The organism is uncultured Campylobacter sp., assembly GCF_947255105.1.
In the GTDB taxonomy this organism is placed as follows: domain Bacteria; phylum Campylobacterota; class Campylobacteria; order Campylobacterales; family Campylobacteraceae; genus Campylobacter_B.
This window is the reverse complement of the sequence record NZ_CAMYFP010000009.1, coordinates 1-56488: the sequence shown is the minus strand read 5'-3', so window position 1 is coordinate 56488 and position 56488 is coordinate 1. Positions and strand designations below refer to the sequence as shown.

General features: G+C 33.3%; 66 protein-coding genes and 1 pseudogene. 38 read left to right on the top strand and 29 right to left on the bottom strand.

Annotated elements, in window-relative coordinates; genetic code table 11:
- Nucleotides 1-618 precede the first annotated feature (618 nt).
- Complete coding sequence (locus Q0X52_RS05935) at nucleotides 619-1260, top strand: Crp/Fnr family transcriptional regulator (RefSeq protein WP_297576026.1); 642 nt, start codon at nucleotides 619-621, stop codon at nucleotides 1258-1260.
- A 42-nt stretch (nucleotides 1261-1302) separates the two neighbouring features.
- Here the strand turns inward: Q0X52_RS05935 and Q0X52_RS05930 are convergent, their stop codons facing one another.
- The 10 genes from Q0X52_RS05930 to Q0X52_RS05885 are packed head-to-tail and all read right to left on the bottom strand — an operon-like array spanning nucleotide 1303 to nucleotide 11212.
- A complete protein-coding gene (locus Q0X52_RS05930) occupies nucleotides 1303-2160 on the bottom strand; it encodes a formate/nitrite transporter family protein (RefSeq protein WP_297576024.1) in 858 nt (285 codons plus the stop codon).
- 10 nt (nucleotides 2161-2170) lie between these two features.
- A complete protein-coding gene (locus Q0X52_RS05925; protein WP_297576022.1) occupies nucleotides 2171-2512 on the bottom strand; it encodes a formate hydrogenlyase maturation HycH family protein in 342 nt (113 codons plus the stop codon).
- Entirely contained in the window at nucleotides 2509-3333 is an 825-nt protein-coding gene (locus Q0X52_RS05920; RefSeq protein WP_297576019.1) for an NADH-quinone oxidoreductase subunit B family protein, read from the bottom strand. The genes Q0X52_RS05925 and Q0X52_RS05920 overlap by 4 nt, the downstream gene beginning before the upstream one ends.
- On the bottom strand, nucleotides 3330-3869 hold the full coding sequence (locus Q0X52_RS05915) for a formate hydrogenlyase complex iron-sulfur subunit (protein WP_297576017.1): 540 nt from the start codon (nucleotides 3867-3869) through the stop codon (nucleotides 3330-3332). The genes Q0X52_RS05920 and Q0X52_RS05915 overlap by 4 nt, the downstream gene beginning before the upstream one ends.
- A complete protein-coding gene (locus tag Q0X52_RS05910; protein ID WP_297576014.1) occupies nucleotides 3866-5605 on the bottom strand; it encodes an NADH-quinone oxidoreductase subunit C in 1740 nt (579 codons plus the stop codon). The genes Q0X52_RS05915 and Q0X52_RS05910 overlap by 4 nt, the downstream gene beginning before the upstream one ends.
- Before the next feature lies 1 nt (nucleotide 5606).
- Entirely contained in the window at nucleotides 5607-7082 is a 1476-nt protein-coding gene (locus Q0X52_RS05905) for a hydrogenase 4 subunit F (RefSeq protein WP_297576012.1), read from the bottom strand.
- Nucleotide 7083: 1 nt separating this feature from the next.
- Nucleotides 7084-7725, bottom strand: coding sequence for a hydrogenase 4 membrane subunit (hyfE, locus tag Q0X52_RS05900; RefSeq protein WP_297576010.1), 642 nt, complete (start codon nucleotides 7723-7725; stop codon nucleotides 7084-7086).
- A 1-nt stretch (nucleotide 7726) separates the two neighbouring features.
- Nucleotides 7727-8647: an NADH-quinone oxidoreductase subunit H gene (locus Q0X52_RS05895; RefSeq protein WP_297576008.1), complete on the bottom strand. Its 921-nt coding sequence runs from the start codon at nucleotides 8645-8647 to the stop codon at nucleotides 7727-7729.
- A gap of 10 nt (nucleotides 8648-8657) precedes the next feature.
- On the bottom strand, nucleotides 8658-10622 hold the full coding sequence (locus Q0X52_RS05890; RefSeq protein ID WP_297576006.1) for a proton-conducting transporter membrane subunit: 1965 nt from the start codon (nucleotides 10620-10622) through the stop codon (nucleotides 8658-8660).
- A complete protein-coding gene (locus Q0X52_RS05885; RefSeq protein WP_297576004.1) occupies nucleotides 10619-11212 on the bottom strand; it encodes a 4Fe-4S dicluster domain-containing protein in 594 nt (197 codons plus the stop codon). Before Q0X52_RS05885 ends, Q0X52_RS05890 begins: the two co-directional genes overlap by 4 nt.
- 304 nt (nucleotides 11213-11516) lie before the next feature.
- Here Q0X52_RS05885 and Q0X52_RS05880 point away from each other — a divergent pair, with 304 nt between their 5' ends.
- From Q0X52_RS05880 to Q0X52_RS05730, 31 genes are all read left to right on the top strand, one after another.
- The gene (locus Q0X52_RS05880) at nucleotides 11517-13808 is read left to right on the top strand and encodes a molybdopterin-dependent oxidoreductase (RefSeq protein ID WP_297576002.1); all 2292 of its coding nucleotides are present in this window, start codon (nucleotides 11517-11519) and stop codon (nucleotides 13806-13808) included.
- A gap of 9 nt (nucleotides 13809-13817) precedes the next feature.
- Complete coding sequence (locus Q0X52_RS05875) at nucleotides 13818-14267, top strand: hydrogenase 3 maturation endopeptidase HyCI (RefSeq protein WP_297576000.1); 450 nt, start codon at nucleotides 13818-13820, stop codon at nucleotides 14265-14267.
- Nucleotides 14268-14336: 69 nt separating this feature from the next.
- Nucleotides 14337-14810: a 4'-phosphopantetheinyl transferase superfamily protein gene (locus Q0X52_RS05870; protein ID WP_297575997.1), complete on the top strand. Its 474-nt coding sequence runs from the start codon at nucleotides 14337-14339 to the stop codon at nucleotides 14808-14810.
- 9 nt (nucleotides 14811-14819) lie between these two features.
- Entirely contained in the window at nucleotides 14820-15119 is a 300-nt protein-coding gene (locus Q0X52_RS05865) for a tryptophan 7-halogenase (RefSeq protein WP_297575995.1), read from the top strand.
- 176 nt (nucleotides 15120-15295) lie between these two features.
- The gene (locus Q0X52_RS05860) at nucleotides 15296-15745 is read left to right on the top strand and encodes a methylated-DNA--[protein]-cysteine S-methyltransferase (protein ID WP_297575993.1); all 450 of its coding nucleotides are present in this window, start codon (nucleotides 15296-15298) and stop codon (nucleotides 15743-15745) included.
- Nucleotides 15746-16086: 341 nt separating this feature from the next.
- The gene (locus tag Q0X52_RS05850; RefSeq protein ID WP_297575989.1) at nucleotides 16087-16257 is read left to right on the top strand and encodes a hypothetical protein; all 171 of its coding nucleotides are present in this window, start codon (nucleotides 16087-16089) and stop codon (nucleotides 16255-16257) included.
- Between the two features lie 218 nt (nucleotides 16258-16475).
- A complete protein-coding gene (locus Q0X52_RS05845; RefSeq protein ID WP_297575988.1) occupies nucleotides 16476-17675 on the top strand; it encodes an NAD(P)/FAD-dependent oxidoreductase in 1200 nt (399 codons plus the stop codon).
- Nucleotides 17653-18015: a hypothetical protein gene (locus tag Q0X52_RS05840; RefSeq protein ID WP_297575985.1), complete on the top strand. Its 363-nt coding sequence runs from the start codon at nucleotides 17653-17655 to the stop codon at nucleotides 18013-18015. The genes Q0X52_RS05845 and Q0X52_RS05840 overlap by 23 nt, the downstream gene beginning before the upstream one ends.
- Nucleotides 18012-19151 (top strand): beta-ketoacyl synthase N-terminal-like domain-containing protein, encoded by a 1140-nt coding sequence (locus Q0X52_RS05835; protein WP_297575983.1) that lies wholly within the window; start codon nucleotides 18012-18014, stop codon nucleotides 19149-19151. The genes Q0X52_RS05840 and Q0X52_RS05835 overlap by 4 nt, the downstream gene beginning before the upstream one ends.
- A gap of 4 nt (nucleotides 19152-19155) precedes the next feature.
- A complete protein-coding gene (locus Q0X52_RS05830) occupies nucleotides 19156-19599 on the top strand; it encodes a thioester dehydrase (RefSeq protein WP_297575981.1) in 444 nt (147 codons plus the stop codon).
- Nucleotides 19592-20290 carry a 3-oxoacyl-ACP reductase FabG gene (fabG, locus tag Q0X52_RS05825; protein WP_297575979.1) on the top strand — a complete coding sequence of 233 codons (699 nt, stop codon included), beginning with the start codon at nucleotides 19592-19594 and terminating at the stop codon, nucleotides 20288-20290. Before Q0X52_RS05830 ends, fabG begins: the two co-directional genes overlap by 8 nt.
- Before the next feature lie 10 nt (nucleotides 20291-20300).
- Nucleotides 20301-21515 (top strand): beta-ketoacyl-ACP synthase, encoded by a 1215-nt coding sequence (locus Q0X52_RS05820; protein ID WP_297575976.1) that lies wholly within the window; start codon nucleotides 20301-20303, stop codon nucleotides 21513-21515.
- 10 nt (nucleotides 21516-21525) lie between these two features.
- Nucleotides 21526-21948 (top strand): excinuclease ABC subunit A, encoded by a 423-nt coding sequence (locus Q0X52_RS05815; protein ID WP_297575974.1) that lies wholly within the window; start codon nucleotides 21526-21528, stop codon nucleotides 21946-21948.
- The gene (locus tag Q0X52_RS05810; protein ID WP_297575972.1) at nucleotides 21948-22484 is read left to right on the top strand and encodes a beta-ketoacyl synthase chain length factor; all 537 of its coding nucleotides are present in this window, start codon (nucleotides 21948-21950) and stop codon (nucleotides 22482-22484) included. Before Q0X52_RS05815 ends, Q0X52_RS05810 begins: the two co-directional genes overlap by 1 nt.
- Nucleotides 22469-23206, top strand: coding sequence for a 1-acyl-sn-glycerol-3-phosphate acyltransferase (locus Q0X52_RS05805; protein WP_297575967.1), 738 nt, complete (start codon nucleotides 22469-22471; stop codon nucleotides 23204-23206). Before Q0X52_RS05810 ends, Q0X52_RS05805 begins: the two co-directional genes overlap by 16 nt.
- Complete coding sequence (locus tag Q0X52_RS05800; RefSeq protein ID WP_297575964.1) at nucleotides 23203-23457, top strand: phosphopantetheine-binding protein; 255 nt, start codon at nucleotides 23203-23205, stop codon at nucleotides 23455-23457. Before Q0X52_RS05805 ends, Q0X52_RS05800 begins: the two co-directional genes overlap by 4 nt.
- Nucleotides 23454-23696, top strand: a complete 243-nt coding sequence (locus tag Q0X52_RS05795) for an acyl carrier protein (protein ID WP_297575962.1) — start codon at nucleotides 23454-23456, stop codon at nucleotides 23694-23696. The genes Q0X52_RS05800 and Q0X52_RS05795 overlap by 4 nt, the downstream gene beginning before the upstream one ends.
- Entirely contained in the window at nucleotides 23668-24198 is a 531-nt protein-coding gene (locus tag Q0X52_RS05790; protein ID WP_297575960.1) for a DNA gyrase subunit B, read from the top strand. The genes Q0X52_RS05795 and Q0X52_RS05790 overlap by 29 nt, the downstream gene beginning before the upstream one ends.
- The gene (locus tag Q0X52_RS05785) at nucleotides 24191-25732 is read left to right on the top strand and encodes an AMP-binding protein (protein WP_297575958.1); all 1542 of its coding nucleotides are present in this window, start codon (nucleotides 24191-24193) and stop codon (nucleotides 25730-25732) included. Before Q0X52_RS05790 ends, Q0X52_RS05785 begins: the two co-directional genes overlap by 8 nt.
- A 1-nt stretch (nucleotide 25733) precedes the next feature.
- On the top strand, nucleotides 25734-26432 hold the full coding sequence (locus Q0X52_RS05780; protein ID WP_297575956.1) for a glycosyltransferase family 2 protein: 699 nt from the start codon (nucleotides 25734-25736) through the stop codon (nucleotides 26430-26432).
- Nucleotides 26419-27309: a hypothetical protein gene (locus Q0X52_RS05775; protein ID WP_297575954.1), complete on the top strand. Its 891-nt coding sequence runs from the start codon at nucleotides 26419-26421 to the stop codon at nucleotides 27307-27309. Before Q0X52_RS05780 ends, Q0X52_RS05775 begins: the two co-directional genes overlap by 14 nt.
- The gene (locus Q0X52_RS05770) at nucleotides 27290-27691 is read left to right on the top strand and encodes a thioesterase family protein (protein ID WP_297575952.1); all 402 of its coding nucleotides are present in this window, start codon (nucleotides 27290-27292) and stop codon (nucleotides 27689-27691) included. The genes Q0X52_RS05775 and Q0X52_RS05770 overlap by 20 nt, the downstream gene beginning before the upstream one ends.
- On the top strand, nucleotides 27688-28215 hold the full coding sequence (locus Q0X52_RS05765; RefSeq protein ID WP_297575950.1) for an outer membrane lipoprotein carrier protein LolA: 528 nt from the start codon (nucleotides 27688-27690) through the stop codon (nucleotides 28213-28215). The genes Q0X52_RS05770 and Q0X52_RS05765 overlap by 4 nt, the downstream gene beginning before the upstream one ends.
- Nucleotides 28212-30308, top strand: coding sequence for a hypothetical protein (locus Q0X52_RS05760; protein ID WP_297575948.1), 2097 nt, complete (start codon nucleotides 28212-28214; stop codon nucleotides 30306-30308). The genes Q0X52_RS05765 and Q0X52_RS05760 overlap by 4 nt, the downstream gene beginning before the upstream one ends.
- Before the next feature lie 193 nt (nucleotides 30309-30501).
- Nucleotides 30502-31857, top strand: a complete 1356-nt coding sequence (locus Q0X52_RS05755) for a [Fe-Fe] hydrogenase large subunit C-terminal domain-containing protein (RefSeq protein WP_297575945.1) — start codon at nucleotides 30502-30504, stop codon at nucleotides 31855-31857.
- 11 nt (nucleotides 31858-31868) lie between these two features.
- Entirely contained in the window at nucleotides 31869-32192 is a 324-nt protein-coding gene (locus tag Q0X52_RS05750) for an iron hydrogenase small subunit (RefSeq protein ID WP_297575943.1), read from the top strand.
- 15 nt (nucleotides 32193-32207) lie between these two features.
- Entirely contained in the window at nucleotides 32208-32873 is a 666-nt protein-coding gene (locus tag Q0X52_RS05745) for a cytochrome b/b6 domain-containing protein (protein ID WP_297575941.1), read from the top strand.
- A gap of 156 nt (nucleotides 32874-33029) precedes the next feature.
- The gene (locus tag Q0X52_RS05740; RefSeq protein WP_297575939.1) at nucleotides 33030-33362 is read left to right on the top strand and encodes a hypothetical protein; all 333 of its coding nucleotides are present in this window, start codon (nucleotides 33030-33032) and stop codon (nucleotides 33360-33362) included.
- A 265-nt stretch (nucleotides 33363-33627) separates the two neighbouring features.
- A complete protein-coding gene (locus tag Q0X52_RS05735) occupies nucleotides 33628-33798 on the top strand; it encodes a hypothetical protein (protein WP_297575937.1) in 171 nt (56 codons plus the stop codon).
- 177 nt (nucleotides 33799-33975) lie between these two features.
- Nucleotides 33976-34080 carry a hypothetical protein gene (locus Q0X52_RS07910; RefSeq protein ID WP_367173577.1) on the top strand — a complete coding sequence of 35 codons (105 nt, stop codon included), beginning with the start codon at nucleotides 33976-33978 and terminating at the stop codon, nucleotides 34078-34080.
- A 110-nt stretch (nucleotides 34081-34190) separates the two neighbouring features.
- Nucleotides 34191-35558, top strand: coding sequence for an amidohydrolase family protein (locus Q0X52_RS05730; protein ID WP_297575935.1), 1368 nt, complete (start codon nucleotides 34191-34193; stop codon nucleotides 35556-35558).
- 40 nt (nucleotides 35559-35598) lie between these two features.
- On the opposite strand, the gene Q0X52_RS05725 is transcribed toward Q0X52_RS05730, so the two are convergent.
- Both Q0X52_RS05725 and Q0X52_RS05720 read right to left on the bottom strand, forming a co-directional pair.
- Nucleotides 35599-36147, bottom strand: a complete 549-nt coding sequence (locus Q0X52_RS05725) for a hypothetical protein (RefSeq protein ID WP_297575934.1) — start codon at nucleotides 36145-36147, stop codon at nucleotides 35599-35601.
- Nucleotides 36147-38540 (bottom strand): annotated as a pseudogene (locus Q0X52_RS05720) (molybdopterin-dependent oxidoreductase). The gene Q0X52_RS05725 and the pseudogene Q0X52_RS05720 overlap by 1 nt, the downstream one beginning before the upstream one ends.
- A 264-nt stretch (nucleotides 38541-38804) precedes the next feature.
- On the opposite strand from Q0X52_RS05720, the gene pta reads away from it, so the two are divergent.
- From pta to Q0X52_RS05690, 6 genes are all read left to right on the top strand, one after another.
- Complete coding sequence (gene pta, locus Q0X52_RS05715; protein WP_297575932.1) at nucleotides 38805-40238, top strand: phosphate acetyltransferase; 1434 nt, start codon at nucleotides 38805-38807, stop codon at nucleotides 40236-40238.
- A gap of 1 nt (nucleotide 40239) precedes the next feature.
- Nucleotides 40240-41442 carry an acetate kinase gene (locus Q0X52_RS05710; RefSeq protein ID WP_269479997.1) on the top strand — a complete coding sequence of 401 codons (1203 nt, stop codon included), beginning with the start codon at nucleotides 40240-40242 and terminating at the stop codon, nucleotides 41440-41442.
- Nucleotides 41443-41458: 16 nt separating this feature from the next.
- Nucleotides 41459-41734 carry a hypothetical protein gene (locus tag Q0X52_RS05705; RefSeq protein ID WP_114675284.1) on the top strand — a complete coding sequence of 92 codons (276 nt, stop codon included), beginning with the start codon at nucleotides 41459-41461 and terminating at the stop codon, nucleotides 41732-41734.
- A 6-nt stretch (nucleotides 41735-41740) separates the two neighbouring features.
- Nucleotides 41741-43273 carry an AarF/UbiB family protein gene (locus Q0X52_RS05700; RefSeq protein ID WP_297575924.1) on the top strand — a complete coding sequence of 511 codons (1533 nt, stop codon included), beginning with the start codon at nucleotides 41741-41743 and terminating at the stop codon, nucleotides 43271-43273.
- Nucleotides 43274-43657: 384 nt separating this feature from the next.
- Nucleotides 43658-43987, top strand: coding sequence for a hypothetical protein (locus tag Q0X52_RS05695; protein WP_297575922.1), 330 nt, complete (start codon nucleotides 43658-43660; stop codon nucleotides 43985-43987).
- 115 nt (nucleotides 43988-44102) lie between these two features.
- Nucleotides 44103-44261 carry a hypothetical protein gene (locus Q0X52_RS05690; RefSeq protein ID WP_297575920.1) on the top strand — a complete coding sequence of 53 codons (159 nt, stop codon included), beginning with the start codon at nucleotides 44103-44105 and terminating at the stop codon, nucleotides 44259-44261.
- Between the two features lie 168 nt (nucleotides 44262-44429).
- Here the strand turns inward: Q0X52_RS05690 and Q0X52_RS05685 are convergent, their stop codons facing one another.
- From Q0X52_RS05685 to Q0X52_RS05605, 17 genes are all read right to left on the bottom strand, one after another.
- The gene (locus Q0X52_RS05685) at nucleotides 44430-44819 is read right to left on the bottom strand and encodes a hypothetical protein (protein ID WP_297575918.1); all 390 of its coding nucleotides are present in this window, start codon (nucleotides 44817-44819) and stop codon (nucleotides 44430-44432) included.
- 208 nt (nucleotides 44820-45027) lie between these two features.
- Nucleotides 45028-45276, bottom strand: coding sequence for a hypothetical protein (locus tag Q0X52_RS05680; protein WP_297575916.1), 249 nt, complete (start codon nucleotides 45274-45276; stop codon nucleotides 45028-45030).
- Between the two features lie 59 nt (nucleotides 45277-45335).
- Nucleotides 45336-45614, bottom strand: coding sequence for a hypothetical protein (locus Q0X52_RS05675; RefSeq protein ID WP_297575914.1), 279 nt, complete (start codon nucleotides 45612-45614; stop codon nucleotides 45336-45338).
- Nucleotides 45615-45641: 27 nt separating this feature from the next.
- Nucleotides 45642-45947, bottom strand: coding sequence for a hypothetical protein (locus Q0X52_RS05670; protein ID WP_297575912.1), 306 nt, complete (start codon nucleotides 45945-45947; stop codon nucleotides 45642-45644).
- Between the two features lie 13 nt (nucleotides 45948-45960).
- Nucleotides 45961-46278, bottom strand: coding sequence for a hypothetical protein (locus tag Q0X52_RS05665; protein ID WP_297575909.1), 318 nt, complete (start codon nucleotides 46276-46278; stop codon nucleotides 45961-45963).
- A 26-nt stretch (nucleotides 46279-46304) separates the two neighbouring features.
- Complete coding sequence (locus tag Q0X52_RS05660) at nucleotides 46305-46610, bottom strand: hypothetical protein (protein ID WP_297575907.1); 306 nt, start codon at nucleotides 46608-46610, stop codon at nucleotides 46305-46307.
- A gap of 35 nt (nucleotides 46611-46645) precedes the next feature.
- Nucleotides 46646-46960 (bottom strand): hypothetical protein, encoded by a 315-nt coding sequence (locus Q0X52_RS05655; RefSeq protein ID WP_297575906.1) that lies wholly within the window; start codon nucleotides 46958-46960, stop codon nucleotides 46646-46648.
- Nucleotides 46961-46987: 27 nt separating this feature from the next.
- Nucleotides 46988-47311: a hypothetical protein gene (locus tag Q0X52_RS05650; RefSeq protein ID WP_297575904.1), complete on the bottom strand. Its 324-nt coding sequence runs from the start codon at nucleotides 47309-47311 to the stop codon at nucleotides 46988-46990.
- Nucleotides 47292-47543 (bottom strand): hypothetical protein, encoded by a 252-nt coding sequence (locus Q0X52_RS05645; RefSeq protein ID WP_297575897.1) that lies wholly within the window; start codon nucleotides 47541-47543, stop codon nucleotides 47292-47294. Before Q0X52_RS05645 ends, Q0X52_RS05650 begins: the two co-directional genes overlap by 20 nt.
- Nucleotides 47544-47564: 21 nt before the next feature.
- Nucleotides 47565-47867 carry a hypothetical protein gene (locus tag Q0X52_RS05640; protein WP_297575895.1) on the bottom strand — a complete coding sequence of 101 codons (303 nt, stop codon included), beginning with the start codon at nucleotides 47865-47867 and terminating at the stop codon, nucleotides 47565-47567.
- Nucleotides 47868-47938: 71 nt separating this feature from the next.
- Nucleotides 47939-48214: a hypothetical protein gene (locus Q0X52_RS05635; protein WP_297575893.1), complete on the bottom strand. Its 276-nt coding sequence runs from the start codon at nucleotides 48212-48214 to the stop codon at nucleotides 47939-47941.
- Nucleotides 48215-48524: 310 nt separating this feature from the next.
- Nucleotides 48525-49964, bottom strand: a complete 1440-nt coding sequence (locus Q0X52_RS05630) for an LlaJI family restriction endonuclease (RefSeq protein WP_297575891.1) — start codon at nucleotides 49962-49964, stop codon at nucleotides 48525-48527.
- Nucleotides 49965-49967: 3 nt separating this feature from the next.
- Nucleotides 49968-50918: an AAA family ATPase gene (locus Q0X52_RS05625; RefSeq protein WP_297576028.1), complete on the bottom strand. Its 951-nt coding sequence runs from the start codon at nucleotides 50916-50918 to the stop codon at nucleotides 49968-49970.
- A 108-nt stretch (nucleotides 50919-51026) separates the two neighbouring features.
- Nucleotides 51027-51299 carry a hypothetical protein gene (locus Q0X52_RS05620; protein ID WP_297575889.1) on the bottom strand — a complete coding sequence of 91 codons (273 nt, stop codon included), beginning with the start codon at nucleotides 51297-51299 and terminating at the stop codon, nucleotides 51027-51029.
- A 227-nt stretch (nucleotides 51300-51526) separates the two neighbouring features.
- Nucleotides 51527-52240, bottom strand: a complete 714-nt coding sequence (locus tag Q0X52_RS05615; RefSeq protein ID WP_297575887.1) for a M48 family metallopeptidase — start codon at nucleotides 52238-52240, stop codon at nucleotides 51527-51529.
- Between the two features lie 151 nt (nucleotides 52241-52391).
- Nucleotides 52392-54935, bottom strand: a complete 2544-nt coding sequence (locus Q0X52_RS05610; RefSeq protein ID WP_297575885.1) for a DEAD/DEAH box helicase family protein — start codon at nucleotides 54933-54935, stop codon at nucleotides 52392-52394.
- On the bottom strand, nucleotides 54935-56488 hold a 1554-nt coding region (locus tag Q0X52_RS05605), incomplete at its 5' end, for a site-specific DNA-methyltransferase (protein WP_297575883.1). The genes Q0X52_RS05605 and Q0X52_RS05610, both read right to left, overlap by 1 nt.

The window sequence follows — 56488 nt, the reverse complement described above, 5'->3', positions numbered from 1 at the left end:
CTAAATTTCAAAGCTAAATTTCAAAGCTAAATTTCAAAGCTAAATTTCAAAGCTACTGATAAAGGTTATCGTTTTGAAATTTACTATTCATAATTTACTATTCATAATTTACTATTCATAATTTACTATTCAAAACTTGTGATTTTTAAATTTACTATTCAAAATATATCAAAACGATCATCAAATAAAGAGCCATAAAAATTACATATTGTTTTGCTGATTTTGTATGAATAGTTTTACTAAAAACTCTTTGATAGAAGGTAAAATATGTAATCATTTCTCTATTTTGTATTGAAAACTGTAATTTTCAAATAATTATATAAACCCGAACCGTTCTCTTTCTTATCTATTGTAAAAGCCTATATATAGATGTTTGAAGCACTTTACCTTTTGAAAATTCAGATTTATCCATAGTTAAAAATGCAGAAAAATATGTATTTTGATTGTTGAAAAGTTTTATTAGAGAATTTGTTGATTGTCTAAATTTAGATTTATTTTAGTACCAATCTTTTAGCTAAAAATCACTCCGCCCTACTTTTTTAGCTACAGTTTTAAAATTTAAAGTCTTTTATAGAAAAAATATTATAATATAGCTCAATATGTTTTAAAGCGATAATCATGAATCAATCAAGAATTGGACGTTCAAGTTTTGAAATAATACAGACAGTGTTAAAAGATGAGCTTTCAAATTTAAAGTGTGAATTTATTAAAAAAGGGACTGTTTTTTACACTGATTCCATAAAAATTATCATCATGAAAAGCGGCTTTGCAAAACTATCTTTTTTGGAAAATGGCGAAGAGTTTATAATTTATACGCTTGAGAAAGACAATCTTACAATTTTAAACGAGATATCTGTTCTTGAGATTTTGGAAGATAGTGAAATTTATATGATTGATGTTGATGACGCCAATAAAATCTTAAAAAATGAAGCTTTTAAAGATGTTTATATCCAGATTCTTACAGATATTGTTTTGATTCAGAGAAATATTATGAGATCGATTTTGTATAAAAACGCAAAATCAAAAGTTGCAAGCTTTTTAGTTGAGCTAGCTTTGGAGCAAAATTTAAAACAAAATGGCTTTTATTATGTCTTTATTCCATTTTCTATGCAGGTTTTATCATCATTTGTCGGGCTTAGGCGACAAAGTGCTTCAACTGAATTTAATAAACTAATAAAAGAAAATATCATAAAAAAGGTTTCACCACAAGAAATTCTCATACTTGATTTTAAGAAATTGCAAGAATATGCAGCAGATTGAGATTGAGCTTGAGTTCTAAGTTAAACTCAAGCTTTTTTAAATTTACTCTTTTTTCATATCAAATTTATTTGCCATAAATCCAACAAGACCTACGAAAAATAGTCCACCGACTATATTTCCAAGAGTAACTGGAAGCAGATTTTTGACAAAAAAGCTTTGGATATTGAGGCTGTTTAACTGAGCAACGCTTACTTTAAACATCGAAGCCAAGGCATTTAAGTCTCCACCAACGCTATTTAGATAGTAGTTTTTTGCAATCAAGCTCTCTGTTATGATAAACATATTTGCCACGCAGTGTTCCATTGAGCAAGCTACAAAAGCTCCTATCATCCACAATATGACAAAGAATTTGCCCGATAGATCGTTTTCAGCAGTTGAGCACCAAATAGCCATACAAACAAAGATGTTACAAAAAATTCCTCTTATAAAAAGCTCAATAAAAGGCGTATTTACCTTATCGATGCCTGTTGGTAAGAAATGGCTTAAGATGTAGCCGTCATATTTTAATGGAAGTCCGGATTTGAAATACATATAAGCTATCAAAACGCCACCTATAAAGTTGCATATCCAAACAAGTCCCCAATACTCGATGGTTTTGGTTATAACGACTTTTTTATCATATGCACTTACGCCTGACAAAATGGAACTTGTAAAAAGATGTCCGCCATAAAAAACGACCATCATCAAACCGCAGCTAAATGTGATTCCACCGATGAAATTTGACATTCCAATAGACTGTTTTTCAGCCATTCCAACTGTCGAGTGTGCCCAAAAAATATCACCCATCGCAATCGCAGCTCCTGCCATAATGCCAAGAAAAACGATACTAAAAAATGGTGTATTTACTTTATGCTCCATAGATCTTGAAATTGCTTGAGCTGAATCTGCTGGACTTAACATTTTATCTCCTTTAAGATTTTCTAAGAACAAGATAACCAGTTTGTAAATTTTTCAAAATCTCCTTAAACTGGCAATCCTGCAACTCTTCAACAAGCTTCACAGCATGGTGTGGATAAATTTCTATCTCAAAATATTGATTTAAATTTCCAAGTTTAGATTTAGCCAACCGCCCTGCTTTTGAAACCAACTCATCATATTCTTCATCACTAAGTTCTAAGATTTTTTCAGTAAAATCAATAGTCCCAACACCGTGCCCAACACAAGTTGAAAACAGGGTGATATCTTTTAAAACTTTTGGCGCACTTTCATTATCATCAACATGGCGCTTTGTAAGTTTATAAATCTCTATCATCTCTTATCCCAAACTTCTTTTTGAATGTCGATGGTTTCGTCTTTTTGTGGCTTAATGTATTTTAAATAAACATCATTATGTAGCCTTGCCATACACTCAGCATAACGTGGATCTTCTTCTTTGTCAATTGCCAAAATGAGAGCTTTTCTACTAAGTTCAGCGTTTTTTACATCATCTGAACTTGATAGCGCGTCAAGGTATTTTTTCATTAAATTTGGCGCAAACACATAGCTCATCAAACGTCTTGATTGTGCGTTTAAATCTCTTTCAAAAAGGACATCGCCTATGATTGAGTGTTTGCACTCTGGCACGGAAGTATCATCAAATTCGCGACTTTTTTTCTCTAAATTTTGATCTATTAACCCCAAAGCCATCGCCAAACCATAAATGACACTTGCAGGATGAGGCGGACATCCTGGGATATAGACATCAACTGGGATTATCTTATCGACTCCGCCCCAAACACTATAAGCATCATAAAATATTCCGCCGCTACATCCACAAGCACCAAAAGCAACGACTATTTTTGGATCTGGTGTTGCTTCGTAAGCACGAAGTAGCGGATAATACATCTGTCTTGTAACTGGACCAGAACAGATCAAAATATCAGCGTGACGTGGATTTGCCACAAGTTTAAAACCAAATCTCTCTGGATCCCACATTGGCGAAGTTGTCGCAAAAATCTCAATCTCACAACCATTACAGCTTCCACAATCGATACGAAACACGCTAAAACTTCGCTGAATATTTTTTAAATGCTCTAATTTTGCCTCTATCATATTTGCATTTTTTATCTCATCAGGAACTTGATAAATACTCATTTTATCCCCTTTTCAACGTTATTTGTCATACGCTCAACACACATCGCTTGTTTGCACTCTTGGCAAATTTCGATTGTATCTTTTACCTCTTCCAATCTACCATCAAGCAAATTTGCACTTTGTAACTTTTCATAAGTGTAATTTATAAGTCGCTTTGTGGTAAAAACTTTGCCACATTTTTTACACTTTTGCACCTCAAATTCGCCCCTTTGAATGAGGGCTGATTTGTCAAATTTAACTGCTAACTCAAAGCTATTTCCTTGATGAATCGCCCCAGTTGGACACACCTCATCACAACGTCCGCAAAATATACATCTTGCTGCGCTAAATTCCCATATAAGTTTAGTTTCATCTGAATTTAACTTAATCTCTATTGCATTGCTTGGACACGCAATTCCACATGCCGCGCAACATATGCAGTTGTCAAAATTATACTCAGGCTGACCACGAAAATTCTCATTTACCTTATATGGCTCAAATGGATAAGCATAGGTTGCTTTACCATATTTTTTTGTTATGTCAAAAAGCTTCATCATTTTAAATCCTTTAATGGGCTATCTTTTAGGCTTTGAGAATACCTTTTTAAATCTTTATGTGTGAGAATCTTACTCTTTTTACTCTTGATATCTACAACAGTTACTCTTTCGGTGCAAGAATAGCACGGGTCTAGCGAACAGACAATTAGCGCTGCATCTGAGATGTTATTTCCTCTAAATTGGTAGCGCAAAGATGGCCAGTTGTTGTATGTCGCTGCTCTACATCTCCAACGATAGACCTTTTGAGCACTTCCTTGCATAATCCAGTGAATATTTTCTCCACGCGGTGCCTCATCGTGTCCAAGTGCATAGTTTTCAGGCTTAATCATAGTTTTTGGATCTATCATTATTGCCCCAGTTGGCATATTTTCAAGACAAACTCTAATTATCCTAATGCTCTCTTTAAGCTCTTTATAGCGCACAATCTCGCGACTTAGCACATCTCCGCCATGTTCAACAGAGATATTAAACTCAATCTTTTTGAAAAAATCATATGGATGATCGTAGCGGTTATCTCGTTTTAGACCGCTTCCTCTCATATTTGGTCCAACAGTGCTAAAATCTCTTGCAACCTGCTTATCTAAAATTCCAACTCCTCTCCAACGTCCAATTTGGCGCTTATCTTCCATAACAGCGTCCCAAATTTCACTTATTTGCATATCAAGTTTGTTGATAATTTCGATACCTTTTTTAATCTCATTTGCTGTAATATCGCGCCTTAGTCCGCCCATTATCACGTTTCCATAGGTTTTTCTACCGCCAGTTACAAGTTGGGCTAACTCCATTGAATACTCACGAACTCTAAAAATATGCATAAATGCACTATAGTTTCCTGTGACTTCACACGCCAAGCCTATATTTAACAGATGTGAGTGCAAACGTTCAATCTCAAGGCAGATTACACGAATTGCCTGTGCGCGAAGTGGAATTTCTAAACGAATTGCTTTTTCAGCCGCTTCAATACAGGCAATTGCATGAGCATAGCCGCAAATTCCGCATACTCTTTCAGCTAAATAGCCCATCTGATCGTAGTTCATCCTATTTTCTGCAAGTTTTTCCATTCCACGATGTTGATAAAATAGCCTGTAATCAGCATCAATTATCTCATCTCCGTCGCAAAACAGTCTAAAATGCCCCGGCTCATCGCTAGTTACATGCAAAGGACCAAGTGGTACATCAACTACACTATCACCTTGTGGAAATAAAAATGGATAGTCAGGTTCATCTTGATGAGCTACAGGATCTGGGCGGTAGCGATAGTCCATCGCATCTTTTCTCAATGGAAACAAATTATTTGGCCAATCATCGCTTAACAAAAGTCTTCTTTTGTCAGGTAAATCCTCTGCTACTAAACCAAACATATCATAAGCTTCTCTTTCATACCACACACACGCTGGAACAAATGGAGTTACAGAAGGATATGTTGGATCTGCACCAGGAATAAGCGTCCTAATGGTCAAAAAGCACTTATCTTCAGGTGCAAAATCATCATTTGGAGTCATTTTTGAACCCTCCATTGAGATTGTGTAGTAAAGTGCAAAGTTACCATTTAACGCCCTTTCATCATTTGGCACCATTGTCACAATAAAACCACCGATGTCATAATAAAGCGTTTTTACCGCTAGTGGCAGATCATTTCGATCGACAAGTGCGGTAAGTTGATCATCGCTTTGGCGAGTTACTTCTAAAACATTGACCTTTGTTTTTAAAATTTCTATAAATTTATCACCACGCATATCAAACTCCCATCATAATTTTTACGCCAGCCGAAACAAGTGCGTGAAAACTCTCTACATTCCACACACCAAAGGCTATCATCAAAATACAAAGTATAATAAGTGGTAAATTTTCCCACAAACTCATCTCTTTATTATAGACAACTACGCCCTTTGGTTTGCCAAAACTTGTCATATTGAAGTGTGAAAAGTCAGCTACAAAAATAATAACCAAAGCTATGGCAAAAAGAGCCACTGAGACAAATTGTCCGCTTAAAATCGCTCCTTTAAAGACCAAAAACTCACTAACAAATATCGCAAATGCAGGAACACCTACAAGAGAACAGACCGCTGCTCCAAATAAAATGGTTGTAATTGGTGCTATTTTTATCATTCCACCCATTTTACTCATATCTTTATGTCCATAAACTCGCGCGATGTTTCCAGTTGAACAAAATGCTAAAGCTTTTGTTAAAGAGTGAGCTAAACAGTGAAAAATCGCGGCATATAGACCAAATTTACCACCGATGCCAAGTGCAAAGGCAATGACGCCCATATGCACGATTGAGTGATATGCAAACATTCTTTTTACGTCGTGTTGGCGGATTAGGAAAAATGCACCTACAAAAAGTGTAATTACGCCTGAGATTAGCATTACAAACTGCACAAACTCAAATCCTGCACTTTGCGCAATAATCGCATAGTATCTAAATAGCCCAAGCATTGCACATTTTAAAAGCACACCTGAAAGAAGTGCTGAAACAGGCGCTGGGCCTTGTGCGTGAACGTCAGGAAGCCATGTATGAGTTGGTGCAAGACCAGCTTTTGTGCCAAAGCCAATCAAAGCAAAAACAAAGATAAGCTTTGAAATATTAGGATTTAAATTTGAGGCATTTGCCATAATTACATTCCACAACATTGCATCTTCGCCATTTCCTACATTTGCAAATGTTGCTGAGTAAAGTAACACTGTCGCATATAAAGCAAATGCTAGACCGATGGAGCAAAGGACAATATATTTGTATCCGCTTTCAGTTGATTTTTTATCTTTAAAGATCGCCACCAAAAATACAGAGGCTAAAGTCGTTGCTTCAATGGCAGCCCACATAAAGGCTATGTTATTGCAAATCACACTTAAAGTCATTGTAAAAACAAAAATATGGCTAAGTGCATAATATTTTTTCAAATCGATTAAATTTAACTCGCCGCTTGCAATTTCCCATTTCATATAGGTTGTCGCATATAAATTTACCAAAAATCCAGTAATCGCAATTAGCACCAAAAATACACAGCCAAGGCTATCAAGGAAGAAAAAGTTATTAAATTCATAAAATGTTCCGCCATTTAGCACTTTTGTTACATTAAAAAGCAATGCTACAGACGTAGCAGCTGAAATAACTACATGAAAAATACTCATTAACACCTGATTTTTAGGCATTAAAAGCATTAAAAACGCACCAACAAAAGGTATCAATAAAATTAAGGCTAAACTATTCATCTCAACCCCTTAAATTTGTAGCTTTTGACGTATCTAAGCTGTCATAAGCTTTGTAAAATCTTTTTGCCAAAACGCTCATTATAATCACCGCAAAAATAGCATCAGTTAAAATTCCAAGTTCAACAAGCTCATGTGAATTATATGCCATTAAGGCTAGACTTAAATGTATTCCGTTTTCAAACAGACAATAGGCCAAAATTTGTTTAATAAATGAATTTCTAAGCATAAAGCCAAAAATTCCCATCATAAAAATTGTAAGTGAAGCAATTAGTAAAATTTTCTCTTTTATAAGAGAAAGTTCCAAAAACACTGGATACATACTCATTGCAATTGCAAGACTAAATCCCATTGCAATAACAGGACTTACAAAAAATCCTCCAACTGGCTCATCTTCGCTTATTACACCAAGTTTTTTGATGAGATATAACAAAATGCCAGGCACAAAAATCACCTTTGTAAAAAACGCTACAATTCCCCAAATTCTTAATTCACTTGCGTTAAATTTAGCTGATAAGAGCAAAAACGCACTTACTAACATTAATGTTTGAAGCATATAAACAAAGACCGAGAGTTTTAAATTTCTAAGTCCAAAAACACCAAGAGATGTCGCAATCATACAAATTGCTAAAACATTTAATGTCATCTCACACCCCCACTACATATAAAGTTAAAGCTACAAATGAGATCGCAAGAGCATATAGTGAAACTCTTCTTAAACTCGAAGTCATTTTATAACGTGGTCCAAAGTTATCAATAAATACAGCTGCGACATAGAAAACTCCTGCTTTTAAAACAAAAACAATCATCGCTAAGAATGGATTTGAAAAATTCCATGGCTCAAAGATTGTTAAAAATAGCCCAATCATTGCAAATTGTTTTAAAATTAGCGCTGCGTGAACCAACCCCAAGTCACTTCCTGCATATTCGCCAAGCAAACCCTCTTGTAGTTCTTGCTCCGCCTCTGCTACGTCAAATGGCTTTCTACCAGTTTCAGCATAAATACACCACAAAAATGCAATTGAAGCAACGGCAAAGGATGGAATTTGATAGCCTATTTCGCCATGTCTTACCATTTGTTGAATTTCAACTAAATTTGACGTTCCAGCTGCAAGCATTACAACAATCAAGCACATCATCATTACAGGCTCAACATAGACGCTTAAAACCTGCTCTCTTCCGCCACCAGTTGCTGCAAATGGATTGCCACTATCAATTGAAGCTGCACCAAATAAAAACCTGATCAAAGCTCCAAGATATAAAATCACAAAAATATCGGCATAAGCTCCAAAAATCGTATCTTTGCTATAAGTTATAGGAATTGCAGCGAGTAAAGCCGCAGAGGTCGCAAACATAAAAAACGGAGTTTTGCGAAAAACCCAGTGTGAGCACTCAGGCACTGTCCTATTTCGTTTAAAAAGCTTGATAATATCGCGATAAGTTTGAAAAAAATCACTTCCTTGTTTTGATTGAAGTTTTGCACGAAGTTTTCTAGCAATTCCATCAAAAAAAGGCGCAACCGCAACGATTACCAAAACTTGAAAAATCATTAAAAGTATAGTTTGCATTTTCGCCCCCTCAAATCAAAAAGTAGCTAACTGCAAGCATTGCGCAAAGATAGATAATGATATAGAGCGCATAAACACTTGTGTAGCCATTTTGAAAAATTCCAGCTTTTTGAGCAAATTTTTTGCACCACTCAATAACTGGCTCATAAAACCAAAACCACCAGATATCTTTTGGGTGATTATGATAGGTAATTGGATCAAAATATCCATTGCTCTGCACTTTTCTCTCGCCTCTAAAAAGCCAGTTCATAATACGTCTTAAATCTCCAGTAAATGGACCGCCTGTTATTTGCATACGTTGATCGTATTTAAATCCACAAGCCCAAGGATCAGTTTGTCTTGGAGCACTACGATTGGCTTTCATTATATATAGGATGGCAAATGGCAAAATCATTGTTGAACATAAAATTAGAGCGATTAAAGGAGTTGAAACAATACTTCCAATAGGTGAGATTAAATTTATTCCTGCGCTTGCACTATATGAACTTACTTGAATTGAGCTAACTGCAATCATAATGTATTCAACCACGAAATTTGCACCCACACCAAATCCAACACAGCCAATCATCAAAATAATCATTCCAAGCACCATTCCAAGCGGACTTTCTTTTGCATTTTCCCAAATTTTCTTATCGTGTGGTGTTCCTGCAAAAATTACAGCATAAAGTTTTAAGTGCATTCCAACCAAAACTCCAGTTAATGCCAAAGCAACAACAGACAATGTAAAGGCATATCTTATGAAAATTCCCTCACTCATCGCACCTTGAAGCATTCCTTGATAGGTAAACCACTCAGAAACAAAGCCATTAACCGGTGGTAATGCCGCAATACCCATAATTCCGATAAACATTCCAATTGAAGTAATTGGCATTTTCTTAGCAAGTCCGCCAAGAACGTCCATGTTTCTCGTATGTGTCGCATGCAAAACTGAACCTGCACACAAAAATAAAAGTCCTTTAAAAATGGCATGATTTACTACGTGATAACAACCTGCCAAAAATCCAACAACCGCTAATGTTGCATTTCCTGCTGCCAAACCATAAAGTCCAGTTCCAAGTCCAAGCAAAATAATGCCGATATTTTCAACAGAGTGATATGCTAAAAGTGCCTTATAATCGTGCTGACACAAAGCATAAAGTACACCAAATAGCGAACTTGCTGCACCTAAAATCAACACTGTTATGCCAAAATATATATTAAGTGGTAAAAAGAGTGTAAATTTGACTAGTGCAAAAAGTGCAACCTTAATCATAACGCCACTCATTAGCGCTGATACATTTGATGGAGCTGCCGGGTGAGCCATCGGGAGCCAAACATGAAAAGGCCACATTCCAGCCTTGCTTCCAAAACCTATCAAAAATAAAATAAACACGCTAACAGAAGCAATTACAGGCATTTGTACATTTAAAAAGTCTTTAAATTCAAAACTTCCTGCAAAATAAGCAATGATCAAAAGCCCACAAGTTATACAAAATGCACCAATTTGTGCGATACCAAGATAAACCATCACTGCTTTTGATGTGCCCTCTTCATCATTTACCAAAATTAAAAAGGCTGAAATGAGTGTCATTAACTCCCAAAGCACGACAAAGCAAAATACATTATCCGCACTAATTACTAAAAGCATTGATAAAATAAAGAGATTGAATAGACAGGCAAACGCCCCAACTCTGGCTTTTGGAATATACTCTTTTGCATAGCTCATACCATAAATGCTACTTGCAAATCCTATAAAAAGCACTACAAAACTAAAAAAGTTTCCAAGTGGATTTAGGGCAAACACAGGCGAATATAAAAAATTGCCAAATAGCACAAAACTCTCGCTACTTCCCATATTTGCTACAAAATAACTTAGTCCATAAAAACAGCTTATTGCACCTAGTCCAAAACCTACTTTTACAGCTAAATTTTGAAAACTATAGAGCAAAATGCTAATAGCTGCACTGATTAAAAATAGCGAATATATTCCAATCATCGCTCACCTCCGATTTTGCAGAGATTACCACTTCCTGCCAATACATCTGCTACAAATTGATCTGCACTTTGCTTATCTATACCATAGCCTATCTTGTGTTCGCCACGTTGTGGATCTACCATGACAATTGCGCTTGTCGGACAGACCTCCACACATGCTGGCCCGCCCTCTCTTCCATAGCACATATCACATTTAATGGCGATATTTTTTGAGCCAGCTTGGCTCTCTATCTCCATATTATTTTGTGGTTCAACTGCATAATTAACTGACGGCATTATCTCTGCTGATGAGCTAATTGCCCCATAAGGACAGGCGATAGTGCACATTTTGCAACCTATGCAAATCTCTTCATGCAGTTCAATGCAATTATCATCAAATCGCAAAGCTCCAGTTGGACAGACATTTGCACATGGCCCATCGTCGCATTGGCGGCACTGAGTAGGCATGACACCCATTGCTTGTCTAAGCACTGTAAGACGGGACTTTTCAAGCTTTCCCCTATCGTAAGCACTTTCGAAGCAGGTTGCCATACAGGTGGTACAGCCAATACATCGTTTGTAATCGGCTATAACAAATTTATGTTGCTTCACCCCAAACCTCCTAAATTAAATAATGAATTAAATGATTAAATTAATAAAAATTTAATTCTTTACCGCGATTTTACAATTTTCATTTTTAAAAGTCTGTCATTTAGATGACAGATGAGCAACTGTTAGAAATTTAAGAATATATAAATTTATCATTATTAAGATTTAATCAATAAAAATTTATTAAAAAAACTAATTTAAACTTTAAAAAATTTATCTTATTTTAAAACATAAAGATATAGAATTCGCCTAGAATAAATTTAAAGTGTATATTTAGAATTTAATCTTTAGTTGCAAGGAGGGAATTATGCGTGAGACTAAGTCGGTCATTTGTCCCTATTGTGGGACAGGGTGCGCCATTGAGCTTAAGGTTGAAAACAACTTTATCAAGTCTGCAAAAGGCGTTCAAAGTAGTCCTGTAAATAGAGGTGCTCTCTGTTTAAAGGGATATTATGGTTGGGATTATGTAGGCTCATCACAAAGACTTACAAAGCCGTTGATTCGAAAAAAAGATGGCAAATTTAGCAAAGATGGAACTTTGGTTGAGTCAAATTGGGATGAAGCACTTGAGCTAATGACTTCAAAAATGAAAGAAATTGTGCAAAAGTATGGAGCTGACGCATTAGCAGGAAATTTCTCAGCAAGGTGTACGCATGAAGATAACTATGTTGCACAAAAATTATTAAGGATTCTTGGAACAAACAATATCGATCACTGTGCTAGAATTTGACACGCTCCAACAGTGGCAGGACTTGCCAAAACTATTGGAAATGGAGCTGCAACAAATAGCTTTACAGAGATTGGCGAATATAGCAACTGCATAATGATGATTGGTTCAAATCCAGAAAATGGTCACCCAATCGTTGCAATGCACGTTCAAAAAGCCCTAAGTAGAGGTGCAAAATTAATAGTAATTGACCCAGTAAAAACTGAGTTTGCCAATAGAGCTCACATTCATCTACAGCTTGAGCCAGAACATAATATTCCAGTATTAAACGCCCTACTCTATACTGTTATTGAAGAAGGGCTTTTAAATGAAGAGTTTATACAAAATCACACAAAAGGCTTTGAATATGTTAAAGAGGCGGTTAAGGACTATGCACCAGAAGTAGTTGCAAAATATACTAGACTAGATCCGCAAAAAATAAGAGAAGCTGCAAGAATGTATGCCACAACAAAACCAGCTGTTATAACTCATGGTATGGGCGTAACTCACTTCAATCACGGAGTTGGTGGAGTCTGTGCTATATCAAATTTGATGCTTGCAACTGGTAATGTTTGTGAGCTTGGAAGCGGAGATTTGCCAATTCGTGGCCAAGAAAATGTTCAAGGCTGTTGTGATATGGGAATTTTGGTTGATACTTTTCCAAATTTAGGCAAGGTAAATGATCCAAAAGCAATTGAGTGGATAGAGACCATTTGGAATCTAAAAAAAGGAACACTCAATCCAAAAATAGGCATAAAAAAGACAGAACTTCCAGATGCAATCTTAGATGGCAAAGTGAAGTTTTTTTGGACTATGGGCGAAAATCCAGTTATGACAGATCCAAATACAAATCACTTCCTCAAATCAATCGCCAAGCTTGAAATGTATGTCTGCCAAGATATATTTTTAACTGAAACAAGCTTAAAAGCTGATATTGTCTTGCCGGCAGCGTGCAGTGGCGAAAAGGAAGGAACCTATGCAAATGCTGAAAGAAGAGTCCAGCACAGCGATATTGTTGTAACTCCTCCTGGAGAAGCAAGACAAGACTGGGAGATTATCTGTGACATCGCAAGAAGACTTGGACTTGGAGAGTATTTTACATATCAAACACCAGAAGAAATTTGGGATGAAGTAAGAAGAGTAGATCCTAGAAGATTTGGTGGAATGAGTTACTATAGACTCAAAAAATATCATGGACTTCACTGGCCTTGCCCTGATGAAACTTCGATGGGCGGACAAAGTCTATACTTAGATAAGAAGTTTTTTACAGCCGATGGTAAGGGAAACTTTGTGCCATGTCTATTTAGTGATAATAAAGAAACTATGCATGAAGAGACATCCAAATTTGCCAAAAAACACAATATGCCTGAAGGTTATCCTATCATGGTTGGTTCAGTTGATGAAAAAACCTGTGATGAGTATCCAATCCAACTTCTTACCACAAGAAAAGTCTATCAATACGCAGGTGGAGCGATGACAAGAAAGTCAGAAGTCATCGAAAGAGGAGGCGATAGTATTGGACCAATTGCTGAGATGAACTCAAAGCTTGCCGCAAAATATGGCATAAAACATGGCGACTTCATAAAAGCTTGGAGCAGATATGGTTATATCGTTGTAAAAGCAGATGTTACCGAGTGCATATTAGATGATGTTATACAGATGTCATATCACTATTGGGAGAGTGCTTGCAATGAACTAACAAGTGGCGGAGTTGATTATATAGCTGGAACGCCAACTTTCAAGGCAGCAATTCAGATTAAAAAAATTAGCGAAGAGGAGTTTTTAAAAGTTAGAGAGCTAAAAAGAGTTAAATTTCACTCTGATAAGGTGATTTATGACGATATTCACGCTCATCCTGAGATTTTACAAAATGCAATTGCAGGTAAATTTTAAGGACATCTTTTGAAAAAAGCACTACTTTGCATAGGAAATGAACTTCGTGGCGACGATGGAGTCGCCATAGAAGTTGGCAAAATCGTCCAAAAAGAACTAACCGATTGGAAAGTTTTTTTTGGATACGATACACCTGAAGATGAGTTTGGAAATTTACGTAAATTTAGTCCTGATGTTGTCATAGTAGTCGATGCTATGAGTGGTTTTAAAGAGGATGGAGTTGAGTTTTTTGATCTAAGTGATGATAAAACTTATGCCTACTCTACGCACAACATTCCAACACCAGTTCTTTTGAGCTATATTAGAAAATTTTGTAAAAAGACTCTATTTTTGGGCATAAATGTGCAGTTAGAAAATGTGCTTGATTTTGAAAAAAAGTTAAGCAAAGGCGCCAAAAATAGTGCTTTAAAAGCATTAGCAAAAATCAAACAATTCGATGAAATTCTAAAAAATTCCTAACCACAAAAAACCTAAATTTTTAAATTTCATTCCCCTGCCCTTAAAACTTTGATATGTTATAATCCCAACATGAAAATAACTCTTTATTTTGGCAATGAAAGCAAAAAAATTCCTTTTGGCTACCTTGATAGAAAAGATAGAAGAAGAGTAAAAAACTTCCCAAATTTACTAAACAACAGCAATTTTATCTCATCGAGATGGCTTAAATTTAGAGTTAAAAAGAGAAGATTTTGCCTCTCTCATAAGAATGGTTTTAGCGTGTTGGCAACTTGCGATAAAAAGATAGCCATTGATATGGAGAGTTTTAAACAAAGAGATTATTTAGCTGTTGCAAACTTTTGTTTTGATGAAGAAGAACTTGCATTTTTTAATAAAGCAATTGATAAAAAAAGAGCTTTTTATCAAATTTATACCACCAAAGAGGCTATTTTGAAATTTAAAAACTTAAATTTCAAAAACTTAAAAGAGGTGAGCTATTTTGAGTCAAATTTAAACAAGACTCACCTACTTTTTAAAAACCACTTCATAACAATTGTATTTTAAATTTATAATATGTTTTTAAGCAGTATAAAAGTAGAAAAGGAGAATTTCCCAAGATTTGTAATAGGAGAGAGTCTTCTTCCAAACTGCATGAACTTTTTAAAAGAGGCAAATTTGCTAGATGTAGTGAAAAAAGCTGGCTTTCAATATAAAAATGGAGCCGCTTTTAGTTGGGGAGATAGCTACACTTATGTTGATTTTTGTGACAAATTTACAGCTGGTTTTGGGACAACTTTTCAGGTTAAAAGAGCTGATTTTGACAAACTTTTGATAGAAGAGGTTCAAAAACAAGGAGTTGAAGTTAATTTTTAAAGAGTTAATTAAATCTTTTATCTCTTCTACATTTAAATCAAGCGGAGGAATACTAAGAATATTTCTCTCATCGGCGTGTTTTTTACATCCTTTTTTTAAAAATTAATTTTCCATATTTTTTATAGCTGTAGCAAATTTAATGTAATATAATCATAAATAAATTTTTAAGGATAAAAGTGCAAAAAGTATATTTTAAAGCCGGTTTTATAAATTTAGAAATTTATGGTGATGAAAATGGGATAAGTGAAATAAAATTTGTTGATTTTTATAAAAATTTGCCAACAAATGATGAGAATTTAAAACTTTGTATAGATGAACTAAGTAGATATTTCAAAGGAGATCTTAAAAGTTTTAGCGTTAAGTTAAATATAACTGGAACCAAGTTTGAAAAAAATGTATATAACGCACTTTTAAAAATCCCTTATGGAGAAGTTAGAACATACAAAGAAATTGCTAAGTCTATAAATCACCCAAAAGCTTATCGTGCAGTTGGAAATGCAAACTCTAAAAATAAAATTCCTATCATAGTTCCTTGCCATAGAGTTGTATCAAATAGCGGAATTGGCGGATATACAGGCGGAATTAATATAAAAGAAAATCTTTTAAAAATAGAGAAATATTTATAAATTTTATATATTATAATCGTTTAAACAATTTTATTAAATTTATTTACTTGCTGGATTTTATGGGAATTTTAGCTCCAGCTAATTCAAAATTAAATAAACTTTCAAACTTTAATGGTAAAAAACTTTTAGTTATTCCAGGAACTACTTCAGATGAGTTTTTAAAATACAACAAAACCAAATTTAAAAATATTGAAGTAGTTAGTTGTGAAAACTTATATGATTGTTTAACAGAACTTAAGAATAATATATTTTCACACAGTATTTTCACTAGCAAACATAGCTGTTATAGATAATACATTTACTATAACAAACAAAGCTGTTGGACATCCTGACTATATAGCTTGCGGTGTAAAAAAGGCAACTCATCTCTTTTAAATGTAGTAAATGACGCAATCGTAAAACTAAGCAAAGAAAATTTCTTTACAAAAGCTTATGATGAGACTTTTAAGATTCACTATAAAGGAACAATCGATAAAAAGTATTTCTTAGTAGATGATATTTATAGAGTTTAAAGAGCTTTTTATCAAATTTATACCACCAAAGAGGCTATTTTGAAATTTAAAAACTTAAATTTCAAAAACTTAAAAGAGGTGAGCTATTTTGAGTCAAATTTAAACAAGACTCACCTACTTTTTAAAAATCACTTCATAACAATTGTATTTTAAATTTATAATAAGTTTTTAAGCAGCATAAAAGTAAAATTGACAATTAAAATTTATAAGGATTTTCTTTGAGAGAAGTTGATGTTTTGGTTATTGGTGCTGGTCCAAGTGGTGCTATTGTAAGCTCTTTGCTTCATAAAAATGGCTTTAAGGTTTTATGTGTTGAAAAGGAGAATTTCCCAAGATTTGTCATAGGAGAGAGTCTTCTTCCAAACTGCATGAACTTTTTAAAAGAGGCAAATTTGCTAGATGTAGTGAAAAAAGCTGGCTTTCAATATAAAAATGGAGCCGCTTTTAGTTGGGGAGATAGCTACACTTATGTTGATTTTTGTGACAAATTTACACCTGGTTTTGGGACAACATTTCAGGTTAAAAGAGCCGATTTTGACAAACTTTTGATAGAAGAGGTTCAAAAACAAGGAGTTGAAGTTAAGTTCAATCTAGCCATAGAAGCTGTTAGTTTTGAAAATGATTTTGCTCTTGCAACTACAAAAGATGGAGAGATAAAGGCTAAATTTATAGTTGATGCAAGTGGGTATGGAAGAGTTTTGCCAAGGCTTTTAAATTTGGAAACCAAAAGCACACTAAGTAGCAAAAAAGCCTACTTTACTCACATCAAAGATAACATCTCTGAGCCCCTTTATGATAGAAACAAAATCCTAATCACAACCCATCCAACAAACAGAGAAATTTGGTATTGGCTTATCCCTTTTAGTGATGGAACTTGCAGTATAGGCGTAGTTGGAGAGGATAGATATCTAAATGTTGGCTTGGACGATAAAGAGACCTTGAAAAAGCACGTTTATGACGCGCCAATGTTAAAAAGACTTTTAAACAATGCCCAGTGGCTCAAAGATGCAAGAACGATTGAAGGATATTCTAAAAATGTTAGCACTCTTTATGGCGAGCGATTTGTGCTTTTAGGCAATGCTGGAGAGTTTTTAGATCCTGTCTTTAGCAGCGGAATTACAATCGCCTTTAAGTCAGCAAGTTTGGCTGCAAAGTGTATAACCAAAAAACTCACCTCTCAAGATGTAAATTTCAAAAAAGAGTATGAAGAGGAGCTAATGCTTGGAGTAAATTGCTTTAGAACCTATGTTGAGGGTTGGTATAGTGGCATTTTTCAAGATGTGATTTACTCTAAAGATAAAAATTATGATATCAAAAGAAAGATAAGTGCAGTTTTGGCGGGATATGCGTGGGATAGAGAAAATCCTTTTGTAGTAAGATCGGATGATGCACTAAATGCAGTTCATCAATATTGTTAAATTGCTACTTTTAATAGCGCTATTTAGCGGTTGTGCTCACAAATATCTAAAAGATCCAACTCTTAAATTTGAGCAAAAGAGCTTTAAGTTGGATTGCAATAGTCAAAACTACACTATGTTAGTTGGGCAAGATGGCGAGAATTTTGCTATTTTTGATGCTTTGATGGTTCCAATTGTGCAAAAAACATATAAAAAAGATAGGTTTGTAAGCTCTAAATTTTTGCCACCAAATAGCAAATTTGACCCTCTTTTTAGCCATACTTTGGAGATGATAAAAAAAGAGGTTTTTAGTTTTGAATTTGCTAGTGACAAGTTAAATTGCAAGGTGAAAGAGCTTTGAAAATATATATATCAAAACCATCAATTTTGACAGGAGTTGGCGATATAAAGGCACTTTTAAATGCCTCTTTATCCAACAAAAACTCACTTTCTAAAAAAGAGTTCTTAAACAAAGAGTTTATGGTATCGACGATAAAAGAGAGCCTTGAAAAAATTCCGCCAAACTTTAGCAGCTATCTCTACTCAAGAACAGATGAAATCGCCTTTAATGCCATTTTGGGACTAAAAGATGAGATACAAAGAGCTATTAAAAGGCATGGCAGGGAAAATATTGCCGTTGTAACTGCCACCACAACAAGTGGTATTGAAGAGAACTTTAAAATTTTTAAAAATGGCACCTTTGATAAAGACAAATTTCAAGTCGAAAAAAACGAATTCTCAAACCCAAGCGAGCTTATAAAGGAGTTTTTTGCTCTAAAAAACTTAAGTTACGGTATCTCAACAGCTTGCACATCAGGTCTTAAAGCCATAAGTGAAGGGGCAAATTTGATAAAGTCCGGCATTTGTAAAGCGGCCATTGTTGGCGGAGTTGATAGTATAAATGCACTGACTCTTTTTGGCTTTGATAGTCTTTCTATACTCTCAGATAAAAAATGCGCCCCATTTAGCAAAGAGCGCGATGGGACCAATCTTGGCGAGGGGGCCGCTTTTATGCTACTTGATAGCGATGAGATAAGTCCATTTGTAGTGAAGTCTTTTTGCAGTAACTCAGACGCTTTTCATATAACAACTCCAAGAAAAGATGGATTTTATCAAGCAAAGCTAATAAGAGATACTCTAAAAAGAGCAAATTTAAGCGAAGTTGATTATGTTAATTTACACGCAACCGGAACTGTTGCAAATGATGAGATGGAGAGCAATGCGGTAAATTTAACATTGCCAAATACCCCAGCAAGTGGCATAAAACAGATCATTGGTCACACTTTGGGCGCAGCTGGTGCCATAGAGATAGCTCTTTGTTTGGAGCTTTTGGGTAGTAACAAAACTCCGCCTTTTCACAATATATCAACTATTGATGAGAGTTTAGCTAAGATAAATCTTTTAAAAGCCCCTATAAAAGCCAACATCAAAAATGCTTTGAGTCTCTCTTTTGCTTTTGGTGGCGACAATGCGGCGATGATTGTAGGAATGGAGTAGAGTTGTGGAAGAGCTAAAAAGTATAGAAGATATGTTGCCACATAGTGGAGTTATGATTTTGGTAGATGAGATACTCTTTATAAATGAAGTTGAAATAACGACAAAAAGTCTCATCAAGGACTCCCCTTTTTTAAAAGATGACAAATTTTACTCTTACGGACTAATTGAGATTATGGCTCAAAGCCTTGGGCTTTATAAGAGTTATCACGACAAAACAGACTCAAACGATATAGCCTTTTTGACAGGTTGTAGAAATTTTGAGATTTTTAAGCCATTTGTGGAAGTTGGCGATGAGATAAAAACCCATGCAAAGCTCTCTATGCAAGATGAGAGTGGCTTTGGAGTATATGATTGTGAGTGCTATTTAGGTGAGTTTTTGGTGGTAAGGGCTACAATTAGCGTTTTTAACCCAGACAAAGAGATGTTAAGAAAGATAAAAGATGAATAGAGTTTTGGTAACTGGATCAAGTAGAGGAATTGGCAAGGCAATCGCTAGAGGGCTAAAAAGTAGTGGTTATGAAGTGGTTTTACACGGAAGAAGCAAGAGTGAAAAGCTCTTAAATTTAGCAGATGAGCTAAAAGCTAGTTATATAACTTTTGATGTATCTAACTACGACGAGACAAAAGAGGCTTTGAGTAAATTTCAAGAGCCATTTTATGGTATCGTTTTAAATGCAGGAATTACGAAAGATGGCACCTTTGCAGGTCTTAGTTATAATGAGTGGAAAAGTGTTATTGATACAAATTTAGGCAGTTTTTACAATGTTTTAAATCCGCTTATCATGCCAATGGCAAGGGCCAAAAAGGGAAGAATTGTTGTTATTAGCTCAGTTAGTGGAGTTTTGGGCAATCGCGGTCAGAGCAACTATGCTGCAAGCAAAGCCGGCTTAATAGGTGCTGCAAAGTCTTTGGCGATTGAGCTTGCAAGTAGAAATATAACTGTTAATGTTATTGCTCCTGGACTTATAGAAACTGATATGATAGATGAAAATTTGCCACTTGATGAGATAAAAAAGGCTATCCCTATGAGAAGATTTGGCAAAACAAAAGATATTAGTGGTTTGGTAAATTTTTTGTTAAGCGATGAGGCAAGCTATATAACAAGGCAAGTCATTGGTGTAAATGGTGGAATGATCTGAAAGGATAAAAATGAGAAGAGTTTTTGTAACAGGATATGGACTAATTAGCGCTTTTGGAAAATCCTGGCAAGAGAACAAAATGGCACTCCAAAAGGGACAAAATGCCGTAAAATTTATGAGTGAGTGGGATAGATACAAAGATCTAAACACTCGCCTTGCAGCTCCTATTTTAAACTATCAGCACCCTACAAGCTGGAGTAGAAAACAGGCTAGAAGCATGGGAAGAGTTAGCGAGTTTAGTGTTGAGGCTAGCGGACTTGCTTTGGAGATGTCAAATTTAGGCGATGAGATAAAAGATGGAAGAATGGGTGTTGCAAGTGGCTCAAGTACAGGAAGTACCGATGCAGTCGCCTCTATGGCAAGGCTTTTGCTAGAGGGTGAGAGTGATTGCAATGCCAACACCTACATAAAAATGATGCCTCACACCACAGCTGCAAATATCGCCCTATTTTATGGATTAAAAGGTAGGATTATTCCAACAAGTTCAGCCTGCACCTCTGCAAGTCATGCCATTGGCTACTCTTTTGAGTCTATTAAATTTGGGCTTATTGATATGATGATAGCAGGCGGCGCTGAGGAGCTTTGTCCAAGTGAAGCTTATGTCTTTGACAAACTATATGCAACAAGCACAAAAAACAGCACACCAACTTTAACCCCCTGCCCTTTTGACAAAGATAGAGATGGTTTAGTACTTGGCGAGGGAGCTGGCTTTTTGGTGCTTGAAAGTGAAGAGAGTGTTAAAAAAAGAGGTATTAAGCCAATAGCCGAGATAGTTGGCTTTGGAAGCACAAGCGATGGCACTCATGTAACTCAGCCAAATCCAAATACAATGAAAGAGGCGATGATTTTAGCCTTAAAATCAGCAAATTTAAGCTCAAAAGATATCGGCTACATTAACGCCCATGCCACAGCTACAACTCTAGGTGATATTGCTGAAAGTAAGGCGACAAATGAGCTTTTTGGTGAAAATATTGCAATTTCTAGCACAAAAAGTTACTTAGGTCACACTCTTGGAGCGTGCGGCGGAATAGAGGCTATTTATAGTATAGAGATGATGAGAGATGAGCTTTTTTATCCAACCATAAATTTAAAAAACGTTGATGTTAGATGTGCAAAGTTAAACTACTTAAGAGAAATTTCGCAGATAAAAACTGACTATGTCATGAGTAATAATTTTGCATTTGGTGGTGTAAATACCAGTTTGATATTTAAAAAAATACTTTAAAGGAGTAAAAATGAAAAGATTTTTTGTTATGGCTATCTGCTTAGCCTTTGGTTTTAGCGCACTTAGTGCCAAAGATAAGATCTTATATCTTCCGATAAAAGATGCCCTTAACTCAAAAGAGGCAAAAGAGGTTCTAAATCCAAACATAAAGTTTAGCTTTGGAAGTGGCACCAAGGCAAACATCATCGTCAAAGACCTACAAGCCAACAAAAAGACAAACTCTTTTAATAAAAGTGATGAAAAAGCTTGCCAATGGGTCTTTTTATCAGCTCTAAAAACTTTCCAAGAAAGAGCCGTAAAAGAGGGTGGAAAAAGAGTTGTAAATTTGACTGGATACTTTAAAAAAGAGACATATGACTCAAAAGATACATTTCAATGTGCAGTTGGCGCTATCATGGCGGGAGTTACATTAAAGGGAGATATCGCTAAGTGATGAAATGTAATATTTCATATCTAAATTTTTGCGACGATAAGAGTGGCTTTAAGCTAGATGGCTTAAAGCCACTTGAAAAAAGGCGTCTTGGAAGAGCGGCTAAAGCGATATTTACACTTTTGGATGGAGTTGATTTTTCTTCCAAGGATGTTGCATTTATCTTTGCTTCAAATCACGGCGAAGTCTTAAGATGTATATCACTTTTGGAAGAGCTAAGTCTAAACAACTTCGTCTCGCCAACCTCTTTTTCGCTCTCTGTTTTAAACTCAAGCCTTGCTACCTACGCAATAATGAAAAAACTAAACTCACCAATATTTGCCATAGGCTCAAAACAGACAGTAAGAGATGGCTTGATTAGCGCATATTGCAAGCTTGATGAGTATGATGAAGTTTGCGTTATCTGCTATGATGAGATTTTATATAGTGATGAGTTTAGTGCAGTAGCCTTTATCGTGACAAAAGGAGATAATATCTCACTTACACCCTCAAATTTAGAAAACTTAACCATGGAAGATCTCAAATGCTACAAATTGTAAAAATCATCTGCGCTGGAGCTTTATATCTACTTTTTGGGCTTATTTGCACTATTGGCAATATTTTTTTCCTGCCAATAATAGCTTTAAATTTACAAAGATTTAGAGTAATTCAGAATTTAAGTAGATTTTTGGTAAGAATTTCATGGAATTTTTTCTTAAAATCTACCGAATTTTTAGGATATCAACACTCAAATTATCAAATTTTAAAAGAGCTTAGCTCTCCAAACACTCTTATTATTTGCAACCACCCCTCTTTGCTTGATGTGGTCTTTTTTATCTCACAGATTAAAAATGTAAATTGCGTTGTAAAAAAAGAGCTAAAGAAAAATATCTTTTTGTATCCAGCTATCAAGTCAAGCGGATATATCTTAAATGATGATTTTATACTAGACAAAAGTATAGATGTCCTAAAAAATGGCGAAACTTTGATAATTTTTCCTGAGGGAAGTAGGACAAAAGAGGAGATTTTGATGCATAAAGCCGCCTTTTTTATCGCCATAAAAGGTGCAAAAAAACTGATAGTTACAACTCTTAGGATGAATCCTCGCTCTCTTCAAAAGGGGCAAAAGTGGTATAAAACACCAAAAACCAAGATAGGATATAATTTTAAAATAGAAAAAGAGATTGAGCTTGATTGTTATGAGAGCCAAAAGCCAGATACATTAAGAGTTAGATCGCTTTTTAATGAGATAAATGAATTTTATAAAAAGGAGTTTAAATGATAGAAGAGACCAAAAACTTTATAATAAGGTGCCTAAATTTAGAGGATATGAAGGCTTGTGATATAGACGATGAGGAGCCACTTTTCAACGAAGGTTTGGGGCTTGATAGCGTTGATGCGCTAGAGCTTGGACTTGGCATTTCTAAAACTTATGGAATAACCCTAGATCCAAAGAGTTCAGATTTGAAAGAGATTTTTAAAAATGCTAAAAATTTAAATGAGTTTATAGAAAAAAATAGGAAAGATAGATGAATAGAGAGAAAATTTTTGAAATTCTAAAGGAAAATCTTATCGAGCTTTTTGAGATTGATGAGAAAAATATCACTTTAGAAGCTAGGATTTATGAGGATTTGGATATCGATAGTATCGATGCAATTGACCTTATTGACAGTATCAAGAAAAAAACGGGCTATAGACTTGAGCCAAATGACTTTAGAGCTGTCAGAACTCTTGGAGATATTGTTGAAGCAGTCGCTGCTAAGATTGACTAACCAAACTCTGCTTGTATGTTTTAGTATAATATATCCCTTTGGGCTTGTCTTTAAGAGCAAATATTTAGTTTTTATACTGCTTTTCTTGGCGCTTTTTTGGGCGCTTAAAGGCTACTTTGACAAAAAGGCGCTCTATCTTTTAGTTTCAGCTTTTTTTATCTTTGTAGCCTTTATGAGAGATTTTGCTTTTTTTTATCCAGTGATTGTAAATTTGTTTATGCTCTTTGTCTTTGGTTCTACACTCTTTCAAAAAGAGAGTCTAATAACCAAGCTTGCAAAGGCACAAAATCCAAATTTACCGCCCAAGGGTCTAAAATATACTAGAAATTTAACCAAAATTTGGTCGCTATTTTTCTTTATAAATGCCATTTTAAGTTTCGCTCTCTTTTTTGTAGATGAGAAGTTTTGGGCCTTTTATTGTGGAGTTTTAAGCTATATTTTAGTTGGAGCGCTCTTTTTTGGAGAAATTTTATTTAGAAAGGTTTTTATAAAAGGTGTTTAACGATAAGTTATATTTTATTTTAGAGAAAAAAGAGTTAAAAGATGCCCTTTTGCTTATGTCCTCTTTTGTCACTTGGCTAAAGGAGAGCAAAATTGAAGAAATTTCTATAAATTTAAACAACATTTTTGAGTTTTTTATAGCATTTTTTGCAACTTCAAGCCTAAATATCAAGTGTCACATCAACTCAGATTTTGGCTATATCTTGGACGATGAGAGCTTTAAAAAGATTGAACTTAAAAAGACAAATGAAAAAATAGTTATAGATGAAAATTTCAACTTTTTTGTCAGAACCTCTGGAAGCACTGCGAAGTCTAAAAGCATTCAAAAGAGCATAAAACAGATGTTTAGCGAAGCAAAAGCTTTGAATGATTTTTTAAATTTAAAAGATTTAAATTTCTACTCAAGCGTTTCACATCTTCATCTTTTTGGACTTACGTTTAAGGTTTTTTTACCACTAATTAGCGGCGGCAAGGTCTATTCTGCTGTTTTGAACTATCCAGAGAGTCTTTATGAAATCGATTTTAAAAACTCCATCTACATAACTTCGCCAACTATCTTAAATGTCATCTCAAAGCACGATGATTTGCCAAATTTAAGTGAGTTAAAGTTGATGATAACAGCAGGCTCAAAACTAAAAGAGAGAGTTAGAAGCGAACTTTTGGATAAATTTAAAGTTGATATTATGGAGATATATGGAAGTAGTGAAAGTGGAGTTGTAGCTAGAAATTTTGGCTCTGGCTTTGAGCTTTTTGATAATGTTTCCGTCTCTATCACAAAAGAAAATCAACTTCTCATCTCTTCACCATGGTGTGATGAGTTTTTAAGTAGCGATACAGGCAGAGTTGATGGCAAAAAACTCACACTTTTTGGAAGAGCCGATAGGATAGTTAAGCTTAATGATTTTAGGTTTTATCTAGATGAGGCAGAAGAGTGGCTAGATACTCACAAGTTTGTAAAAGATGCCAAATGCGCCCTACTTGATGACCATACTAGAGTAAAAACCTTGATTTCTTTAACCGAACTTGGCAAAAAGGAGTTTTTAAAAGGTGGTAAAAAGGCGATAACTACCGAGTTAAAGTCATTTTGCAGAGATAAATTTAAGACCAACTTAAGGCATTTTAAGATAGTTGAAGAGATAAAATACAGCCAAAATGGCAAATTTAGCAAAAATGATTTTGTCAATAGCTTTTGCAACTACAAAAAGCCGCTTTTAAAAAGAGTTGATGAGAAAAAAAGCGATGGCGAGTATAAATTTGAAAGCTATATGAGTGAAGAGCTCTTTTTTTATGAGGGGCATTTTAATAGCTACCCTATAACTCCTGGATTTATCGAGCTTGGGCTTATTTATGATGCCTTAAATGAGCTTGGATTTGATATAGATGATATTAAAGCCATTAAAAATATCAAATTTACGGCACTTCTTAGACCATTTGAGCGGATAATTCTAACTCTTAAACAAGATAAAAACAGAGTTGAGTGCAAAATAGAGGGCAAAACCAGATATACAAGTGCAAGAGTTGTTTTTAGAGAGTAAGATGAGTAGAATTTGCTTTTTGATCCCCTACTATAACCACCCTGCAAAGATTGTAAAGCTTTGTGAGATTTTGAAAAGCTATGAGATTCCTATAATTTTGGTAGATGATGGAAGTAGCGATGGCTTTGATCTAACAAGTTTAGATGTGACGCTTTTAAGACACAAAACAAATCTTGGCAAAGGGGCAGCTCTTAAAACTGGCTTTAAATATGCGCTAAATCAAGGCTTTACTCACGCTTTTCAGATAGATGCCGATATGCAGCATGACTTAAAAAAGATTGATGAGTTTTTAAATCTCTATAAAAATTATAAAAGCTCCATAATTTGCGGATATGGCAGATATGACAGCACTGCTCCAAAAGCTAGAGTTTATGGCAGAAAGATAACCAACTTTTGGGCATATATCAACACTTTAGGCGGAAGTTTTAAAGACCTGATGATTGGTATGCGAATTTATCCGCTAGATGAGAGAGTTTTTAAAAAAACTAAGTCAAATAGAATGGAGTTTGACATAGAGGTGCTTATCAACTACTATAAATTTGGCTACAAATTTAGCTGGATTGAGGTAGATATAAACTATGAAAGTATCTCTCACTTTAAAATGCTTCGAGATAACCTTCTAATAAGCAAAATGCATGCAAGATGTTTTTTCTCCCTGCCAAAGTTTATCTACAAAAGAGTAAAAGATGCTTTGGTATAGACAGAGAGAAAAAGGGAGCGTTTTTCTGCTTAAACTCTCATTTTTGTTGGTTAAGTTTTGTCCAAATTTCATCTTAAAACCAATTGTTTTTTTAGTAAGTTTTGTCTATTTTCTCTTTAGCAAAGAAGAAAGAGCAAGTATCAGAGCCTTTCACAGAAATCTAAGCGGCAAAGAACCATCTAGCAAAACAGTTTTTCTAAACTTTTATAACTTTGCCATCTCTATTTGTGATAAAATCGCTGTTTGGATAGGTAAGATTGGGTTTGATGATGTTGTGCTTGAAAACAAAGAGCTTATACTTAAAAGCCTAATCTCTAAAAAAAGAGGCTCAATCATCATCTCAGCGCACTTTGGAAACATAGAGGTTGCAAGAGCCTTGAGCGGCAGTAAGCAAGATATCAAGCTTGCCATTTTGGCTCACAACAAAAATATGATGAAATTTGCAACTCTTATAAATAAAATAAGTTCCAAAAAGATAGAGGTTTTTGAAGTCTCAAATTTAGACATTGAAAAGATGGTGAAATTTAACGAATTTTTAGATAGTGGCGGACATCTTTGTGTCATGGCTGATCGCGTGCCTATTAGCTCAGATAGAGTTTTGAAGGTTGATTTTTTGGACAAAGTGGCACTTTTTCCAACGGGTTCTTTTGAGCTAGCAAGACTTTTAAAAGCTTCGATAGTTGCACTTTGGTGCATAAAAGATGGTGATAAATATCATATAAGCATAGATGAAATTGCAAAAGAAGTAAGAAGAGATAGTGTTAAAAACTCCCTTAATAGCTATGTTAGGGTGCTAGAAAAAAGATGTAAAGAGTTCCCAAATATGTGGTTTAACTTCTATGATTTTTGGAGCAAAGATGATAAAAAAAGTTTATAGATATAAAGTTCAGTTTTACGATGTAGATAGTCTAAATGTCGTTTGGCATGGAAATTATGTGAAGTTTTTGGAGGCTGCAAGGTGCCAGTTTTTGGATGAGCTTGGCTTTAATTATACGAAGATGAAAGATATGGGTTTTGCCTATCCTGTCGCAAAAATGGAGTTTAAATTTATAAATCCACTCTTTTTTAATGACGAGTTTGAGGTTGAAGTGGAGCTTTTAGAGATTGAGAGTTTTTTAAAGTTTTCATATCTTATTAAAAAAGGCACTCTTAAAATTTGCAAAGCGACAACTTCACAAGCTTGCGTTGAGATAGCAACTCGCCAAACTTGTTACGAAGCACCTGTCATTCTAAAAGAGCTATTAAAAGGAAAGATATGAGAAGAGTTTTTTTTGCACTCTTTATTTTGGTTTTTGCTAGCAATTTTACCTATGGAAGTGATGAAGAGAAGCTTAAAAGTTTGATTAAATTTAGCCAGGTAAGTGGCGAATTTAACCAGACAAAAAGGCTAAAAGCATTTAAAAATCCTCTCATTAGCAGAGGAATTTTTAAAATTTATAATAACACTTTTGAGCAAAATACAACAACTCCCTTTAAAACAGCTATAAAAGTCGATAAAAATGGCGTTTTTGAGTATAAAAATGGGCAGTTTGAAAAGATAAGATCAAATTTCGATGAAGATCTTTTTTTGGCAATCTTTACACTGGATTTTAACAAACTTCAAAAAAACTTTAACTACGAGATAAGTTTTGATGATGGTTGGAGTGTTGTTCTAAAGCCTGTTGGGATCATCTCAAAGGTTTTTACAAAGATAGAGATTAGCGGCAAAGAGTATGTTAGCAAAATAAGGCTTTGTGAGACAAATGGCGATGAGACGCTCTATAATTTTTTTAATATCAAATGAAAAAAAATCTACTTTTTATAGCTCTTTTTCTCTTTTTTAGCTTTAGTATTTTTTTAAATTATCATAAGATAAATGCAGATTTTTTCTCGCTTTTACAAATAGACAATTTGCAAGATGAAAATTTAATGCAAAATGAGAGCTTTGATAACTTTAATATCTTAGTAAAAGATGAAAATATCGCCAAGAAAATAGACAAAATGGCAGACTCTTCAGATCTTTTTGCAAAAAATGAGCTAAATTTAAGCGATTTTTTTGGGCTAAAACTTGCTCTTTTTAAAGATATAGACTCTTTAAAGGATGGCACTTTTTTTGAAAACTCAGCCAAAAAACTCTTCTTGCCAGGTGCAAATTTAAAAGATGATTTTTTCTCGATGATCGTCTATCCAAAGCTCTTAAATGCCCATTTTGACCTACAAACAGGCTTTTTAAAAACCAAAAATTATTATCTTTTAAACTATAAATTAAGAAAAAATTTCAATCAAAAAGAGCTTCTTGTTTTCTATGAAAAACTAAAAAACCAAAAAGAGGTATATATAAACTCACCACAAATTTATAGTAGCTATTCTAAAAATGTAGCCCAGAAAGAGAGCACTATTTTCGCCCTAGTTTCGCTTCTTTTGACAGCTATTTTTATCTACTGCGCCTTTAGTAGTTTTAGAGTTTTTACCATTTTATCTATAGTTTTGTTCTCCTTTGTCTGCGGACTTGGGATGAGTTTAATCATACTAAAAGAACTAAATTTTCTAACTATTGTCATCTCAACTAGCTTAATTGGGCTAATTATCGACTACGCAATGCATTTTTTAAGTGCAAATTTAGGAACTCCTTGCCAAAAAGAGAGCATAAAACCTCTTAAAAATCTCTTTTTAACAGCACTTTTTATCACAACTTTTGGCTACGCACTCTTTTTTCTCTCGCCTATGAAATTTCTACATCAAATTGCGACAGTTTCGATATTTTCTTTAGTTTTTGCATTTTTGATGACCTACTATAAATTTGGCGATTTTGTTGAAAATATCACTTTTAAAAAGACAAAACTCTTTAAAAAGCTCTTCAATAACTATATTTTTATGGTAAAAAATCTGAAATTTAACTACAAAATCAATCTTGCCATATTTGTTTTTATGGCTCTTTTTATCTATTTTTACAACCCTGCTTTGCTAAAAGATGAAGTGAAAAACTATGCAAATATGCCAGTCAAATTTACAAAAGATATAGCTATTTTTACAAAAGAGCTTGATATAAGAAGTGATTTTATCTTAGTTGATAAAAACTCATCAGAGAGCCTAGTAAAGGAGCTAAAAGAGCAAAATCTCATAGAAAATCCTCTCTATTTATCCTCTTTTTTAAATGATGAAGCTACTCAAAATGAGATAAAAAGCTACTTTAAAAGGGCAAAAGATGATGAGGGGATTTTAAATTTATATCTAAATTTAGGCTTTGAAAAAGAGGATATTTTAGAGCAGTTTGACAAGATTATAAATTTAAAAGTAGTAAGTTATAGCGAGGCGGCAAGAGTTTTAAATTTGGAGCTTAACCAGTTTTTAAACGGCGATAAAGAGATAGTAAGAAGCTCTTTTTTTCTTAAAAATGGCGAGTTTTACAGCATTTTAAAAAGATATGGCGCAAGCTATGTTGATTATGTTGGCAAGATAAATGAGAGTTTAAATTTCATAAAGATTGATGCACTTTTGATAAAGGCAGTTGGTTTAATTGTAGCCTTTATAGCGCTAGCTCTCTTTTTAACACCATCAAAAGCGTTTTTGATAGTCTCATATATCATCTTTAGCTCAGTAATGTCAGCTTTTATTTTTACAATCATTGGTAAAAATATAGATATTTTTGCAGTTTTTGGCTTTATTTTGGCAAGTGCTGCTGGAATTGACTATATGCTTTTTGCTTTCAATACTCATCTTAGAGTCAAAAAACGGATATTTGGCATAGTAACTGCAAGTTTTACAACAATACTTTCGTTTTTTATGCTCTCATTTAGCGCTACAGCGGCGGTGAGTAACTTTGGGCTTAGTGTAAGTTTAAATTTATTTATCATCTTAATAATTAGTTCAATTTTAGCTACAAAAAAGAGCCTTTAAATTTCAAAAACTTTCAAATTTAATCAGTAATTTTTATTGATAAATGACAATTTAATAATATTAGTGAATTTTATCAAAAAAATAGTGTTATATCTATCAATTTAGAGCGCTAAACGATAAATTTTTAATTTTATATTTATGTAAAAATAGTAATATTGCTATCAGTTATAATATTACATTTGAGGAGGTAATAATGAATGGATCAGTTTCTCATATAAAAACTTTTAGTCCGCCTGCCAATGCTTGGGGTGGCGATGCTAAGTTTGAGGGAACTTTTAGAAAAGGTGAGCTTAGAGGCATTATAAAAATCAATCAAGACAACTGTGTTGGCTGTAATACCTGTAACGCTTTTTGCCCAACAGATGCGATAGTTGGAAGCCTTGGAGTTGCACACTCTATTGATGATAATATGTGTGTTTTTTGCGGTCAATGCCTAATAAATTGCCCTTTTGGTGCAATTGAGCAGATGAGTTTTGTAGATACTGTTATAGAAAAACTTGACGATCCTAATAGTTTTGTTGTAGCACATCCATCACCTGCAACTAGAGTTGCTTTGGCTGAGGAATTTGGTGAGAAACCTGGAAGTGTTACTATAAACAAGATGTATAATGCTTTCAAAAAGGCTGGTTTTCATCTTTATGATGTAAATTTTGCCGCTGATCATACCATACTTGAAGAGGGAACAGAACTTATCAAAAAGATAAAATACTGGCTACTTGGTGAGCGTTCGGCTGATTTGGAGCATCTAGCAGATCATCCATTTCCGCACTTTACAAGTTGCTGTCCTGCGTGGGTTAGAAATGCTGAGATTTTTCATACCGAACTTCTGCCACATCTTTCAGGTGCAAAATCCCCTATCCAAATGGGCGGACCACTAGCTAAAGCTTGGGCTGCAAAACATGTATGGAAAGTAGATCCAAGATCTGTCTATATGGTACCAGTAACACCTTGCACTGCTAAGATTTTTGAGGCTAGCCGACCTGAGTTTAACTCAGCTTGGAAATTTTTAGTTGAAAATGGAGAGATTCCAAGTGATACACCAAGTTTTCCAGATATAGATGCAGTTCTTACGGCAAGAGAAATTGCAACTATCCTAAAGAAAAAAGGTATCAATCCGCTAGAGATGTCTGATGAGTGCGAAGAAGACGTTATGAATGTCTATAGTGGTGGTGGAACTATCTTTGGCAATAGCGGTGGAGTTATGGAGGCGGCTTTAAGAACTGCTTATTTTATCTTAAGCGGCGAAGAGTTAAGAGATCCTGAACTTACACCAGTAAGAGGATATGGCAATGATATTGTTGAAGCCGTTATTCCAATCCCTCTAAAAGATTATGGTGGCAAAATAATAGAGCTAAAGATAGCTGTTGTAAATGGCGCTTCTAAAAATGTCAATGAGATAGCAAGAAGATTGATTAGTGACAAACATAAATATCATTTTATAGAGGTTATGACCTGTCCTGGTGGCTGTGTCAATGGTGGCGGACAGCCTGTTAGAAACATGGGAACATCGTGGTTACATCCACTTTTACCACTTCCATTAAGAGCTTGAAAGGATAGAAGATGGCAAAATATGTTGAGAAAAAAGTTAGTAGCATAATAAACAGAAGAGATTTTCTAAAGGTTGCAGGCATTGGAGTTTCTATTATTGCAGTAACTGGCTATGCCATTACTGATATAGTAAAAAAGAGAAAATCCTACATCTCAATGCGCCAAGAAGGATTATATAATGATGATAAAAGACTTCAAAAGGTAAAGCTAACTGCATCGCACAACAATCCAAGTGCTTTTAAGGCATATAGAGATCTAAACACCGAACCTATGGGCAAAGTAGCACATGAGCTTTTGCATACAGATGTCTATGTCGATAGAGCAAACTTAGTATAAATTTAGGAGATATCAATGAAAACTGTAGAAGATAAAGTTTTAAAATTTCCACTAAGCGAGCGTGTATTTCACTTTGTAAATATGGTCACTTGGCTAGTTTTAGCTTTTAGTGGGATAATTGTCTATTTTAAGTTGATAGATGTAAGTAGTGTTAAATTTTGGATGGATTTACACATCTGGGTTGGCGCCCTATTTACAGTAAATTTTGTAGGATTTGTTTTATTGAACTTCGATAGATTTTTCCTTATGATGAGAAATTTACTCATTTGGGACAAGGATACAATAGCTTGGTTTAAAAATTTTGGTGGATATCCAAAAAAGATCTTGAATATAAATTTTGGACCTGAAGAGGTCGCGCCACAAGGTAGATTTAATGCAGGTCAAAAAGGAACTTATCTATTTTTTATCTTTATGATATTTGCACTTATTGTATCTGGTTGGATTTTGTTTGTACTTGCTCCAGTTGTTGGAAAAAATACCATGGTCTTTATGTTTTATCTACACGTTTGGGGCTCGATAATTGCTACAGCTGTAGCGTTGTTTGGACATTTGCCGATGGCACTTTTAAATATGGACGATTTTAAAGCTATGTTTGGCAATGGCGAAGTTCCAATGGATACTGCCAAAGAGCACTCACCAAAATGGGTAGAGCAAGATTTGGTAAAAACTGAAAAGATATAGGACAAAGATTAGAGAGGATTAGGCAGTGGGAAAAAGAGTGCCAATGGAGAATTTTGTAGATAAGAAAAAAAATAGAAGAGATTTTACAAAAACTCAAAATCCTACCAACAATTAAGTTTTAGAAACTATACAAAAGGCAAAAGAGAGCCGCATATAGTGCTTAGTTTAGAAGAGACAGCCACTCTTCTAAACAACAAAGACAAAGAGCTTGATGAGAGGATTTTCAAGGCAGTAGCCTATATAAAGAGTAGGTTTATGCGCCCTTTTTGTCCTATCTATATCTCTAGTCCATGTGTAAATAACTGCAAACATAGCGGTTTTAAGTCATCCAATAGCTCACTATCTAGAAAAATTTTAAAAAGTAATGAGATAGAGAGTGAGATTGGCGCACTGCTTGATAGCGGTCAAAAACGTCTTATAGCGGTTTATGGAGAGCATCCAAGAAGCGATCGCAACTACATAGCAAAAACTTGTTATAGAAATTTATAACATCTCCAAAGACAAAAGCAACATTAGAAGAATAAATATCAATGCTGAGCCGATGTTTGAAGATGAATACAGGGTTATTAGACGATGAGTTAAAACTCTTACTAAAGAACAACTCCTACAATGAAAAGCTTTTTATAAGATTAAGAGCCAAAAAACACCAATTTTATTTGCCATAAACAGAAAAATAGATGAAAAGCCGCAAAAAAACTGCTTGATGAGTTGGATAAATTTAGCAAGCATAAAGTCTGTTTAAATTTAGCAAGTGATGAAATTTATAAAAATTTATGATGAAATTCAAAGCCTTTCTACAACAATTACCAAAGAAAAGCTACTTTTTGATGGAATATTGTCAAAAGATGAGTTAGTTATCTTATACTCCAATAGATGCCTCGTCCCCAAAAGGTCGCCTTATACTGCCACAAATAACTGCCATTAGACCACTATTCAAACACTTATATCTCAAATTGCAACATAAACTCACTTTTACAAACTCACCAAAAGAGCTCAAAATTACAACCTTTTCTATAATTATGACAAGAAAAAAGGGCGATATTGCCATAGATAAAATTCCAATTTTTAAAGCCAGATATAAGCCACTCTAAAAATTTAAAAGATATCGACAGATACGCTCTTTATATATTGTAGCGGCTGTATGATAACTCAAAAAGCAATGACAACTCGCCAAACAAATGCCAAAAAAATAGAGACGTTTATATGACAAATTTTGAAGTGCTTATCTCAAAGACTGATAGAGTGACTGAAATATTTAGGTAGGTTTAAAAGGCTCTCTTAGCTATAATAAGTTTAAATTTTAATAAGGAGGCAAATTTGAAATACGACAAAGTTTTAAAAAATGTCAGGCTTGTGGATTATGAGCTTGACGTAGATGAGATCTGTGATGTTGCCATAGATGGCGGAAAAATAGCAGAGATATCCAAAGAGATAAGAGAGGCAAAAGAGATTTTTAGGCTAGATGGTAAGCTCTGTGTGCCAGGCATTATCGATACTCACATACACGCATCGCCTTGGCTTGGTGGAAAATATGCTCATAAAATGCTAGCGCTTAGTGGCGTTACAACTGCCCTTGATATGGCAGGTCCTGCAAAAGGAACTTTGGAACTTTTAAGAGATTATGGTTGTGGTATAAACTTAGCAACTCTAGAATATGTAAGACCAGCTCACACAGTAAAAAACGACAATCCAAGCAAAGCGGAGTTAAAAGAGCTTTATGAGCGAGTTTTGAGTGATGGCGGTATTGGAGTAAAACTTCTTGGCGGACACTATCCATTAACTACAGAGGCGATAGATAGAGCCATAGAAGTTGGCGATAGCTTGGGTGCCTATATAGCATTTCACGCAGGAAGCACAAAAAATGGTTCAAATTTAAATGGCGCATTGGAGGCAATAGAACTTGCCAAAAATAGGCCACTACATCTAGCACACATCAATGCCTACTGTAGAGGCGCCATAAAAGACTCAATAGATGAAGCAAAGACACTACTAGACAAGCTTGCAAAATCCCCAAATATCTTTAGCGAATCCTATCTTTCACCACTAAATGGCACTAGCGCAGAGATAATCAACAATCTCCCTGGAAGCAATGTAACTGCCACCTGTCTAAAAAATGCTGGATTTGAGTGTAGCAAAGATGGATTAAGAGAGGCGATATTAAAAGGTGTTGCCTTTGTAAATGTTGCTAAGGGCGATATAAATGTGCTTGAGTGCGGAGAGAGCGGAGTTAGGTATTGGCTTTCAAAAAATACAGACGCAACAGTTAGTTTTGTTGTCAATCCAATAGTTCCGCGAGTCTTGATAGCTACCAAAAAAGATAGCAACAATAAATTTATAGTAGATGCTATAAGCACCGATGGTGGCGGCATTCCGCGCAATGTTATCGTTCCATCTGGACTTGCACTAGTAGAGCTTGGCGGTTTGAGTCTAAAAGAATTTGTCCTAAAGACAAGTTTTAACCCTGCCAAAAGACTCTCTTTAAAGACAAAAGGAAGTTTAAAAGTTGGCAATGACGCTGATATAACCATCATAGATATGGAGAAAAAAGTGCCAACTATGAGTTTTATAGGTGGCAATCTCTGCTTAGAAAATGGCAAGATACATAAACTTCCATCAACTCTAATAACTACAGAAAAAGGAGAGAAAATAGCCAAAGAATTTGGGCTAAAAACATATATTGTCTAACTAGGTAGGTAGCTAAATTTAGCTACCTATTTTAACTGCCCTACTCTTCCTCTTTTGCAAAGCCATCTTTTGCATGAGCTTCTAAAAATCTCAAAATTCTAGCTTTTTCCTCATCATTTATCTTTGCAAAATACTGCATAGCTGATAGATATGCATCCCACTCATTCATTAGATGTTCAGCTGGGTGATGTCCTGCGTGACAGTTGGTACAAGTATCGTAGTAGATCAGCTCAACCTCTTCCCAAGATGGATACTCTCTATCTATCAAATCGCTACTTTTTATCAAAAATTTACTATCCTTGATAGCCTTGCCCTCTTTCAAATCAAAAAAGCTAACAAGTGGCATTTGCGTTGTATCGTCATTTTTATAGACTAAAACTTTCTCATCAAGATTTGAAATTTCCCCATTTACCTCTATCAAAGAGAACTCGCCGCTGTTTTCTATAACATTTACTGGTGTTCCTTCGTAAATTTGCCCTACTACCTCTTTTGTTTTTGGGTCTATAAGATCTGTTTTGATGTTATAAACCCACATATTTTTACCAAATCCAAATGTAACTAAAGCTACTAAAAATAAAAGTTTTTTCACTACATCTCCTTTACAACAGCCGCTTTTATGCCGCCATATGGTTTAACATCGACTTTTTTGATATTTGCAAGCGAACTATTTACAGCAGTTGCTTGAGCCATAGATGATGTTGAAGTGTTGGTGGTTAGGACATTGACATGCCCTGCGTTGCACCTTTTTTCGCTCTCATCTTCAGGATCATACCAAACACCCTCTTGTATTGATATAACGCCACTCATAATATCTTTAGTCACAACAGCACCTGCAAGAACAGCACCTCTATCGTTAAAGACTTCAACAGTATCGCCATCTTTTATGCCAAGTTTTAGGGCATCGTCGCTATTTATCATAACAGGCTCTCTATTGCCAACTTTATAGAGCTTTCTTACAAAGCAGTTATCAAGCTGTGAGTGAATTCTGTAAGTTGGGTGAGGACTTAATACATGAAATGGAAACTTAGCAACCGCTTTGCTATTGCCAAGCCACTCAGTTGGCTCTTGCCAAATAGGATGACCTTTAAAATCATCTAGCTTATAACTTGCAAATTTATCTGAGTAAATTTGAATCTTTCCAGTTTCAGTTCTAAGTCTATTGTTGATAGGATCTTTTCTAAAATCGCTATGGCGGACATATTTATATGCATCTTCTGATGGCTCAAAATGAACATAGCCCTTTTTCCAAAACTCATCAAATTCCATATAGTTTGGACAATCGCTTCTTTCATAGAAGTTTTTTATCCTCTCTTCTTTTGTCTTTCCACCACCTGTAAATCTTCTCCACTCTCTATCGCCTACTATTTTTGCCATCTCTTCAAAAACATCGTAGTCATTTCGCGACTCATATAGTGGCTCGATAACTTTTTTCATAGCATAAACATAGTCTTGAGAGTAGCTTCCACCATAACTTATATCATCTCTTTCAAGTGTTGTAGTTGAAGGCAAAACGATATCTGCCATCTTGGCAGTTGGGGTGTCCACCAAGGCTCATGAACTATCACAGTATCAAGCGTTCTTAGAGCTTTTATTAAGCTGTTTGAGTCTGGTTGATGACCTAAGGTATTGCAACCAACATTATAGAAAATCTTAATGTTTGGATAGATCATCTCCTCGCCCTTAAATTTGATTTTTTTGCCAGGATTTAGTATGGCATCGCTTACTCTTGAGGCTGGAATTTTAACTCTTACTTTATTTTTACCTTGAGCAAGACCACCAGGTAACATAACGCCACTTGATGCCTGCCCGCCACCTGTGTAGTGCATAGAAAAGCCAAATCCTCCACCAGGAAGTCCAACTTGACCGATAAATGAAGCAAGCACCATCAAAGTCCAGTCAGCTTGCTCGCCAAATTGTGCTCTTTGCATAGCCCAGTTTCCAGCCAAAAATATTTTTTACAAAAGTATCAGCCAAAGACTTGATAACTTTTTCATCAATTCCTGTGATTTTACTTGCCCAAGATGGAGTTTTCTCAACCATATCTTCTGTTTTTCCAAGCAGATAAGGCAAGAATTTATCAAACCCGTAAGTATATTTTTCAATAAAGTCTTTATCATATTGATTTGAAGTATAGAGATAGTGCATCATACCAAGCATTAAGGCAACATCGGTATTTGGACGTATTTTTATCCACTGGGCACTTAGTTTTTTAGCAATAGGAGTATATTGCGGATCAATCGTTATAAATTTGATGTTTGACTTTGCATATTTGTCATAATAAGGATTGTTTCCACGATTTGCAACTTTAAAGTCTATTTGATTGCACTTTAGGATATCGGCTCCCCACATAACATAAACTTGTGTGTTTTCCAAAATAACTTCGTGAGCAGTTTGAAGTGAATAAACCTCCAAGTCGCCAACTATAGTAGTATTTACCTTTCCAGCTGCACCATTACTATGCTCGCCGTCCATTGTAACTGCCCCACCAATAACGGTATTAAAAAATCTTCCCGTAGTTGCAGAGCAGTTATGAAGAAGTCCTGGATGTCCCCAGCCGCCATAACTAGCATTGTAAATTTCATCAGGCTTTACGCTTTGAAGTTTATCCAAAATTAGCTTAATTGCATCATCCCAACTAACTCTTATAAACTCTTCTTTGCCACGAAGTTCAGGCTTTGAGTTTGCTTTTATGCCTTTTGCTTCAAGATAGCTTTTTCTAACACATGGATATTTAACTCTTGTATCGCTATAAACTCTATCTATCCACGCCTCGCTCCATGGAACTTTTGGATCTTTGTCTGAAATTTGCGGTCTAATCTTTACAATTTTGCCACTCTCATCGACATCTGCGTAAAACGCTCCAACGTTTGAAGCTGTTGGAATGGACCTTAACTTTTCACTTTTGGCTAAAAGTTGAGTTGAGGAGAGCACAACGCCAGCTCCGCCAACTTTTTTTAAAAAGTCCCTTCTGCCTTTGTTCATTTCATCTTATTTTTGAATATAAATAATAATTTTGAACTAGATTATAACAAAATAATAGATTTAACAATAGCAGCTGTTTTAAATTGATTGTATAAATTTAAAACTTACAAAATATATTATAGTTATATTGTAAATTTCTCTAAAAGGGTCTAAATTTCAGCTAAAAACAGAGCTAAAAAGAGTTTTGGGCTAAAACTATGTTATAATTTAGACCAAATTTATTAGATAAATTTAGACAATAAACCACCGCCAAAAGGAGCTTTTATGAGTCAAGGGCTGTTTATTTTAGATACAAAAGATGATGATTTTAAGATTGTTACTACCATAAAAAAGATAGTTAGCAAAAAGTTTGAAGTAGCGCTATTTTCTCCTTTAAAAAGAGATGAAGCTATGGCTTTTTGTTGCAACAGCGAAGTTGAATTTGAAAATACCGATGAAAAAGAGTTGAAATTTAACTGCATAAAAAAATATGAAGAGCTATCGCAAAAGTTCGATTTCATCATAGTTTTAGGACAAAAAGATAAATTTCATATCTCTTTGGCAAAAGATCTAAATTTAGCCATATTAGCCGACTTTTCAAGCAAAAAAGAGATAGAGCACTTTGCCAATTTTACAGACAAGGGTTTGAGTTTTGGAGATAAGTTTAGCTCTTTTGATGAGTTGGAAAAAAAGCCACAAATTTTCTTTGATGAGTTAGAAAATGCAAAAACAAATTTTAAGACTCCAATTAAATTTGAATACGAACTTTATAAAAAAGCGAAATCAAATTTAAAAACCGTAGTTTTACCCGAAAGCGAAGATGAGAGAATTTTAAAAGCATCTGATATTTTGCTTAAAAAAGAGGCTGTAAATGTCATTTTACTAGGTGAGCCTGATGATATAGATAAAAAAGCAAAAAATTTAAAGTTAAACCTCTCAAAAGCAACAATTATCAACCCTTTAAAAAGCGAACTTTTAGATGAGTTTGTAAATAAATTTTATGAGCTTAGAAAACATAAAGGCATAAATTTAGAAGATGCAAAAAAAATTATGCTTGATAAAAACTACTTTGCAACAATGCTTGTTTTAGTCGGAAAAGCTGATGCTATGATAAGTGGTGCTGTTGGAACTACGGCTGATACTATCCGCCCTGCTTTACAACTTATTAAGACAAAAGAGGGAATTTCAACAGTTAGTGGGGCTTTTTTAATGTGTTTAGAAGATGAGGTTTTAGTTTTTGGGGATTGCGCTGTGGTGCCTGAGCCAACTGCTAAAGAGCTTTGTGATATTGCCATATCTTTATCATCTACAGCAAAATCTTTTGGTATTGAGCCTAAAATCGCACTTCTTAGCTACTCAACTGGTGAAAGTGGCAAGGGAAAAAGTGTTGATAAAGTAAAAGAGGCTTTAAATTTAGCAAAAGAGAGTTTGGGCGAAAATGTTGATGGACCACTTCAATTTGATGCTGCAATTGATGAAAAAGTAGCGAAGAAAAAAATGCCAAATTCAAAAGTAGCAGGCAAAACAAATACCTTTGTCTTTCCAGATCTAAACTCAGGAAATATCACCTATAAAGCAGTTCAAAGACTAACAGGAAGCATTGCAATGGGACCGATTTTGCAAGGACTAAAAAAACCAGTAAATGACTTAAGTAGAGGTGCGAGCGTAGAAGATATCGTAAATACAGTGCTAATTAGTGCAATTCAAGCAGGAAATTGATATGAAAATTTTAGTATTAAACTCAGGAAGTAGTTCAATTAAATTTAAACTTTTTGATATGAATGGGCGAAATGTCATTTTAGATGGCTTTATTGAAGAAATTGGAAGTGATCATTCTAGAGTTAATATCAACTATGGTAATGAGCCTTTTGTAAAAGATGTCGCCATAAAAGACCACTTAGAGGGTATGGACTACCTAAATAATTTTTTTAAAAAAAGCAAAATTTTAAAAGATTTTAGTGAACTTGATGGCATAGGTCATAGAGTTGTTCATGGGGGAAATAAATTTCAAGACTCAGTCATTATAGATGATGAAGTTATAAAAACTATCGATGAACTTTCAGAGCTTGCCCCACTTCACAACCCTGGACATTTAGCAGGAATTAGAAGTGCTATGGCTGAAGCACCAAATGTCCCGAATGTCGCGGTATTTGACACAGTTTTTCACCAAACAATGCCGCAATATGCTTATATGTATGCAATTCCGTATGAATATTACGAAAAATATGATGTTAGAAAATATGGCTTTCACGGAACTTCACACAAATATGTTACAGAGCAAGCCGCAAACTACATGGGAATAAGACTAGATGCCTTTAATGCCATTTCACTTCATATTGGAAATGGTGCAAGTGTAACTGCCATAAAAGGTGGAAAAAGCATAGATACATCAATGGGTATATCACCACTTGAAGGACTTATGATGGGAACAAGAAGCGGAGATATTGATCCTGCAGCACTTTATCACATCGCCAAAGTAACAAATAAAAATCAAGCAGAAATTGACTATATGCTGAATAAGGAAAGCGGGCTTTTGGGAATTTGCGGTATGAGTGACATTAGAAAAGTAAAGAGAATGATTTTGGATCAAGATGACGAAAGAGCAAAGTTAGCTTACAATATGTACATGTATAGGATCACAAAATATATTGGTTCATACTTTGCTATTATGGGAAGAGTCGATGCTATCATCTTTACAGCTGGAGTTGGCGAAAACTACGCTCACTTAAGAGCCGATATTTGTAAGACAATAAATCACTTTGGTGTAAATATCGATGATGGTTTAAATGAGTTAAAAAGCAACTCAATTAGATTTATAACCAAAAGAGACTCAGTTATAAGGGCTTTGGTAGTGCCAACAAATGAAGAGCTTGCCATCGCACTAGAGGTTAGAAAACTTATCAAAAATAAAAATTTCATCTAAATTTAAAGGATAAATTATGCTAAAAGATATGCTTTATATAACAGCCGGTGGGTTTTTGACTATCAAAGATAGAGTCCAAAAAGAACTAAATGCTCTTGAAAATCGTGGTAAAATCACAAAAGAAGATAGTCAAGCTTTTGTAGATAGACTTTATGAAAGAGCTAGAGCTGAGCATAATGAAAATATGGAGTATTTTAAAGAAGTTGTTAATGAGCTAAATTTGGCGAGCAAAGATGACATTGCAAGAGTTGAAAAAAAACTTGATGAGATTTTAAAAAAGATGAAAAGCTAGGTAAAAATGACAAAAAATCTCTATAGTCCGCTAAGAATCTATAAGATTTTTCATCTTTTACTAACATTTTATCTACTTATTAAAAGGCGTGAGAGCTTTTTGTTTATAAAGAGCATAAAAGCCGATAAAATCACATCTTACATCAACTATCTTGGTCCAAGTTTTATAAAAATGGCGCAAGTTTTAGCCACAAGAAGTGATTTTTTCCCACCTAATTATCTAAATGAGCTTAAAAAAATACATGATAATTTGCCACCAATGAGCCAAAACGAGCTAGAGAAAGTCTATGAAGACAAAGGTTTTATAAATTTTAACCAAACTCCAATAGCAAGTGCATCTATTGGGCAAGTACATGAGGCTTTTTTAAAAGATGGTAGTAAAGTTGCCATAAAAATAAGGCGATACAATATAGATAAAATCGTAAAAACTGATATAAAAATCATCTCTTTTTTAAACAAAATTTTTAAGCCACTTTTTTCGCACTATACAAAAAACTCAATAGAAGCGGTAATTAACGAGTTTGCAAGCACTATTATAAAAGAAACTAGTATGAGAATAGAGCTTTCAAATTTAAAGAAATTTTCTAAAATATATTGCAATTCAAACATTATTTTTCCAAAATATTACGAAGAGCTTAGCAACGATAATATGCTTGTAATGAGCTTTGAGGAGGGATTTAGGTTTGATGATAGAAAAAATATTGAAGAGTTTAAAATTGATATTAAAAAAGCGATAAATGACCTAGTTTTGTTTTATGTAGAGCAAATGCTTATAAAGGGCTATTTTCATGCCGATCCTCATCCTGGAAATGTCTTTATAAATAAAAACTCGCAGATAATTTTACTTGATTTTGGCATGGTAAAATCAGTCTCAAATGAAACTAGACTTAACATAATCTCGCTTTTAAGAGCTGCAAATGAGCAAAACTATGAAGAGTATATTACCGCTTGCAAAAACCTTGGAATTAGCGCTTATGAAACACCAACTACGATGCTTGCTGAGTTTGTGGAACAAATTTTTGATATATTTTCAAATGACTCACTTAGCAAAACAACAATGCAAAATTTAGCTTTTGAAGTTATGGCAAATACCGCTAAATTTCCCTTCAAACTCCCAGCTGAAGCTATCTATATCCTAAGAGTAAGTGCCATTATAGAGGGTCTTGGAACTAGTTATTTAGAAAATTTTAACGGCATAAAAGATATACTTCCAATCTTAGTTAAAAATATCCCGCGAGCAGTTGGTGCAAAAGAGACTTTAGTTGATACTATATTTGATGAATTACAAGAGCTTCCACAAAACCTGCACTATATAAAGACAAGCTTTCATAAAATAAGCTTAGGGCAGATAGAGACAAATATCTCCAAATCACAGCTTGAATACTTTAAAAAGGTCATTGATGAAAAGGTTAGCGAGCTTATTTTTGGACTCATTCTAATCCTAACTTCATTTTTTATACTGCTTTTAGATAAAGATTTTAAATTTATAGCCACTGCTTTTTTTATAGCTGGAGTTTTAAGGCTAATTTATAAAAGATAATTTAAAAACTATTTAGTCAAAAATTGCGATTAGATAGTCTTTTCAAATTTAACACTCTCAACCCTAACATCATATAGTTTTGTTAAGTTGCTAGGTGTTAAAACATCATTTATGTAACTTCTCACAAAAAATGCAAAATATTCTCACTTTTTGCCATTAAGCTGATGAGTTTAAATTGATGTAAAAAATGAGAATATTATATGCGAAATTTAGCCTTGTTTTCTTTTAAATGCTCTATCCTTCAAATCCTACTTGGCTATAAACTTGTAGCTGGGTTTAGCCTGTGTAATAGGCTTTTTATGCTTATCCCAACTGCTGCATTATCCATTTTTACCCTTTTGTGTTATAATCTTTTTATAGTAAAACAAACAAGCGGAGAGTGATATGAGCAAAAAAGAGATGCAGGCCCAAAACCGCGCACAGGATTTTGTATCTATATCACAGGAGAGTGCTATGGATGAAAAAGAGAGAAAAGCCCAAATCAGTGCAGAAACTTTTGTATCTATATCATTTGTCTTTTTATATACATTTTTATTTATATTGTTTACAAATGATGATGAGAATTTAGACCTATTAACCATGATAGTTCTCACTCCTTTTGTCTCTTTGTTTTCAATATTTTTATTTTATCCGGTTGCTTTGTTTTCAACATTTTTATTTAAAAAAATCTTTAAAAAAACCTATAAATTTATACTAGATTGTTGCTACGATTAAAAACCCTCTTAATATCAAAACTTTTTAAAGCGCTATTCCTTGTCAATCTCGCCAAATCCTTTATTTAAAATCATCTTTTTACCTGTATATGGTATAATCCCACAAAGGAAATTATATGAAAATTTTAATTTTTGCTATTTTGCTATGCGTATTTGTATATGCCTTCGACTATATCATCGCCATAGCCTTTTTTGTTGGGCTTTTAGGTCCACTTATAGGTGGAGTGCTAGCACTTTTAAATGTTTTTACAAAATGGGCTTCGCAAATAGGATAAAAAGATGTTATATATCATTGCATTTGGAATATTATTTATGATTTTATGCTCTATTTTTCCAAGTCTTCTAACAGTCATTTATCTATTATCCTTTTTTTCATTTGTCTTAATTTTTATTCTTATAACCTTAAGATTGTTAAACAAATTCTTAAACTTTATTGAAAAACCCTAAAACGCTCCTACTTTTAAAATCTCTTTTGAAATCCTCACAAATTCCCAAAATTCACCCAAACTCATATCCAAGATCTCACAATAACCAAAATGCAAAGTATGACCCACAAGGGCAATAGCCTCTAAGCTATAACCCCGGCTTGTGCTAAAAAAATCGCTTAGCCCTTTTTGTAGTGCCATAAAGTCTTTTAGCCCCATCTCCTCTATCTCATTTTCAGTTTTATTAGTAAGAGTTGCTATCATGTAGATGGTTTTTAATTTGCCTTTTTGCGATATAATAGTGCTATCAAATTTTAAAGGGGCTGTAATGATTAGTAGCATATTTGCTATTGTGTTTTTAATTTCAGTTTTTTTGGTGATATGTTTAATAGTATACATGTTCTTCATCAAACTTTTAATAGCTTTTTATAGCTTTTTAACATCCGACAAAGAGCATAAATAAAAAAGCCAACACCACCAAACACCAAGCTTTAAATCCTAAATTTTGATAACTCTTTTGACATCTCATAATAATCCACAAACTCATTAAAAGTAAAATTCATAATATCACTATGAGTAAAATGTAGGGCGTAGCCAATTAAAGCTATGCCCTCTCTTAGTTTTTTTCACTAAAATTAGCTAAATTTGCTACCACCCCGCTTAATTTACCAACTTCACTAATTGGCAAGCTAGAGATAAACTCATTATCCATTTCACCATCGCTCATATCGATAAGTAGGCTCTTTAATCTCTCAAAATCATCTTTTATATCACCAACACAAGAGCAAACCACTGCTTTTTCATCATATACTTTTGATTTTGTTATTAAAAATTCTAATCCATTATCAAAAACAAAATATCTCATATCACTATCTTTTATCTATTTTTACTGCTTAAAATTTGCCTTTATATACTCCAAAGCATCTATAAATGTGCCTTGAAATTTCTTTTGAAAGTATTGTGTATAAGCACTTCAAACTCGCAAACTTCTTGCATAAACGGGTCTGTTTTTGCAAAAACAATATCTTTATTATCAATAAAACTATCATAAAAACCCATAAACTTACCATTTTTTACACAATAAGTAGCAAATTTATATTTTGAGCCGCGTTTTTTATCATAATCTTGTCCTGCCCAAACATTATATCCTTTTTGATATACTCCACACTCTGCTGTATCTATGTATAAAATAAACTCTCTCATATCTCCCACCATATTTATCTATTTTTATCACTCTATATCTTTAAAATTCTCTTTAATATACTCTAAAGCATCTATAAAAGTGCCGCTAAATTTATAGTTTTCATGCCTAAACTCGCAAACTTCTTGCATCAATGGGTCATTTTTAGCAATTTCTAATACTTCGTCTTTTACATCCATATCAAACATTCCCATTATTTGATTGTTTTCTATGCAAAAAGTAGCAAATTTATATTTTTCATTCTCTTTTTCGGCATATTTACCATCCCAAATATCATAATCCTTTACAGATATTTGCCACTCTATATTATTGCAAACAATTTCAAGTTTTCTCATATCTATATCTTTTTTATTTAAAATTCTCATAGATTATTTTAAAAGCCTCTTTTATGCTCATTGTTTTGGTGCTTTTTATATTGTTTATCTCGCATTCAAACTCGCAAACTTCATCAAAAAGTTTCAACTCTTGTGTTTTATTAAAGCATTTTTCATTTAAAAACAGGTCAAAAGCTTTCATAAACCTATCATTTTTTACACAAAAAGTTGCAAAACCGAATGGCTTATTTAGCTTGTTGCTATAATCATCGCCATCGTAGCCGCTTTGTTTTATCCCCCATTCAGTCGCAATATCGTTGTAAAAATAAACATACATTTCAAATTTTCTCATATTTTTACCATATTTATCTGTTTTTACTACCTGAAATTTGCCTTTATATACTCTAATGCGTCTATAAAAGTGCCGCTGAATTTCTCCTGTTCTTGCCATTCATCTTTTTCTAAGGCATAAACTATAAATTCTTTTTTTGTATTAAAGATATCAAGTGTTTTGCACTTTTGTATATCATCATCACTTGGTTTTTTAATATCATAAATCCACACAATTTTATCATCAATAGTCTCAAACTGTCCAAATAGCTCTTCATCATAATCTATACCCTTTTCATAGATACTGCTCTCAATACTCCATCCGTTGCCTAAGCAAATATTGAAAATGTCCATTTTATAATCTTTTTCATAGTTTTTTATACTATCAACTACTTAAAATTTTCTTTTGTATACTCCAAAGCGTCTATAAATGAGCCCCTAAATTTCTCTTTGAAAGTATCGTGTATAAGCACTTCAAACTCGCAAATTTCTTGCATAAGCTCATCATTTTTAGCTATTTTTATATCTTCATCAAAAATATAACTAGTGAAAAAGCCCATAAATTTACCATTTTTTACACAGTATGTAGCAAATTTATACATTTTGCCAAGCTTTTTATTATAATCTTGTCCTGCCCAAACATTATATCCTTTTTGATATACTCCACACTCTGCTGTATCTATGTATAAAATAAACTCTCTCATATCTCCCACCATATTTATCTATTTTTATCACTCTATATCTTTAAAATTCTCTTTAATATACTCTAAAGCATCTATAAAAGTGCCCCTAAATTTCTCTTTATATTTGTTGGTCGCACTATCAAAAAAATTAAATTCACAAATTTCACCGAATTCTTTATACTTTTTACACTCATTTATCTCATCATCACTAGGAGCAAAAACATCAAAAATATAAGTTATTTTGTTGTCTTGTGTCATTGTTATCGGCTTATAAAGCCCTTTGATTGACTTTTTAAGCTTTTCATAATAATTAAATGATGCAATATGCCACTCTATGCCATAAAATGTGATTTCAAACTCTCTCAACTCCATTTTCTTGCCTTTTTTTGGCTATCCATAGCACACACTGAGAATTTGAACCATTGATTATCTCGCCATTAAACTCAAACTCATAAATTTTATCATCATCTATAAAATCTTTTACATAATTATAAAAATCATCTTTTATATCACCAACACAAGAGCAAACCACTGCTTTTTCATCATATACTTTTGATTTTGTTATTAAAAATTCTAATCCATTATCAAAAACAAAATATCTCATATCACTATCTTTTATCTATTTTTACTGCTTAAAATTTGCCTTTATATACTCCAAAGCATCTATAAATGTGCCTTGAAATTTCTCTTTGAAAGCATCATTTACAAACACTTCAAATTCACAAACTTCATTAAAAAATTTTGATTTTTTGGCTCTTTCTAGGTCATAAAAAGAAATGTCAAAAATATATGTTATTTTGTCATCTTTTATATAGCAATTTGCAAAAAAATCAATATGCTTTTGATTTGTACTATAAAGCTTTTTATCAACTATCGACCAATCATCTTGTGGAAATATTTCTATTTCCAAATGTCTGATATTTTCCATTTTATCACCTCTTGTGTATCAAGTTTGGCATTTTAATCTTTAATAATTTGCCTTTATATACTTCAAAGCATCTATAAATGAGCCCCTAAATTTCTCTTTGAAAGTATTGTGTATAAGCACTTCAAACTCACAGACTTCTTGCATAATTTCATCATTTTTGGCTCTCTCAATAATCTCATCGCCAAGAGATACATCAAAAAACCCATTAATTTGTCAGACTTAGTGCAAATTTTAGCAAACATATATTCATCCAATCTCTCTGCATCATCTTTTTGTGTCCACATAGTAAAACCTTCTTCATAGACCCCATATTCTGCCTCATCTATATATAAAATAAACTCTCTCATCTCTCCCACCACCTTTTTATAATTTCTTGGTCTAATGTTAAACTGCGACTCTTAAAATACGCTTTTAAGTTTTCCCTTTTAAAAGCTGTTATTATTCTATTGCCATCAAAAGTTAAAAAATACCCATTATCACTCATTGCATTTAATTGATTTTGTTTTTCTTTGTGTGGAGCTGTTTTGTTTATAGAATTTAGTGCCTTTACAATTTATATGCCTTGCTTTGCCAAATGGCAGCATTTTTCTTATAGTTTTAGCGTTATCTTTTAAAAGATAATTCTCTACTAAAATCCTTATAAGCTTTTACAACTTTTTACAAAATTACAGCTTTTTCATCTCTATCTATTTTGATACATGCCGTTTTGTTTGCCAAATAATACTCATACATCTTACAAGCAGGTAGTAAAATAACATCAATGATATTTGAATTTTCAAAGCCTGGCAAATTTAGCGAAACATCTCCGAGTAAATTTGCACTACTTTTGCAAGTTGGCATCAAAAAAGCATTGTGTTTTATAGAAATGTTGTTTTTCCTAGCAAAATCTTCATATGCCATTTTATAAAAATATTGTTTTGTTATATCGCCAATTCCTGGCGTATTTTTTGCTTCATTTTCATCAAGTATTGTTGTGTAGTATTTGGCATCATATATTGAAAGCCCATCTTTGTTGATAGTTACAATATCTGGAATTAGCGTCTTTGTGGCCTCATGAATACTACTGGTTTTAACATCTCTCCACTTTGGTTTTGGAATAATATCTTTTAAAAATTTATTACCATCATTTTCATTACCATCTTTACCACGAAGCCCTAACTCTTTTAATCTTTTTTCTAAGCTATTGTCAAGGACTTTTGAACATATATCTTCCCAAACTAAATTAAAACTAGAAGTTCCTACAAAGGAGATATCACTAGAAGTTTTTTTAATGCTATCTTGTTCAATATATCTTTTTAAAAGCTTTAAGATATCTTGCCTATATGTTATAAACTGAGTTGAAAGCTCTTGATTTAGACGATTTATTATAAACTCTATAGTTCCAAAGTTATCTAGTTTTGCTAAGCTCAAATTTATGGGTGAGATATTTAAAATATTTAAGATATCTTTTAGCTTCTTGCAACCCTCGCTTAACACAAAAGCATGAAGCAGTGTAAAAAAATCCTCTTTATTGCTCCTTTGATTAAGAGTAAATGTATCTAAATAAAATGGAATATTGTTAGAAAAGTATGCTGTGGTTTCGTTGATGGTCTTTTCCCAGCAAATCTCCCCTTCGCCATTTTGCTCGATTATATCATTTTCATTTATGTAAAGCCCATGCTCATAGTAGCTATGAATAAGCTCTAAAACAACCGATAAAAGGTTAAAATTTTCAAGCTCTAGCTCTTCATCAAAGCCTATATTTTGCTGTTTTGACTGATATTTTCTAATAACTGAGATTAGTTGTTTAAGAATTTCATAGTTTTTATCTGATTTTTCATCTTCTATATATTTTGGATAAATGACAAGACAGATATTACCAACAACTATGATCCCAACATATTTAAATACATAATCATCAAATTTATCATTTAACTTAAAATCTTCATCAAGCAGCTCATCTAATTCAAATTTAGAGCAACTTTTTAAATATTTTACGATATTCATCAAAGATAAGTTTTTTAACAGATCCCTAAGCTCTTCATCATCTTTTTCAAAAATGTTTTTTAACTCATCAAAAGAATATCTCTTTAACTCTTTTAGTAGCTTTATATCCATAAATTATTCTTTAGTTTCTTTTATTGGCTCTGTTTTTAATTCCAACTTATCTTTAAATAAATTAAGTGCATCTTTTTGAAATTCTTCACACAATTTTGAGTAAGTAGAGTAGCTGTCTTCAGCAAATAACAGTGACCTGTAAGCTCTAGCTGCATCTTCGTAAAGATACATTAAAACTTTATCTTTAATAACTTCTGTAAGTTTATCTGTAAGTTTACTTGAATCATATTTTTTCAAAATTGACTTTGATATAAAATAAGGACCTATAAGCTTATCTTCAGGTATATTAAGCTTGGATAATCTTTTATTTACCTCTTTTCTAAAATCATCCCATTTGACCACTTCTAAGCTGTTTATTTTAAATTTGTAGTTTGCAAAACTTGCATCTACTGCATCATCAATTCCGATATATCTAAACTCCCATCTTCTTTTAAATGCTGTATCTATGGGCATAACACCTTGATCTGCACTATTCATTGTAGCCCAAATATACAAGTTACTTGGCAAAAACACTCTACTAAAATTTTTACCCATTTTTTTTGCTATATTTGGATTAAGCTTGCTATTGGTTAAGTTTTTCTCTAAAAACTCTCGCAACTCTCTAGAAGCAGCGATTGGATACTCACTATCGCCATTCTCATCTCTATCTAAAAGTTGAAAAATATCTCCAAAAACAGCCGCAACATTTGCTCTATTGATTTCTTCGATAATTAAAAGATAATTTTTATCTTGATTTTGCAAAGCTTTTATAAGTTGTCCTAGTAAAACTCCTGGGATATACTCATATGTTATACTCTCTTGTGTGCCAGGAAATGGCTTAAATGCTCCTACAAAATTTCCATACATATAATTTGGGTGAAAAGTTACACGCTCACAACACTCTTTTTCAAAGTCCTTTTTAGCCTCCTTATTGAGCAAATAGCTCTTCCCAGTGCCGGGCGCTCCAAAAAATATCCTTTGATGTGGCTTATTTATATGCTTTCTATGGGTATCGTTTTTATTTGATTTATCTGAGTTTTGTGTAGATGATTGACTTTCTCTTTCTTTTAAAAAAGCTTCATACTAATTTAATGATGAACTAATGTTGTAATTATTTTCCTTGTTTATATCTTTATAATTGTCAGAATTAACTATACTGTTTTTTATGCCTTGAAAGATATTAGGATCTGATATATTATATATATTTGTATTTGGATTATAATTTGATATATCTTTTAAATATTCGGGCTTTATATATCTAACATAATTTTTGATAGTGCCATATCTTTTTTTATTTTTTTTAAGAAATTCCTCATACTTTTTCTCTAAATTAACTTCGCTATTTTTAATATCCATGACAACACTCTTTTTAATAAAAATATAACTTCCTGTATTATACATAAACATTTTAAAACACAGCCAAGAGTTTACACGTCATTTGAAAATAGTATCAAATCCCTAGTTTTTGTTTTTTCGCCTAATGTTTTTTTATCTTTTAAAATAAGCAGTTTATAGTAGTATCAAATTTAAAAACTCTTTTTTTAAATTTCAATATAACTATATAATAAAATATATTTTGAAATTTAAACTACATAGTCACCTTTAAAAGAGTTTGACAATAGCTTTTTTGCCTCTCTCCAAGTTGGATAAAACTGCTCCACCAAAGCATAAAATCTCTTTGTATGCCCTCTTTCTATGAGATGAGTTAGTTCGTGTATGATGACATACTCTAGACAAATTTTGGGTTTTTTGGCAAGTTCTAAATTTAGCCAAACTCTTTTGTGAGCGATGTTACAACTGCCCCATAGCGTCTTCATCTGCTTTATTTTATACTCATTTGCTCTAAGTCCACTTAGCACTTCACACTTTTCTATACTCTTATCAAGAGTCTTTTTAAGCTCATCTCTATACCACTCTTTTATGGCTTTTTGACGTTTTTCTAAGCTAGAGTTTTTGGGAGTTGTAAGGATAATTTGTGATTGAGATTTTTGCACCGCTGTTTTTTGGCTGCTATAGACAACCTCTAGTTGGTAAGGCTCTCCAAAGAGATAGTGGCGCTCTCCTTGGATAAATTGATAGCGATTTTTTTGCTCATTTTTTATCTTATCTTGCATTTTTTTGATGTAGCCTAAATTTGATAATACAAATTTCTCTATCATCTCATCGCTACAAATGGCTGGCGCACTTACCACAATCCTCGCATCTGGCGCCTTTACCCTTAGGTAGATGTTTTTTTGGCCACGCTTTTTGGTTATCTCTACGCTGAAATTAGCAACTATTTTTTCATATCTTTTCATCTACTTAACTCGCAAATTTAGCCTAAATATTATCATATAAAAGTAAAATATCTTTTTTAAAATTTGCCGTAAGATTTTCTTTCATAAAAATAGCCTTAAAAATTTATATGATTAAATTTTAGCAAATTTAATTCTGACATTTGTTAGTGTTTTACTTTGTGATACTACTAAACGTCTTTAAAAACTTTTCATTTTCTGCATTTTTATTGCTCTTAAAAAATGGAAATCCGATTACTGTTAGATTGCTGTTATCTTTGCTGTATTCGCCACTAAGAAATTCAAGCAATGTCTCTTTCCAGCTATCTATCCCTTTGCCATCACCTGATAAATGCCCACCTTTTGGCTCAAAGATATATTCAGCAGTTAAATTTCCTTTATCGGCTTCATCTTTTTTAATACCAAAAAATATAAAATCAGGCTCAAATCCAAGCCCATAAGTATCACCATCTTTTCTATTGTCAAAAATTTTAAATTCCTTAAAGCCGTCATTTCTAAAAATAATCCACTCTTTAAATATAGCATCAATTTGCATTTTTCTTGATTCTATAAATTCAACAAATTCTATCTCAAGATTGCTATCATGTGAGTATTTATCATAATACATCCACTCCCTTGCATCTCTTATATCTAGTTTTTGCTTGACAATAACTCTATCATCAAAAGCTTTTTTATCTAATTTTTCTATGTTAAAATCGCTTACTTCATATTCATCTTGTTTTTCAAGCATTATTTTTTGAAGATTGTTTAGGATATATTCGCATATACTAAGGCTATTTTGTATATTAAATTTTTGTTCTTTGTCAAATAAAAAATCTAAATTTGATAAATACTCATAAAACTCTACTCTACTTTTTACACCAAATTTAGTTGCAATTTCACTAAATTTAAGACCTATTTTATTGAATGCTTTCTGAAATATTGAAAAATCAATACACTCTTTTAATCTCATAGATCTTTTGAAATTTGTATCTTTCCTATGTTCTTCTTTAAAAATATCAGAGTTTATAATATCATTTGAAAAAAGTGGAATATCTATACTTCTTAGCCTATGTTCTACACTTGTTTTTTCAAAGCTATCAAATAAAGAGTAAAAGTCTTTTTTATATCTTTTGTTGGTTACATAATAAATATTGTATTTAGATGTAATGTCTTTAGCTTTCTTTGTAGGTTTTAACGCAATTCTTTTTTCTTCAAGTTCTACAAATAAGCCATTTTCTACCATTGATTTATTTAGATTCTCGATATAATCAACATCATTAGTTGTATGATATGAAAGCTGTTCGATGACACTTAAAGGGTTAGTTAAATCATCATCAAATTTTCTAATATATCTGTTTTCAACATCTCCAAATGGAAAATATCTTGCTCCTCTACCTATAAGTTGAGCCTCTTGTGTTGTTACTCTGCTTGTTTTTTTACCTTCTCCCAAACGAACAATATCAAATAAATTTAATACATCCCAACCTTCATTTAGTTTATCGACTGCAAAAATAACTCTTATATTGTTATCTTTATCTTCAAGGCTATTAAGAAGTAGTTGATTGTCTTTACTCTCTGCATCTTTTTTTTCATTTACATCTAAAATAATCTCTTTTTTAAAGCTATTTTTTATAAGATTTACAATAGTATTCTCATAGGAATTGCCATATTTGCTTATAAAATACTCTTTGCTTTGTAAAAACAAAGGATTATTATGCGATGATAAATAAAATTCCTCTATATCTTTGCTAGTTAAATTTTCTATTAAACTTTCAAATTTAATCTTATTACTTTGTGAATCTTTGATAATTTCACTTTTAAATAAAATCACAGGCTTAAGAGAGATTTTATTATTATTAGCCAAAATTTCTCTATATAAGCTAAGTAAAACTGCACCTAAAAATCTAATCTTAATATCTCTGTTTTCATATTTGGATAAAAGAATCCTTTTTGAGTATCCTGCATTACAAAATTTTTTAAGATCATATTTAAAAACTATAATATCTCTATATTTTTCAAGCACATTTTTATCTTTTGGAATAGTTGCACTAAACTCATACATTAAGTTTTTTGGATTGCTATTATATGCTTGTTTTATGATGGTTTCCCAGCTTAATTCATCTTCTTTTTCTGCTTTTGTGCTTGCATTTAAGTGATGTGCTTCATCAGCTAAAAATACAAGCTTTTTACCTTTTAGATCATCGAGTGTTATAGAGTTTTCTCTCTCATTCGTAAAAAGAGAAAAAAGTCCTTGAACGGTGCTAAAATAAATATTTATTGCATTTTCTTTACTCTCAATTAAATTATTTATTATATTTATATCAACTCTTTTTGAGTCTATTATTATCTCATCACTATATAAATACTTGCTTGATTTTGGATCGGCAAAATTTATTTTAGTTTTTTCTAAAATCGCAGTTGAGTTTACAAAAAAGATAAAGTTATTGTAACCCTTTTTATAACAATCAAGTATCAAAGCAGCCATTATCATAGTCTTGCCACTTCCTGTTGCCATATTAAACATTAAGTGCCGTTTTGGTTCTTTTATCTCTTCATTTTTTAAATAGTGCTGTAGGGCTTTTTCTTGATACTCTCTAAGTTCATTTTTTAAATTACTGGTAATATGAGTTCCTATTTTAGATACGCCATATTTTTCTATATCTTTTTCTAGTTCATCACTATATGTTTGGATATTTTCTTCAAATAAACTAGACATTATATCTCTCCATAAAATGCTTTATTTAAAGCTTTTGTATTGCTATCTACCTCATATGTAACATCATCAATATCACTTAGTAAAACATAGTCCATATTGCTATCTAAACAAAGATTTAAAACCTCTTTTTTCTCATTTAGGCTTAAATTTACAAACTCTTTATCTTTGGCTATATCTCTTAAATTTATTCTATAATCAATAAAAGCAACTTTTTGAAGTTTTTTATAAATTTGATCTAACTCTTTATCATCTTTTGCTTTTAAAATTTCTTTTTTAAATATTTCATTTAAAGGCATAAGTTTTGCATAGATAAAACTTCCACCACCTTGCCAATTTAGTGTTTTACTAATTCCACCTTGCTCACCTTCAATTACTTTTTTAAGCCTTTCAATGCTTACATTTTCTATATAATCCATCTGCTCAATTCCGATATATTGCCTATTCATTTTATGAGCAACTGCTGCAGTTGTGCCACTTCCTAGGAAAAAATCCATAACGATATCGTTTTCGTTAGTTGTCATGCTTATAATATCTTGTATTAAAAACACAGATTTAGGGTAGCTAAAACTATCGGATAATTGAAGTTTTTGCAATACTTTAGTGCCATTAGCAGATGCATCGTATCTTGAACCATACCACATAGTTTTTGCTTTTTCTTTAGTTTTTAATCTATCTTTTACATAGATGTTATATTCGTTTTTGTTATTAAGAACAACTTCTAGCTCTGATAATGAATTTGCTACTTTATTTTTTGACCAACGCCATACTCGCATAATGTCTACTCCCATTGGCATTATTTCTATCCATTCATCTGTATTGTTTGGAATTTCTACTGATATTTGTTTTTTATTTATATTATAATATATTGGATAGCATAAATTTTTACGCTTATCAGGAGTTGAATTACTTCCAGTTCTTCTCAAGGGAACTAACTTGTATCTTGAAATGCTGTCTTGTTTATTATATTTTAATAATTTGTCTTTATCTTTATTAATATCATATACGCTTGTAAGATTGATGTTTTTTGCATATATGATGCAATACTCAGAAGATGTAGCTAAAAATTTTGAATCACTTCTTCCACCAGGATTAGTTTCTATAGAAATCAAGCCTATTCTATTTTCTCTACCAAAAATCTCATCCAATAAAACTCCTAAATAAAATAACTCACAATGGTCTATTGAACAACAAAAAATACCATCATCTTTTAAAAATTCTCTTGCAACTTCAACTCTATTTTTTATAAAAGTTAGCCAAGTTGAATGATTAAAATTATTATTATATGCAAAAGTGCTTGCATCAGTTTGTGTATTGTAAGGAGGATCGATGTAAATGAGTTTGACGCGACCTGCGAAATTTGATTTTAATGTATGAAGTGCTAAAAGATTGTTGCCTTTTATGATGAGATTATCACAAATTGTATCAAGTGGTAAATTTCTAGCTCTGTTTAATTCTAAATTTCTACTGAATTTAATAAAATTTTCAGCCGCACTGATTGCTGATTGCTGATTGCTGATTGCTGATTGCTGATTGCTGATTGCTGATTGCTGATT

Bases quoted from the DNA above. Each gene is read 5' to 3' on its own strand.
- Q0X52_RS05935 (WP_297576026.1), top strand. From the start codon at position 619: ATGAATCAATCAAGAATTGGACGTTCAAGTTTTGAAATAATACAGACA.
- Q0X52_RS05930 (WP_297576024.1), bottom strand. From the start codon at position 2,160: ATGTTAAGTCCAGCAGATTCAGCTCAAGCAATTTCAAGATCTATGGAG.
- Q0X52_RS05925 (WP_297576022.1), bottom strand. From the start codon at position 2,512: ATGATAGAGATTTATAAACTTACAAAGCGCCATGTTGATGATAATGAA.
- Q0X52_RS05920 (WP_297576019.1), bottom strand. From the start codon at position 3,333: ATGAGTATTTATCAAGTTCCTGATGAGATAAAAAATGCAAATATGATA.
- Q0X52_RS05915 (WP_297576017.1), bottom strand. From the start codon at position 3,869: ATGATGAAGCTTTTTGACATAACAAAAAAATATGGTAAAGCAACCTAT.
- Q0X52_RS05910 (WP_297576014.1), bottom strand. From the start codon at position 5,605: ATGCGTGGTGATAAATTTATAGAAATTTTAAAAACAAAGGTCAATGTT.
- Q0X52_RS05905 (WP_297576012.1), bottom strand. From the start codon at position 7,082: ATGAATAGTTTAGCCTTAATTTTATTGATACCTTTTGTTGGTGCGTTT.
- hyfE (WP_297576010.1), bottom strand. From the start codon at position 7,725: ATGACATTAAATGTTTTAGCAATTTGTATGATTGCGACATCTCTTGGT.
- Q0X52_RS05895 (WP_297576008.1), bottom strand. From the start codon at position 8,647: ATGCAAACTATACTTTTAATGATTTTTCAAGTTTTGGTAATCGTTGCG.
- Q0X52_RS05890 (WP_297576006.1), bottom strand. From the start codon at position 10,622: ATGATTGGAATATATTCGCTATTTTTAATCAGTGCAGCTATTAGCATT.
- Q0X52_RS05870 (WP_297575997.1), top strand. From the start codon at position 14,337: ATGAAAATAACTCTTTATTTTGGCAATGAAAGCAAAAAAATTCCTTTT.
- Q0X52_RS05865 (WP_297575995.1), top strand. From the start codon at position 14,820: ATGTTTTTAAGCAGTATAAAAGTAGAAAAGGAGAATTTCCCAAGATTT.
- Q0X52_RS05840 (WP_297575985.1), top strand. From the start codon at position 17,653: ATGCAGTTCATCAATATTGTTAAATTGCTACTTTTAATAGCGCTATTT.
- fabG (WP_297575979.1), top strand. From the start codon at position 19,592: ATGAATAGAGTTTTGGTAACTGGATCAAGTAGAGGAATTGGCAAGGCA.
- Q0X52_RS05820 (WP_297575976.1), top strand. From the start codon at position 20,301: ATGAGAAGAGTTTTTGTAACAGGATATGGACTAATTAGCGCTTTTGGA.
- Q0X52_RS05815 (WP_297575974.1), top strand. From the start codon at position 21,526: ATGAAAAGATTTTTTGTTATGGCTATCTGCTTAGCCTTTGGTTTTAGC.
- Q0X52_RS05810 (WP_297575972.1), top strand. From the start codon at position 21,948: ATGAAATGTAATATTTCATATCTAAATTTTTGCGACGATAAGAGTGGC.
- Q0X52_RS05805 (WP_297575967.1), top strand. From the start codon at position 22,469: ATGCTACAAATTGTAAAAATCATCTGCGCTGGAGCTTTATATCTACTT.
- Q0X52_RS05800 (WP_297575964.1), top strand. From the start codon at position 23,203: ATGATAGAAGAGACCAAAAACTTTATAATAAGGTGCCTAAATTTAGAG.
- Q0X52_RS05795 (WP_297575962.1), top strand. From the start codon at position 23,454: ATGAATAGAGAGAAAATTTTTGAAATTCTAAAGGAAAATCTTATCGAG.
- Q0X52_RS05780 (WP_297575956.1), top strand. From the start codon at position 25,734: ATGAGTAGAATTTGCTTTTTGATCCCCTACTATAACCACCCTGCAAAG.
- Q0X52_RS05775 (WP_297575954.1), top strand. From the start codon at position 26,419: ATGCTTTGGTATAGACAGAGAGAAAAAGGGAGCGTTTTTCTGCTTAAA.
- Q0X52_RS05770 (WP_297575952.1), top strand. From the start codon at position 27,290: ATGATAAAAAAAGTTTATAGATATAAAGTTCAGTTTTACGATGTAGAT.
- Q0X52_RS05765 (WP_297575950.1), top strand. From the start codon at position 27,688: ATGAGAAGAGTTTTTTTTGCACTCTTTATTTTGGTTTTTGCTAGCAAT.
- Q0X52_RS05760 (WP_297575948.1), top strand. From the start codon at position 28,212: ATGAAAAAAAATCTACTTTTTATAGCTCTTTTTCTCTTTTTTAGCTTT.
- Q0X52_RS05755 (WP_297575945.1), top strand. From the start codon at position 30,502: ATGAATGGATCAGTTTCTCATATAAAAACTTTTAGTCCGCCTGCCAAT.
- Q0X52_RS05750 (WP_297575943.1), top strand. From the start codon at position 31,869: ATGGCAAAATATGTTGAGAAAAAAGTTAGTAGCATAATAAACAGAAGA.
- Q0X52_RS05745 (WP_297575941.1), top strand. From the start codon at position 32,208: ATGAAAACTGTAGAAGATAAAGTTTTAAAATTTCCACTAAGCGAGCGT.
- Q0X52_RS05735 (WP_297575937.1), top strand. From the start codon at position 33,628: ATGAAATTTATAAAAATTTATGATGAAATTCAAAGCCTTTCTACAACA.
- pta (WP_297575932.1), top strand. From the start codon at position 38,805: ATGAGTCAAGGGCTGTTTATTTTAGATACAAAAGATGATGATTTTAAG.
- Q0X52_RS05710 (WP_269479997.1), top strand. From the start codon at position 40,240: ATGAAAATTTTAGTATTAAACTCAGGAAGTAGTTCAATTAAATTTAAA.
- Q0X52_RS05705 (WP_114675284.1), top strand. From the start codon at position 41,459: ATGCTAAAAGATATGCTTTATATAACAGCCGGTGGGTTTTTGACTATC.
- Q0X52_RS05700 (WP_297575924.1), top strand. From the start codon at position 41,741: ATGACAAAAAATCTCTATAGTCCGCTAAGAATCTATAAGATTTTTCAT.
- Q0X52_RS05695 (WP_297575922.1), top strand. From the start codon at position 43,658: ATGAGCAAAAAAGAGATGCAGGCCCAAAACCGCGCACAGGATTTTGTA.
- Q0X52_RS05690 (WP_297575920.1), top strand. From the start codon at position 44,103: ATGAAAATTTTAATTTTTGCTATTTTGCTATGCGTATTTGTATATGCC.
- Q0X52_RS05685 (WP_297575918.1), bottom strand. From the start codon at position 44,819: ATGAAGAACATGTATACTATTAAACATATCACCAAAAAAACTGAAATT.
- Q0X52_RS05680 (WP_297575916.1), bottom strand. From the start codon at position 45,276: ATGAGATATTTTGTTTTTGATAATGGATTAGAATTTTTAATAACAAAA.
- Q0X52_RS05675 (WP_297575914.1), bottom strand. From the start codon at position 45,614: ATGAGAGAGTTTATTTTATACATAGATACAGCAGAGTGTGGAGTATAT.
- Q0X52_RS05670 (WP_297575912.1), bottom strand. From the start codon at position 45,947: ATGAGAAAACTTGAAATTGTTTGCAATAATATAGAGTGGCAAATATCT.
- Q0X52_RS05665 (WP_297575909.1), bottom strand. From the start codon at position 46,278: ATGAGAAAATTTGAAATGTATGTTTATTTTTACAACGATATTGCGACT.
- Q0X52_RS05660 (WP_297575907.1), bottom strand. From the start codon at position 46,610: ATGGACATTTTCAATATTTGCTTAGGCAACGGATGGAGTATTGAGAGC.
- Q0X52_RS05655 (WP_297575906.1), bottom strand. From the start codon at position 46,960: ATGAGAGAGTTTATTTTATACATAGATACAGCAGAGTGTGGAGTATAT.
- Q0X52_RS05650 (WP_297575904.1), bottom strand. From the start codon at position 47,311: ATGGAGTTGAGAGAGTTTGAAATCACATTTTATGGCATAGAGTGGCAT.
- Q0X52_RS05645 (WP_297575897.1), bottom strand. From the start codon at position 47,543: ATGAGATATTTTGTTTTTGATAATGGATTAGAATTTTTAATAACAAAA.
- Q0X52_RS05640 (WP_297575895.1), bottom strand. From the start codon at position 47,867: ATGGAAAATATCAGACATTTGGAAATAGAAATATTTCCACAAGATGAT.
- Q0X52_RS05635 (WP_297575893.1), bottom strand. From the start codon at position 48,214: ATGAGAGAGTTTATTTTATATATAGATGAGGCAGAATATGGGGTCTAT.
- Q0X52_RS05630 (WP_297575891.1), bottom strand. From the start codon at position 49,964: ATGGATATAAAGCTACTAAAAGAGTTAAAGAGATATTCTTTTGATGAG.
- Q0X52_RS05620 (WP_297575889.1), bottom strand. From the start codon at position 51,299: ATGGATATTAAAAATAGCGAAGTTAATTTAGAGAAAAAGTATGAGGAA.
- Q0X52_RS05615 (WP_297575887.1), bottom strand. From the start codon at position 52,240: ATGAAAAGATATGAAAAAATAGTTGCTAATTTCAGCGTAGAGATAACC.
- Q0X52_RS05610 (WP_297575885.1), bottom strand. From the start codon at position 54,935: ATGTCTAGTTTATTTGAAGAAAATATCCAAACATATAGTGATGAACTA.